The following is a 40,421-nucleotide window of genomic DNA, read 5'->3' as shown; positions in this document are numbered from 1 at the left end:
TGCACACCTACAATCACCACCGCGGACACACAGCGCTCGCAGGCAAACCACCCGCCAGCCGCGTCCCCAACCTCACGGGTCAATACACCTAGGGCGTTGCCCAGAGGTACCAGGGGGCTCCGCCCCCTGGCCCCCCGGCTCGCCGCTACCTGCCCGCCTCCTTCGACACCAGGGCCACCGCCTCGTCCACGTCGTCCGTGACGTGGAACAGCAGGAGGTCCTTCTCCGCGGCCTTGCCCTGGGCGATGACGGTGTGGCGGAGCCAGTCGACCAGGCCGCCCCAGTACTCGCTGCCGAACAGGACGATGGGGAAGCGGGTGACCTTCTGGGTCTGGACGAGGGTCAGGGCCTCGAAGAGTTCGTCGAGGGTGCCGAGGCCGCCGGGCAGGACCACGAAGCCCTGGGCGTACTTGACGAACATCATCTTCCGGACGAAGAAGTACCGGAAGTTCAGGCCGATGTCGACGTACTGGTTCAGGCCCTGCTCGAACGGCAGCTCGATGCCGAGGCCGACCGAGATGCCGCTCGCCTCGACGGCGCCCTTGTTGGCAGCTTCCATCGCGCCCGGGCCGCCGCCCGTGATGACCGCGAAGCCCGCGTCCACCAGGCCCCGGCCCAGCCGGACGCCCGCCTCGTACTCGGGCGAGCCCTCCGGGGTCCGGGCCGAGCCGAAGACGCTGATCGCGGGCGGGAGTTCGGCGAGCGTGCCGAAGCCCTCGATGAACTCCGACTGGATGCGCAGCACCCGCCACGGGTCGGTGTGGACCCAGTCGGAGGGTCCGCCCGCGTCCAGCAGCCGCTGGTCGGTGGTGCTGGCCTGGACCTGACTCCGCCTCCGGAGGACCGGGCCCAGGCGCTGTTCGTCCGGCGGCTGCTTCTTCCCCTCGGGGTTGCCGGTCGCCATGTGCGCTCCCTCCGTCGTGCCGGTCGTTCCGCCTCAGCGTAGATCTACGCGGGTTACGAACGAGGGACGTGAGCATGTCCGCGATCGAGCGGCGTAAACACGATGACGTTCCGGCCGCTCACGCCGTCAGCCAGGTGCGCAGACGCTCCTCGCCCGCGAGGATCTTCGCGGTCTCCACGCGCTCGTCCCGCTTGTGCGCCAGGTGGGGGTTGCCCGGGCCGTAGTTGACCGCGGGAACGCCCAGGGCCGAGAAGCGGGACACGTCCGTCCAGCCGTACTTCGGCATCGGGGTGCCGCCCACCGCCTCGATGAACGCCTTCGCCGCCGGGTGGGACAGCCCCGGCATCGCGGCCGAGCTGTGGTCGACGACCTCGAACTCGTCCACACCGCAGTCCGCGAAGACCTCCCGGACGTGGGCCACGGCCTCCTCGGGCGTGCGGTCGGGCGCGTAGCGGAAGTTGACGGTGACGACGCACTCGTCGGGGATCACGTTGCCGGCCACTCCCCCGGTGACGCCCACCGCGTTCAGGCCCTCGCGGTACTCCAGGCCGTCGATCACCGGCCGGCGGGGCTCGTAGGAGGCCAGCCGGGCGAGGATCGGGGCGGCCGCGTGGATCGCGTTGGAGCCCATCCAGCCGCGCGCCGAGTGGGCCCGCTCACCCCTGGTCTTCAGCAGCACCCGCAGCGTGCCCTGGCAGCCGCCCTCGACCTGGCCGTCCGAGGGTTCCAGGAGGACCGCGAAGTCGCCCTGGAGCCATTCGGGGTGCGCCTCGGAGACGTGCTTGAGGCCGTTCAGCTCCGCGGCGACCTCCTCGTTGTCGTAGAAGACGAAGGTCAGATCGCGGTTGGGGGCGGGGACCGTGGCCGCGATGCGCAGCTGGACCGCGACGCCCGACTTCATGTCGCACGTGCCGCAGCCCCACAGGACGCCGTCCTCGTCGAGCCGGGAGGGGACGTTGTCCGCGATCGGGACGGTGTCGATGTGACCGGCCAGGATCACCCGCTCCGGGCGGCCCAGGTCCGTCCGGGCCACGACGTTGTTGCCGAACCGCTCGACCGTCAGGTGGGGCAGCGCGCGCAGCGCGGTCTCGATCGCGTCCGCGAGCGGCTTCTCGGTGCCGCTCTCGGAGCGGAAGTCGACGAGCCGGGCGGTGAGCTCCGCGGCGTCCAGCGTGAGGTCAAGGGAGGTGTCGGCCATGCCGTCGACCCTAACGCGCCATGCCGGTGCCCACTGTCCACACCTGGCACAAGGCACTCCGTACTCTCCAGTACCTTGTACGGCGTGTCAGAGCCGTCCTCTCCCAAACGTCGCGGCCGCCTCTTCCGATGCGGGTCCGCGTTCGTGGTCCTGCTCGCGATCGCCGGTTACCTCGTGGTGCAGTACGTCACCGGGGGCGCGGGCGAGCCGGGCTGCAAAGTCGTCTCCGGCAAGGGCGACGGGGCGTCGTACGACTTCTCGCCCGAGCAGGCGGTGAACGCGGCGACGATCGCCGCCGTGGGCGACGGACGCGGCCTGCCGGAGCGGGCCGTGACCATCGCGCTGGCGACCGCTCTCCAGGAGTCGGGCCTGCGCAACATCGAACACGGCGACCGGGACTCGCTCGGCCTGTTCCAGCAGCGGCCCTCGCAGGGCTGGGGCACGCCGAAGGAGATCCTGGACCCGGCGTACTCGGCCGGCGAGTTCTTCGACCACCTGGTCAAGGTGCCCGGCTACACGCGGCTGCCCCTCACCGACGCCGCGCAGCGCGTGCAGCGCAGCGGCTTCCCGCAGGCCTACGCCAAGCACGAGCCGGACGCGGCGCTGCTCGCGGCGGCTCTCACCGGGCACTCCGCGGCCACGCTGACCTGCGAGGGCCGCCCGGCCGCGACCCGGGCGGCCGGCCCGGACGGGGTGCGTGCGGCGCTGGTGCGGGACTTCGGGCGCGATGTGCTGGAGCCGGCCGGTGCGGAGGTGGGCCGCTCGTCGGCGGCCCTGCCTGCGCCCTCCCCGAGCGGTACGGGCGGGTCCGACGGGCGGACCATGACGCTGCCCGTGACCGCCGACACGAGTGCCGCCGGCGGGCAGAGCGTGGAGCAGCGCGGCTGGCAGCTGGCGCACTGGGCCGTGGCCAACGCCTCCGAGCTGCACATCGCACGCGTCACGTACGCGGGGCGGGAGTGGGTCGCCGGGAACACCGCCAGCGAGTGGCGTCAGGCCGGCGCGAAGGGCACGGCGGGTGCGGAGCGGGACGCGGACGCGGTCCGCATCGTGACCATGGGCTAGATCGCGCAAGGGTGCGGGTCTTCACCCCTGGGAGCTACCCGCACGGCGTGACGGGGACCGGGTGCGCAGGTATTGGCGTTCTCACCCGGACACCGTGAGAACCCTTGGAAACAAAGAGCTGGAAGGATTCGGCGGGGTTTCCGGTGGGGGCCTCTTTGCCCGTTTTTATCCGCAGGCGATAATGCGACGCATTGCCAACTCTTTACGTTGCGGCGCCGCAACCTTCGCGGGCTTCGAGCGGTAGTCACTGCGTCCGAGCCGGGGCGATCAACAGCCAGTCGATCAACTACCGGACCCGGTCGGACACTTCACAACCTCACCGTTTCCTCCCGTCGAAGGAGCACCATGTCCCTCCCCCTGACCCGCCGGATCGCCCGTGCCGCGTTGATCGTCGCTGCGGGAGCGGCTGCCGGGGTCGGTGCGGCCGGCTCCGCCAGCGCGGCCCCCGAGCTGCCGGCCACCCCGAACCTCGGCGGGCTGACCGCCCTGGACGGGGCGAACGTCGGCAACACCGTCGACGGCGCGGCGCAGAACGTCACCCAGACCGCGGGTGACAGCAGCAAGACCGTCAAGAAGGCGGTGCCGGCCGCGGGCAAGACCGGCGGCAAGGCGGTCAAGAAGACCACGCCGGTCGCGCAGAAGGCCGCCGGTGACGCGGCGGGCTCGGCCGGGCAGATCGTCGGTGACGCGGCTGGTTCGGCGCAGGGCGGTCTGCCGACGGACTCCCTGACGAAGGGCGGGGTGCCGTCGGCCGACTCGCTGCCGGTCAAGAGTCTGCCGGTCGGCTGACGCCGGATCTCAGCGGCCGAGGGGCCCAGGGAGTTCCCTGGGCCCCTCGGTCGTGTCGGTACAGCTGGGGTGTCTTGGCCGGTGCTCGGCGTTGCCGGCCGTTACAGGCGCTGGACCGCTGCCGCTACCCGCTCGTCCGTTGCCGTCAGGGCCACTCGGACGAACTGGGCGCCCGCCGGGCCGTAGAAGTCGCCGGGGGCGACCAGGATGCCGCGTTCGGCCAGGTGGGACACCGTGTCCCAGCAGGACTCGCCCCGCGTGGCCCACAGGTAGAGGCTGGCCTCGCTGTGGTCGATGCGGAAGCCGTGGGCGAGGAGGGCCTCGCGCAGGAGGGCGCGGCGGGCGGCGTAGCGCTCGCGCTGGACGCGGACGTGCTCGTCGTCGCCGAGGGCCGCGATCACCGCCGCCTGGGTCGGTGCCGGCGTCATCATGCCGCCGTGCTTGCGGATCTCCAGCAGGGGCGACAGGACCGCTGGGTCGCCGGCCAGGAACGCCGCCCGGTAACCGGCCAGGTTCGAGCGCTTGGAGAGGCTGTGGACGGCGACGATGCCGTCGTACGAGCCGCCGTTGACGTCCGGGTGCAGCACGGAGACCGGGTCGGCCTCCCAGCCCAGCTCCAGGTAGCACTCGTCGGAGAAGAGCAGGATGCCGTGCTCGCGGGCCCAGGCGACGATCCGGGTGAGCTCCTCCTTGGGCAGGACCCTGCCCGTCGGGTTGGACGGGGAGTTCAGCCAGAGGAGCTTCAGGCCCTCGGGGTCCAGCTCCGTCGGGTCGTCGTAGACCTCGTACTCGGCGCGGGCCAGGCGGGCGCCCACCTCGTACGTCGGGTAGGCCAGGCGCGGATAGGCCACCCGGTCGCCGGGGCCGAGGCCCAGCTGGGTCGGGAGCCAGGCGACGAGCTCCTTGGAGCCGACGACCGGCAGGACGTGGCGGTGGGTGACGCCCCGGGCGCCGAGACGGCGCTCGACCCAGCCGGTGATCGCGTCGCGCAGTTCGGGCGTGCCCCAGACGGTCGGATAGCCCGGGGAGTCGGCCGCGGCGACCAGCGCCTTCTGGACCAGCTCGGGGACCGGGTCGACCGGAGTGCCGACCGACAGGTCCACGATGCCGTCCGGGTGGGCGGCGGCCGTGGCCTTGTACGGCGTCAGCTTGTCCCAGGGGAAAGCGGGGAGACGGTCGGAGACTGCGGACACGGTTTCTGGCTCACTTTCTGGTACGGACGAGCCGTCGCGCGGCAAACGCCTCGGCCCCGTACGGCGACCAGGGCGTGGTCGGGCCGTACGGGACCGAGGCGGCACGGGTGTGCCGGCCGCTTGCGGTGACTAGGCCTGCGGCGGCAGCGCGGCGATGAAGGGGTGATCGCGCTCGATCAGGCCCAGCTTGCTGGCGCCGCCGGGGGAGCCGAGTTCGTCGAAGAACTCGACGTTCGCCTTGTAGTAGTCCTTCCACTCCTCCGGAGTGTCGTCCTCGTAGAAGATCGCCTCGACCGGGCAGACCGGCTCACAGGCACCACAGTCGACGCATTCGTCCGGGTGGATGTACAAGGACCTGGAGCCCTCGTAGATGCAGTCGACCGGGCACTCCTCGATGCACGCCTTGTCCTTGACGTCGACACAAGGCTGCGCGATGACGTAGGTCACGCTGTCGTTCCTCCTCGATAGGGCGCTGGCGGGCCTCCTCAGGCTCCGCCGCCTGGCGCGCGGGAGCGCGGCGTCGTCGATGCCCGCCCCTAGTATCTCCGTTCCTGGGCATGATCCGAACAGGAGGGGTGAACTGACCAGTGGAAATCTCAGCCGCCGGGCGACTCGAGGTCCGTATCACCGCCGCTGACGTGGGCAAACGGGTCTCCGTACGGAGCATGATCGAACATGCTGCTCCGGGTGAGAAGTTCACCGACACGGTCGGAGTTCTCACATCATGGAACAAAGGTGTGTTGCTGATCACACGCAAGAGCGGCGAGAGCGTCCGCATCGCGGAATCCGCGCTGGTCGCGGGCAAGCTCGTCCCCGCGGCGCCGGCGCGTCGCCGTGGTCCGGCCGCCTCCTACGAGGAGCTGGCCCGGGTCGCCGCGCGGGCCTGGCGGCCCGTGGAGAGCGAGCGGCTCGGGGACTGGGAGCTGCGGGCCGCGTCCGGGTTCACACGCCGGGCGAATTCCGTGCTGCCGCTCGGTGACCCGGGCGTGTCCCTGGACGAGGCTCTCGACGCCGTGCGGCGGTGGTACGGCGAGCGCGGCCTGCCCGCCTACGTCCAGACCGCGACCGGCGCCGAGGGCACGCAGGAGCTGCTGTGCGCGGAGCTGGAGCAGCGGGGCTGGGTGCGTGAGGTGACGGCCGAGCTGTGGGTCGGGCCGCTGGCGCCGGTCGCCGACCTCGCCGAGCCGTCGGGGGTCGCGCTGTCCCGGGAGGCCGACGAGGCGTGGCTCGCCCGGTACCAGCGCAAGGGCGTGAGCGAGGTCGCGCTGCGGGTGCTGGGCGCCGGTCCCTCGGTGTGGTTCGCCACCGTGCCCGGTGCGGAGCGGGCGGCGGCTCCGGACGCCATCGGACGGTGTGTCGTCGACGGGCGGTGGGCCGGCTTCGCCGCCGTCGAGGTCGATCCGCAGCTGCGGCGGCAGGGGCTGGGCACGGCCGTGATGGCGGCGCTGGCCCGGCGGGCCCTGGACGAGGGCGCGTCGGCAGCGTGGCTCCAGGTCGAGGCCGACAATGAGGGAGCGCGGGCGTTGTACGCCGGGATGGGTTTCGCCGCGCACCACGCCTACCACCACTACCGGGAGCCGGATGCCCGGGTTCCCGGTAGGTGACCGATCGTCGTGAGAGGGCACGAGCCAGCTATGCGTTCCCCCTACCCCCCGTCCCCGGAGCGTTCCGCCGAGCTGCGGCGGCGGTTCGCCGAAGAGGCCCGGTCCGAGCGGCCCGATCTGTCGACGCTGTGCCTGCTGGTGGGCGCGGCGGCGGACGGAGGGCTGGACGAGGCAGGCATCGACGCCGCGCAGGTCGAGCTGGACCGGCTGGCCGGGCTGCTGCCGTACCGGCCCGGCCGGCCGCAGGCGTGGGCGGTGGCCCTGCGGGAGCTGCTCGGGGACCGTATGGGGTTCCACGGCACCCCGGCCGACTACCAGCGCCTGGAGTCCTCGCTGCTGCACGAGGTGCTGGTGCGGCGTCGCGGGCTGCCGATCCTGCTGTCCGTGGTGTGGATGGAGGTGGCCCGGCGGGCCGGGGCGCCGGTGTACGGGGTGGCCCTGCCGGGGCATTTCGTCGTCGGGTTCGGGCCGGACGAGGGGCAGGTGCTCGCCGATCCGTTCGACGGGGGGCGGGTGCTGACGGGAGCGGACGCGGAGTTGCTGGTCGCGGGGGCGACGGGGACGCACCTGGATCCGTCGATGCTGCGGCCGGCCGATCCGCTGGATGTGGTGCTGCGGATCCTGAACAACGTGCGGGCGTGGGCGGCGGCCCGGCCGGAGCGGTCCGATGTGGCGTTGTGGGCGGTGGAGTTGTCGCTGCTGTTGCCCTCGCATCCGGCTCGGTTGCGGTACGAGCGGGCGCAGTTGCTGGTGGGGCGGGGGGATTTTCTGGGTGGGGCCGTGGAGTTGGAGGCCTATGCGGAGGTCGTGCGGGCGGTGGATGAGGGGGCCGCGGAGCGAGTGCGGGGGGAGGCTCAGGCGGCCAGGGCGATGCTCAACTGACGCCCTCAGAGCCAGCCCTTTTCACGAGCTGCCCGGACCGCCTCCGCTCGGTTTCTCACTGCCAGTTTCTGGATGGCCGTGGAGAGGTAGTTGCGGACCGTGCCCTGGGAGAGGTGCAGGGACGCTGCCAGTTCGGCGTTGGTGGAGCCGTCCGCCGCTGCTCGGAGGACTTCTCGCTCCCGGTCCGTCAGCGGGTTGGCGCCTTCTGCCAGGGCCGCTGCCGCGAGCGTGGGGTCGATGACGCGTTCGCCGGTGAGGACCTTGCGGATCGCCTCGGCCAGTTGGGCTGCGGGGGCGTCCTTGACCAGGAAGGCGTCGGCGCCGGACTCCATCGCGCTGCGGAGGTAGCCGGGGCGGCCGAAGGTGGTGAGGATCACCAGCTTGACGTCCGGGAGGTCGGCGTGGAGGCGGGCCGCGGCCTCGATGCCCGTGGCGCCGGGCATCTCTATGTCCAGGAGGGCCACGTCGACGGCGTGTTCGCGGGCCGCGTCCAGGACTTCGTCGCCGCGGGCCACCTGGGCGACGACCTCGATGTCCTCCTCCAGGCCGAGCAGGGCGGCCAGGGCCTCGCGGACCATCGACTGGTCCTCGGCGAGCAGGACCTTGATCGTGCGGCTCATGCCGGGGATCCTACGTCCGCCGGTCCGGCCGAGGGCACGCGGGCGACCAGGCGGAACCCGTGCTTGAGCGGACCGGCCTCCAGGGTGCCGCCCGCCTTGGCGAGGCGCTCGGTGAGGCCGGTGAGGCCGTTGCCGTGGCCGTCCCCCGCGCCACCGGAACCGTCGTCCTCGACGGCGAGTTCGAGCACCGGGCCGTCTAGGGTCTGGCGATGCAGCAGCTCGACCGCGCAGCGGCGGGCGCCGCTGTGCCGTACGACATTGGTGACGGCCTCGCGCAGCGCCCAGGCGAGAGCGGACTCGCTGTCCTCGGGGACACCGTTGAGATCCGGTTCGTCGGGCAGGTCGGCGGTGACGCCGACCGCCGTCAGGGCGACCCGGGCACCGGCGAGTTCGGCGCTGAGCCGGGGGCGGCGGTAGCCGGTGACGGCCTCGCGTACGTCGACCAGGGCCTGGCGGCTGACCTGCTCGATGTCGGCGACCTGCTGGGCGGCCTTGCCGGGGTGGTCGGGCAGCATGCGGCCGGCCAGCTCGCTCTTGAGCGTGATCAGGGAGAGGGAGTGGCCGAGCAGGTCGTGCAGGTCCCTGGCGAGGCGCAGGCGCTCCTCGTTGGCGGCGAGCTGGGCGACGGTGGCGCGGGCCTCGCGCAGCGCGATGGTGGTGCGGACGAGTTCGCGTACGCCGGTCATCGCGAAACCGCCGAGCAGGGCCGGGATGAGCAGGCTCGCCAGGTAGGACCGGCCGCCCGGCACCGCGAGCGCGACGGCGGTCAGCAGCGCGCACGCGGCCGGGATGGTCCAGCGGGCCATGCGCAGGGGCAGGGCCGCGCCGGACGCGATCGAGACGTACACGAACAGCACCAGCCACTCGCGGCCCAGGGTGAGGGCGAGGAGCGCGGACTGGGCGGCGAGGACCCCGAGCGAGCCGAGGACCAGGTCGTTGCGCTCGCCCCGGCCGGTGCGGAAGACCAGCACCATGTACCAGGCGACGAAGGCGGCCAGGCCGATCCAGCCGAGGACGCGGACCCCCGTGCTGTGGCCGCCGTGCAGCAGGTCGGTGACGGGTGCGCTCAGGTAGACCAGCCAGATACCGGTCCACAGCGATTTCACCACCCGCTGCCTGCGGTTCACCGGGCGCTGCCCCATACCGAACCCGTTGCCGCTCACGCCTTCAGGGTGTCCTTCCGGTACAGCCAGGCCGCGCCGCCCGCGAACAGGGCGAACGACACGACGAGGACGACGAGGTCCTGGACGTGCGGGGCCCGGCTCTGCTCGATGGCCTGCCCCAGGGCAGCGTACGCGTGCGTCGGGAGCCACTCGGCGATGTCCTGGAGCCAGCCCGGGAAGGTCGTCGTCGGCATCCACAGGCCGCCGAGCATCGACAGGCCGAAGTAGGTGATCATGGTGATCGGGCGGACCGCGTCGCCGCTGGCGAGGTAGCCGAGGGCGACGCCGAGCGCGGCGAAGACCAGGCTGCCGGCCCAGATCGCGCCGGTGAGGGCGAGCCACTGCCAGGCGTCCAGGTGTACGTCCTTCACGATCGCCGCGACGGCGAAGACGATGACGATGGACGGCAGGCTGACGACGGCGGCGCTCGCGGTCTTGGCGAGGACGTAGCCGCGGCCCGGCAGCGTCGTCAGGCGCAGCTGCCGTACCCAGCCGCCTTCGCGCTCCTTGGCGATGCGTTCGCTGTTGCCCATGAGGACGGCGGTGAGGGCTCCGAAGGAGGCCATCGAGACCATCATGTAGGTCGGGAGGGTCAGGGCGCTGCCGGGGACCTTCGTGGTGCTGTCGGCGTTGCCCGCGATGATCAGGAACAGGACCGCGGGGTAGATGACGGAGAAGAACAGGAACTTGCGGTTGCGCAGGGCTCGGGTGAGTTCCAGCTTGATCAGGCTGTTCACTTCGACTTCGCCTCCTCGGCGGTCGTGATGGCGACGAAGGCCTGCTCCAGGCCGAGCCCGGCGACTTCGAGGTTGCGGGGGTAGACGCCGAGGCCGTACAGCGCGTGGACGGTGGCGTCGGCGTCGGTGGACTGGATGCGGACGGTCCGGCCGGAGACCGTCAGGGAGGTCAGGAAGGGCAGATCGCGCAGGGCGGCCTCGTCGAGGGTGTCCGCGAGGTCGAAGGAGATGCGGCGGGCGCCCGCCTTGGCCTTGATCTCGGCGGCCGTGCCGTCGGCGAGGAGCCGGCCGCGGTGCAGGACGAGGACCCGGTCGGCGACGGCGTCGGCCTCTTCGAGGTAGTGGGTGGCGAAGAGCACGGTCCGGCCCTGGTCGGCCTGCTCGCGCATGGTGGCCCAGAAGGCCTGGCGGGTGGTGACGTCCATGCCGGTGGTGGGCTCGTCCAGGACGATCAGGTCGCTGTCGCCGGCGGTGGCGAGGGCGAAGCGGACGCGCTGGGCCTGGCCGCCGGAGAGCTTGTTGACCTTGCGGTCGGCGATCTGCTCGATGCCGGCGCGGGACAGGACCTCGGAGGGCCGGTACGGCTTGGGGTGCAGATCGCAGGCGAGCCGCACGAGTTCGGTGACCGTGACCTCGTCCATCAGCCCGCCGCTCTGCAGCATGGCGCCCACGCGCCCGGCGACGATGGCGTCCCGGGGGCTGGTGCCGAAGAGGCGGACCGTGCCGCTGTCGGGCTTCTTGAGGCCGAGGAGCAGGTCGAGGGTGGTGGACTTGCCGGCGCCGTTGGGGCCCAGCAGCGCCACGGTCTGACCCGGGCGCAGGGCCAGGGTCAGTCCGTCCACGGCCCGGACTGCGTCGTACGTCTTGCTCACCTGGTCGAATCCGACCACCGGCGCTGTCGATGTCATACGGACATCGTGGCTTCGGGGGGGTGGGCGGGGGCAGTGCCGGGCGTCCGGAGTGCCGCGTGACAGATGTCATGCCTCTCGGGTGACAGCGACGAAAGCCCCTGTCCGGTGTGGGCAGGGGCTTCGTGCGGCCGGGCGGCCGGAGGTCAGTTCGGGGTGGTGTCGATGACCGCGGTGCGTTCCGCCGGCGTCTTGCCGCGCAGGGCCTTGCGCAGCGCGGTGACGACGTCCTGCGGCGTGACATCGCGCTTGCCGCTCGCGCCCTCGATCTTCACGCCCTCGAACGTGGTGCCGTACGCCTCCTGGAGGGCCTTGAGGTTGTACGTGTCCACGAGCTTGCCGTCGACGGCCTTGAAGCTGAGGATCTTCGGCAGCGACAGCGCGCCGAACGGAATGCTGTGCGCCGCGTCGGTCTGCACGATGGCCTTGGCCGACATCGCGGGCTGCGCGAAGTCCTTCAGCACCCGGTCGACCTCGGCGTTCGAGACCGTCGGCTGCCGGGTGGTGGTCGGGAGGTTCACCGTGCCGGGGGTGCCGGTCTCCACCTGGGTGCGGTACGCCTCCTCCACCGCGGCGGTCGCCTTGGCCACGTCGATGCCCTTGCCCGTCTTGCCGTACACGGGCACGGCCTTGCCGCCCTCGAACTTGATCGTGCCGTCGGTCGACGCGCCGGAGCCGCCGGCGGCGTTCTCCAGGGAGGCGTGCAGTTTCTCCTCGTCGACGGGCATGACGGGTGTGACGACGCGGTGGTTGCCGAAGAGCGAGCCGATCACGGAGACCGGGTTGTAGTCGCTCTTCGCCGCCGCGTCGGCCGTGGCGTCCATGTCGAACTGGAGTCCCGCCTTGTCCGGGTCGAGGGACACGGTCTTGCCCTCCACCGACAGCTTCAGCGGCTTGCCCACACGGCCGTCGAAGGCGTCGTTGAGCTTCTTGACCGCGCCGTCGCGGGTGGTGCCGCCGATGTCCACGCCGAGCACGCTGGTGCCCTTGGGCACGTCGGTGCGGTTCATCAGCAGTCCGGCGCCGTACACGCCACCGGCCACGACCACCAGGCCGGCGGCGAGCAGCACGAGCTTGTTGCGCCCCTTCTTCTTCGGCGCCTTCGAGGAGCTCGCCGGGGGCGGGGAGACCGGCTCGGGCAGCTTCGGGGCCGTGTGGGGCACCGGGCCGTCACCGGGGGCGCCCGGACCGAACGGCGAGGCCGCGCCGGGCGGTACGACGGGGATGCCGCTGGTGACGGTGTGTCCCGAGACGTTGTCGTGGCGGGCCGCGTAGCCGTGGCCGTCCGGAGGCTCGGGGGCCGGCTTCTGCGGGGTGAGGATGGCGGTGTCGTCGCTCATCCCGCCGCCGGGGCCGTGGCCGGTGGGAGCGGCGGGGCCGGGGGCTCCGCCCGGGCCGCCGGGGCCGCCGGGGCTTCCGGGGGCACCAAGGCCTCCGGGCGCGCCGGGGCCGCCGGGCTTGGCCGTACCAGCCGGTCCTCCGGGTCCGCCCGTGCCGGCGGGGCCGCCTATGGCTCCGGGGCCGGTGGGCGCACCAGGCCCGGCAGGTGCGCCGGGGCCGCCCGGACGGCCGGGGTCGTTGAAGGCGCCGGGGCCTCCGGGACCGCCGGGCGTCCCGGGGCGGCCGGGCTCGTCGAAGGCACCGAGGCCACCGGGCCTGCCGGGATCCTCGAAGCTGCCAGGGCCACCCGAACGACCGGGCTCGTTGAAGCCGCCAGGACCACCCGAACGACCGGGCTCGTCGAAGCCACCAGGACCACCGAGGCCGCCCGGCTCATTGAAGCCGCCAGGACCACCCGAGCGACCGGGCTCGTTGAAAGCGCCAGGACCACCGGGGCCGCCGGGACCGTCGAAGCCGCCAGGACCACCCGAACGACCGGGCTCGTCGAAGCCACCAGGACCACCGAGGCCGCCCGGCTCATTGAAGCCGCCAGGACCACCCGAACGGCCAGGCTCGTTGAAAGCGCCGGGACCACCGGGCCTGCCGGGATCCTCGAAGCTGCCAGGGCCGCCCGAGCGACCGGGCTCGTTGAAGCCGCCAGGTCCGCCGGACGGTGGGGCCAGCGGGCCGTCGCCGGTGACCGGGCCGCCGGTCGGGCCGGCCGGGCCCTGCGGGCCGGGGCCGCCGGGGCCGCCCGCGTCGCCGTAGCCGGGGGGAGCGCCCTGGCCGCCGTAGCCGCCCTGGCCGATCTGACCGCTCTGGCCGTTCTGGCCGCCCTGGCCGAGGCGGTCGTTCTCCGAGAAGTACGGCAGGTCGTCGCGGCGCGTCTCGCCGCCGTCACTGCCCGGGGCCGGACGTGAACCGTTGCCGAGCGGGCCCGCCGCCAGTGCCTCGGTGACGTCGAAGGAGCCCGTGCCGCCGCCGTGCCCGGGCGCGACGGGGCCGCCGGTCGCCCCGCCGGGAAGCCCCGCGCCGTTCGTGCCGCCGGGCCGCGAGCCGCCCGGCCTGCTCATGGAACCGACCACACCTCCGGGCCTGCCGGCGCCAGAACCACTCGCGCCGGAACCACCCGCCGCCGGGCCCGAACCGCCCGGCACACCGGCACCGTTGGTGGAGCCACCGCCCTGCCCGGGCTTGCCCGAGCCGGACTTACGGGGCGCGAACCAGTCACTGGTCGGCTTGTCCTCGCCGGACTGGCCCGACGGACCCGGCTGGCCGGACCGGCCGGCCTCGGCAGAGGGCTCGACCGTGCCGGTGCTTCTGGGCGTGGCGGCGCCCGGGGCCGTCGCTTCATCGCCCGCGCCGGAACCGGCCCTGGTGTCGCCGGAGCCCTCCGCGTCCGCGACGGGCTTGCGCACCACCACCGGCGGAATGGGCCGTGACCCGGGGATGTTGATCCGGATCCGGGTCGTCAGCGTGGTCTCGGTCTTGCGTTCCTCCGGCCGCGTGGCCGAACGGTCCGCGTCCGTACCGCCGTCGGAGACCGCCGGGGTCCCGTACGGCGGCGTACCCGACGGGTAGGCGGCTCCGCCGCGCCCGTTGGGCCCGGAGGACGGAGTGTCAGTTTCACGACTCAAGGCAGGTTCTCCCGGTTGGCTCCGCCGCCCGACACAACCTCACGCGGGCAGCTCGGCGGCGCGCACCACCATACTGGCCACTTCTCACCCGTATCCCAGGACCGCTGGGGAAACTCACACCGGACCCCCACGGGTGCGTCCTGGCGAAGTGGTACGTCACTTCCCAAGTCGGACGGGGTCGCCGTCCGGTTGCCGCCCCGGGCCGAGGGTGGCGCAGATCACAGCCACAGCGATGCCCCCGAGCAGGAAGAGATAGGAGCCTCCGTCCGCCGCGAAGAGGAAGTCGCCCTCCGGGCGGCTGGCGGTGAGCAGGACGACGGAGAGCAGCCAGCCGGCGGCCGCCGCGACGCCCCCGGCCCGGCCGCGGGTGATCCGCGCGGCACCGAGGACGAGCCCGGCCTCACCGGCGAGGGCGAGCAGCAGCCCGCCCGGGAACCACGCGGGCTGCACCAGCGCCCCGGCCGCGCCGATCACGGCCCCGAGCAGGAAGAACCCCACGCAGGCGGCGGCCCGTCCGGCGGAGGGCGGCCGTATCGGCTGGGCGAGCATCGGAGTCCGGTCGTTCATGAGGCCTCCTCGACACCGGCGAACAGGTCCGTCTCCCGTTCGCCGGGGCCCCGCTCGCCGCGCACCAGCTCGTAGTACTCGGTCGTGAGGATCGGCTGGGCGAGTTCGTTGGACAGCGCGAAGTACGGCCCGGACACGCTGATCTGGGTGGCGTGGGCGCGCATCGCGGCGGCCTTGGCGGCGGCGTGCGCGGTGCCGTCGACGACGGTGGTGATCCGCTCCTCGGCCACGACGCCCGGGACGTCGTCGATGTCGGCCGCCTTGGTGAAGGGCGCGCCGGGCAGGTCGTCGCGGAGCCGGGCGAAGGATTCCTCCACAACCGGCCGGGGGACCCGGTTCCAGTAGACCTTGAGGATCGGCCGGCCCGACTCGGCGGTCAGCTCTGCGGCGCGCATGGCGACGCGGTGGGCCTGGATGTGGTCGGGGTGGCCGTAGCCGCCGTTGTCGTCGTAGGTGACGAGGACCTGGGGGCGCACCTCGTGGATCACCTCGACGAGGCGGGCGGCGGCCTCGTCGACGTCGGCCTGCCAGAAGCAGCCGGGGTCGTCGTTGTCGGGCAGGCCCATCATGCCGGAGTCGCTGTAGCGTCCGGCGCCGCCGAGCAGACGGAAGTCCCGGACGCCGAGCTCGGCCATGGCGGCGGTGAGCTCCTGGCGGCGGTGCTGGCCGAGGGCGGGACCGCTCAGGTGCGCGAGCTCGGGCGGGATGACCTCGCCGCGTTCGCCGAGGGTGCAGGTGACCAGGGTGACGTGGGCACCCTCGGCCGCGTACCTGGCCATGGTCGCGCCGTTGTTGATCGACTCGTCGTCCGGGTGCGCGTGCACCAGCAGCAGACGCCGGTCGGGCAGTTCCGTCATGGACCCCAGCCTACGAGGTCCCGGGGTCAGAACTTGATGCTGCCGATCATGCCCGCGATGTTGGTCGTCAGCTCGTTGATCGTGGGAGCGACGGTCGAGGAGGCGAGGTAGAAGCCGAGCAGCACGCACACCACCGCATGCCCGGCCTTCAGACCTGACTTCTTGATCAGCAGGAAGACGATGATCGCCAGCAGCACCACCGCCGAAATCGAGAGTGCCACGGCGGCTCACCTCCAAAGATCCACGAGGGCGCGGGGGGGGTCGGACTATGGGGGCATCAAATCCGTACAGCAGCCAGCAGGTTCATACCCACTATGCGACATTGATCATAACTATCCGTCCGTGCGCATCGATCGGCGCACGGCCGCACAAGGGGGCGCATGGCCAATATGGTCAGGGCATGACGACCGAGCCTGACTCCTTCCCCCGACGGCACGCCCGTACCCAGCGCTTCACGCTCGGCGCGCCGCGTTCGTTCACTGTGGCGCCCGACGGTTCACGAGTCGTGTTCCTGCGCTCCGGTTCCGGTACGGACCGGGCGAACTCGCTGTGGGTCCTCGACACGGAGGAGGGCGGGGAGCGCGTGGCCGCCGACCCGCGCGCCCTGCTGGGCGGCTCCTCGGAGGACCTCTCGCCCGAGGAGCGCGCACGGCGTGAGCGCAGCCGGGAGGGTGGCGCCGGCATCGTCGGGTACGCCACCGACACGGCCGTCGAGTTGGCGTCTTTCGCCTTGTCAGGGCGGCTTTTCGCGGCCGAGCTGCGGGCCGGGACGGCGCGTGAACTGCCCGTGCCCGGGCCGGTGATCGACCCGCGTCCGTCGCCCGACGGGCGGTATGTCGCCTACGTCGCGCAGGGTGCGCTGCGCGTCGTGGGCGCGGAGGGGGACGGCGACCGGGCGCTCGCCGAGCCGGAATCGGAAAATGTCTCATATGGACTGGCCGAGTTCGTCGCGGCCGAGGAGATGGGGCGCTCGCGCGGTTTCTGGTGGGCGCCGGAGTCGGACCGGCTGCTCGTGGCGCGCGCGGACGACACGCCCGTGGACCGGTGGTGGATCGCCGACCCGGCGCATCCGGAACGCGAACCGCAGCGGGTGGCGTATCCGGCGGCGGGCACCGGCAACGCGGACGTACGGCTGTTCGTCATCGGTCTGGACGGGGCGCGCACGGAGGTCGCCTGGGACCGGGCGCGGTATCCGTATCTGGCACGTGTGCACTGGTCAGCGGCGGGCGCGCCGTTGCTGCTCGTCCAGGCGCGGGACCAGCGCAGCCAGCTGATTCTCGCGGTGGACCCGGAGTCGGGCGCGACCCGGATGGTGCACGCCGACGAAGATCGAATTTGGCTTGATCTTTACCCCGGGGTGCCGTGCTGGAGTCCGGCCGGGCGGCTGGTGCGGATCGCGGACGAGGGCGGTGCGCGGCTGCTGGCGGTCGGGGACCGGCCGCTCACGGGGGCACAGCTGCATGTGCGGGCCGTGCTGGACGTCTCCGACGACGACGTGCTGGTCTCCGCCTCGGCGGGCGAGGAGGCCGCCGAGGCGGAGACGGGCCAGGTGCATGTGTACCGGGTGAACGAGCTGGGTGTGGAGCGGGTGTCGCGGGAGCCGGGCGTGCACTCGGCGGTGCGGGCCGGGGACGTGACGGTGCTGGTCTCGGCGACGCTGGATCGGCCAGGTGTGCGGGTGCAGGTCCTGCGCGACGGGAAACCGACGGTTGCTGTCCCCTCGTACGCCGAAGATCCTGGTATGTCCCCCCGCGTGACGCTCACCGAGGGGGGCGCACGCCGCATTCCGTGCGCCGTGCTTATGCCTCGGGACTACGCCGGTGACACCCCCCTGCCGGTGCTCATGGACCCCTACGGCGGGCCGCACGGGCAGCGGGTCCTCGCGGCCCACAACCCGCACCTCACCTCGCAGTGGTTCGCGGACCAGGGGTTCGCGGTGGTCGTCGCGGACGGCCGGGGCACCCCGGGCCGCTCGCCCGCCTGGGAGAAGGGGGTCCGCCACGACTTCACGCTGTCCCTGGACGACCAGGTGGAGGCGCTGGAGGACCTCGCGAAGAGGTATCCGCTGGACCTGTCCCGGGTGGCGATCCGCGGCTGGTCCTTCGGCGGCTGGCTGGCGGGCCTCGCGGTGCTGCGCCGGCCGGACGTCTTCCACGCGGGGATCGCGGGCGCGCCGGTGACGGACTGGCGCCTGTACGACACGCACTACACGGAGCGCTACCTGGGCGACCCGGCCGAACAGCCGGACGTGTACGCGCACAGCTCCCTCGTCACGGCGGACGGCCTGTCCGCCCCCGCCGAACCGCACCGCCCGCTGATGATCGTGCACGGCCTCGCCGACGACAACGTGGTCGTCGCCCACGCCCTGCGCCTGTCCTCGGCCCTCCTGGCCGCCGGCCGCCCGCACGAGGTGCTGCCGCTGTCCGGGGTCACCCACATCACCCCCCAGGAACAGGTCGCGGAGAACCTGCTCCTCCTCCAGGTCGACTTCCTGAAGCGGTCCCTGGGCATCACCGGCGCCCGAGCATGACAACGGGCCGGGGCGACATGGCGCGCCCCGGCCCGTTTACGGCACCCGCACGGCCGTACGCTGTCCAGCCTGACGCGTCCGTATATCGGAACCGGGTCGGCGAAGTTGCCTGCGTGTTAACGCGGTTCGCGGGGGTTTGTGCGGCTGTGCGTGCCGCCTCGGCGGCACGCACAGGGCCGTCAGGCCGCGTGGACCACGTCCTTCTCCTCGGCGAAGTGGCAGGCCGACTCGTGGGCCGCCGGGGTGTCCTCGCCCTTGAAGCGCTCGGGGACCGCGAGGAGCGGGACCTCCTGGGCGCACTTGTCCTGGGCCTTCCAGCAGCGGGTGCGGAAGCGGCAGCCCGAGGGCGGGTTGGCCGGGGACGGGACGTCTCCCGTGAGGATGATGCGTTCGCGGCCCTCGCGGGACTCCGGGTCGGGGACCGGCACCGCGGAGAGCAGGGCCTGCGTGTAGGGGTGGGTGGGGTGGTCGTAGATCTCCGTGTCCGTGCCGATCTCGGCCATCTTGCCCAGGTACATCACACCCACCCGGTCCGAGATGTGCCGGACGATCGACAGGTCGTGCGCGATGAAGAGGTAGGACAGGTTGAACTCGTCCTGGAGCTTCTCCATCAGGTTGATGACCTGCGCCTGGACGGACACGTCCAGCGCGGAGACCGGCTCGTCGCAGATGATGATCTCGGGGTTGAGCGCCAGGCCGCGGGCGATGCCGATGCGCTGGCGCTGACCGCCCGAGAACTGGTGCGGATAGCGGTGGATGTACTCGGGGTTGAGGCCGACCACGTCCAGCAGGTCCTGGACCTTGCGGCGGCGGTCGCCCTTCGGCGCCACCTCGGGGTGGATCTCGAAGGTCTCCCCGATGATGTCGCCCACCGTCATGCGGGGGTTGAGCGAGGTGTACGGGTCCTGGAACACCATCTGGATGTTCCGGCGGACCGCCTTCAGCGCGCGCCCGGACAGCTTGGTGATGTCCTGGCCCTTGTAGAAGATCTCGCCCGCGGTCGCCGTCTCCAGCATCATCAGCAGCTTGGCGACCGTGGACTTGCCACAGCCGGACTCGCCCACGATACCGAGCGTCTCACCCTGGTAGAGGTCGAAGGAGACCCCGTCCACGGCCTTGACCGCGCCGATCTGACGCTTCAGCAGGATGCCCTGGGTCAGCGGGAAGTGCTTCACCAGGTTGCGGACCTGAAGGATCGGCTCACCGCGCTCGACCGGTGCCTCGATCGCGGCCACGGCCTCCTCGTCGGTGGCCGCGTCGACCGTCTCGACCTCCGTGACGTTGGGGGTGGCGTCCATGGACTCGTCCGTCTTCTCCAGGTCAGCCATGGATCGTCTCCTTCCAGAAGTGGCACGCGCTGCCGCGGCCGACCAGCTCGCCGCCGTCCCGCTCGGTGACCGGGTGCAGGGACGGGACGTCCGTACGGCAGATGTCCTGCGCCTTGGGGCAGCGCGGGTTGAAGGCGCAGCCGGACGGGATACGGGTCAGGTTGGGCGGCAGGCCCTTGATCGCGTACAGGTCCTGGCCCTTCTGGTCCAGGCGCGGGATCGAGTCGAGCAGACCCTTGGTGTAGGGGTGCGCGGGCCGCTTGTACAGCTCGTGCACCGGGGCCGTCTCCACGATCCGGCCCGCGTACATCACCGCGATCTTGTCCGCGACGTCGGCGACGACGCCGAGGTCGTGGGTGATCAGGATCAGGCCCATGTTGTACTCGCGCTGCAGATCCGCCAGCAGGTCCATGACCTGGGCCTGGACCGTCACGTCGAGGGCCGTCGTCGGCTCGTCGGCGATGATCAGGTCCGGTTCCAGGGCGAGCGCCATCGCGATCATGATGCGCTGGCGCATACCGCCGGAGAACTGGTGCGGATAGTCGCCGACGCGCTCCCGCGCGGCCGGGATCTTCACGCGGTCCATCAGCTCGATCGCCTTGGCCTTGGCGTCCTTCTTGCTCAGGCCCTGGTGGACGCGGAACATCTCGCCGAGCTGGTAGCCGACGGACAGCACCGGGTTCAGCGCGGAGAGCGCGTCCTGGAAGATCATCGCGATCTTGCTGCCGCGGATCTTGCGCCGGGCCTCGCCGGACATGGTGAGCATGTCCTCGCCCCGGTACAGGATCTGGCCCTTGGGGATCCGCCCGGGCGGCATGTCGAGGATGCCCATGATCGCCTGGGCGGTCACGGACTTGCCGGAGCCGGACTCACCGAGCACGGCGAGGGTCTCGCCGGAGTTCACGGTGTAGTTGACGCCGTTGACGGCATGGGCCACGCCGTCGCGGGTGTGGAACTCGACGTGCAGATCGCGCACTTCGAGCAGGGGGACGTCGCCGTCGGCCGCGCCTCGCGGCTCGGGCACGTTACGGGTCTCTTCGATGGTGGTCACGTACGCCCTCCTCAGCGCAGCTTCGGGTCAAGGGCGTCGCGCACCGCGTCGCCGAGCATGATGAACGCGAAGACCGTGAGGCTGAGCATGCCGGCCGGGAACAGCAGCGTGTGCGGGTTGTCCCGGATCACCTTGCTGCCCTCGGAGATGTCGATGCCCCACGAGATCGTCGGGTCGCTGAGGCCGAGGCCGAGGAACGACAGCGTCGCCTCCGCGGAGATGTAACCGCCGAGGGCGATCGTGGCCACGACGATGGTCGGCGCGATGGCGTTCGGCATCACGTGGCGGAACAGGATCCGCGGGGTGCCCGCGCCCAGTGCCCGGGCCGCCGTCACGTAGTCCGCCTGCTTGGCCGTGATGACCGAGCTGCGGGTGACGCGGGCGATCGAGGTCCAGCCCAGCGAGGCCAGGGCCAGGATGACCACGTACACCTTGCGCTCGGTGAAGGCGTTCAGCACGACCATCGTGCCGAGCAGGAACGGCAGGCCGAAGAAGATGTCGACGATCCGGGAGATCACCGAGTCGATCCAGCCGCCGAAGTAGCCCGCCAGCATGCCGAGCAGACCGCCGAGGAGCGTGACCGCGGCGGTCACGCCGACGCCCACGAGGATGGAGGCGCGGGTGCCGTGGATGACGCGGGAGTAGATGGAGCGGCCCTGCTGGTCGTAGCCGAACCAGTCGGGCTGGAAGAAGTGCCCCAGCTGCGGCTTGCCCAGGTAGTGGTGGACGAGGTCGCCGTCGCGCGGGTCGACGCTGGTGAACCAGCCGGGGAACGCGGCGATCACCAGCAGCAGGACCAGCAGCACCGAGGAGATCCAGAACATGGGCCGGTGCCGCAGGTCGTACCAGGCGTCACCCCACAGGGAGCGCGGCTTGTCGCTCTTCTTCGCGCTGTCCCCGGCGGGGGCGTCCACGGCCGGCGGGGCCACGGCGTCCACGGTGGCGGCGTCGGTCGTCTGGGCCTTGGTCACGTCAGGCATACCGGATCCTCGGGTCCAGGACCGCGTACAGCAGGTCGATGAGCAGGTTGATCAGGAGGATGACGAGGACGAGCACCGTCACCACACCCGTGACCGTCGAGCCCTCGCTCGTCTGGATCGCCCTGTAGAGGAGGTTGCCGACACCCTGGATGTTGAAGATGCCCTCGGTGATGACCGCGCCGCCGATGAATCCGCCGACGTCGGTGCCGATGAAAGTGACCACCGGGATCAGCGAGTTGCGCAGCAGGTGGACACCGATGATGCGGCGCGAGGGCAGGCCCTTGGCGCGCGCGGTGCGCATGTAGTCGGCCCGCAGGTTCTCCGCGAAGGTCGTCCGGGTCAGCCGTGCCACGTACGCCATGGAGAGCATGGCGAGGACGAAGGCGGGCAGGAACAACTGCGAATAGTCCGTGGAGTCCTGGACGTTGGGTGGCAGCCAGCCGAGTTCGTCGGCGAAGATGAACCGGGCGATGAAGCCGAGCACGAAGACCGGGATGGAGATCACGGTCAGCGTGAAGACCAGGACACCGGTGTCCGCGGCCTTACCGGCCTTCAGACCGGCCCACGCGCCGAGGCCGACACCGATGATGATCTCGATGATGATGGCCAGCAGCGTCAGCCGCAGTGTCACCGGAAAGGCGTCGGCCATGAGCTCGGTGACCGGACGGCCGGCGAGGTTCTTGCCGAAGTCTCCCTGGAGGAGATTCCACATGTAGTGGACGTACTGTTCGAGGACGGGCTTGTCGAAGCCGTACTCGCGCTTGATCTGCGCGATCTGTGCGGGATCGGGAGCCTTGTCCCCGTAGATGGCCCGGACCGGGTCGCCCGGCAGGATGTGGACCATCAAGAAGATCAACAGAGTTGTCCCGATGAAGATCGGGATCATCTGGAGCAGTCGCCTGGCGGCGTAGCGCCCCATCTTGCGCCTCCATGCCGTGAGGGGTCGGCGAGGCCTGCGCACTCATCTCTACCGCAGGTCGGGGGGTGAGGTGGAGGCCTGTGCCTACGGACCGGCGCCGCCGCTCCCCTGTCCGGGAGGGGCGGCACCGGCCTGCGGTCGTCTACTTACTTCTGCTTGACCTGGACCTGGTCGAAGATCGGGTCACCGTCCTGACCGTAAGGGATCTTGCCCAGGATCTTGGTCGACTGGCCGCTGTTGACCTTGTAGAACCAGAGCGGGATCGCCGGCATGTCCTTGGCGAGGAGCTGCTCCGCCTCCTGGTACTTGGCCACGGTCTCGTCGATCGAGCCGGCCTTGTCCGCCTCGGAGCTCAGCTTGTCGAACTCCTTGTTGGAGTAACCGCTGGTGTTACCGGCCGACGTGGTGCCGTACAGGTCGCGCATGAAGTTCGAGTTGACCGGGTAGTCGAGCACCCAGCCACCGCGGTACATGGACTTGACCTCATGCTTGTCACGGGTGTCCAGGTCGGCCTGGAAGGTCGGCTTCGGGTCGCCGGTGCACTCCACGCCGGTGGACTTGCGGATCGAGTTGCAGACCGCGTCGACCCACGGCTTGTGGTCCTGGTCGGCGTTGTACTGGATCTGGATCTTGTTGCCCGGGACGCCGCCACCCTCCTGGACGAGCTTCTTGGCCTGGGCCGGGTCGAACTTGACGATGTCGCCGAGCGCGCCCTTCTTGTAGCCGAGGACGCCCGGGGCGACGTAGGAGTCGGCCGGCGTACGCGTGCCCTGGAGGACGGTCTTGGTGATCGTCTGGCGGTCGATCGCCATGGACAGACCCTGGATGACCTTGGGGTCGATGTCCTTGAACTGCTTGGTGTAGAACGCCGGGACGATCGACTGGACGGCCGAGTACGGCTGGTCGATGGCACGGTCGCCGAGGTCCGACTTGTAGTTCGCCAGCGCGGTGGTCGGGACCTGCTCGATCCAGTCCACGTTGTCGGAGCGCAGGTCCGAGTAGGCGGCGTCGGCGGTCGTGTAGTTCTTGAAGTCGATGCCGCCGTTCTTGGCCGCGTTCGGACCCTTGTAGTCCGCGAACTTGCGGACCTTGATGAGCTTGTTGTGCTCCCAGGAGACGAACTTGTACGGGCCGTTGCCGACCGGCTTCTGGCCGAAGCCCTTCGGGTCCTTGAAGAAGGCCTCGGGCAGCGGCGCCCACACGTCGTAGCCCAGCTTGTACGCGAAGTACGAGACCGGCTGCGTCAGCTTGATGGTGAAGGTGTTGTCGTCGACGACCTTCAGGCCCGACATCTTGTCGCTCTTCGGGGCGCCCTTCTCCGGGTGCACGTCCTCGAAGCCGACGATGTCGGAGAACCAGCTGGAGTTGGTCTGGTTGTTCTTGATGTTGGCCGACCAGTTCCAGGAATCCACGTAGGACTTGGCGGTGACCGGGGTGCCGTCGTGGAACTTCCAGCCCGGCTTGAGCTTCACGGTCCACTCGGACGAGTCGTCGTTCGGCGTGACCGACTCGGCGTTGACGTACTCGAGCTTGCCGGTGCCGGGCTCGTAGTCGACCAGACCGGCGAAGATCGTGCGCAGGACACGGCTGCCCTGGCTCTCCTTGGCGTTGGCCGGCTGGAGCGGGTTCTGGGGTTCGCTCAGCTGCGCAGTGACGATGCCGTTCGGGTCGGCCTTCCCCTTGTTCATGTCGTCGCCGGCACTGTCGTCGCCGCCGCCGCAGGCGGTGGCGGCCAGGGCGACGACTATCGCCCCCGCGACCCACTTGGCGCTCTTGGCACCGCGCATGGGTTCCTCCTATGAAGTCATTGGTTCACCGCAAAGGGAGCACAGACGGACCACCGCCACCGCCCGTCGCCGGTGCCGGAAATCGTCAGGTGCCCCCGCGCTCGTGAGTCGGCGCCGCCTCCAGCGAGTGACCCGTTCATCCGAGCTCTACGCGCCTAACTATCTGCCATGCGCCAGGAGCGAACCACACTCTCGAGGTCTCGGTTCGATCACAGCTCGCGCCTACATCTTCCAAAATCCGGACAAAGGGTTTGGTGAAAGATCCCTGCGAAACGGACTTGTTACACATCTATCGGTGGCGGCTGTCCGCATTCCGGACGCGAGAATGAGATAAACCGCTTGCGACTACCGTTACCGCCGTGCAGGCTGCCGAACCATGGCTGTCGCTCGCTCAAGAGGCCATCGCGGCAAGGCCGTTGTACGGACCCGTGCGCGGGCAGAGCGCGGCACTTCCGCAGCAGGGTAGTGCGAACAGGGCGCTCTGGACGGCCGTCCCGGGCAAATCGAGGGTTTTCCCTACCCCGTTCCTTCGGTTCCCCCTGCTTCACGACGACACCGGGCACCCCGCGAGGCGGGGTGCCCGGTGTCGTCGAACGGCAGGCGTCAGCCGTGCTTGGCGCGGCTCGCGGCGCGGGCGCGCTCGCGGGCGTCCAGGTTCACCTTGCGGATGCGCACGGCCTCCGGGGTGACCTCGACGCACTCGTCATCGCGGCAGAACTCCAGGGACTGCTCCAGCGACAGCTTGCGCGGCGGGACGATCGACTCGGTCACATCGGCCGTGGACGACCGCATGTTGGTGAGCTTCTTCTCCTTGGTGATGTTGACGTCCATGTCGTCGGCGCGGGAGTTCTCGCCGACGATCATGCCCTCGTACACCTCGGTGCCCGGCTCCACGAACAGCACGCCGCGCTCCTGGAGGTTGGTCATCGCGAAGGCGGTGACGGCACCGGCGCGGTCGGCGACCAGGGAGCCGTTGCTACGGGTCTGGAGCGTGCCGAACCAGGGCTCGAAGCCCTCGTGGATGGAGTGGCCGATACCCGTGCCACGCGTCTGGGTCAGGAACTCGGTCCGGAAACCGATGAGACCGCGCGAGGGCACGACGAACTCCATGCGGACCCAGCCGGAGCCGTGGTTGGACATGTTGTCCATGCGGCCCTTGCGGACGCCCATGAGCTGCGTGACCGCGCCCATGTGCTCCTCGGGCACGTCGATCGTCATGCGCTCGACCGGCTCGTAGACCTTGCCGTCGACCTCCTTGGTGACGACCTGCGGCTTGCCGATGGTCAGCTCGAAGCCCTCCCGGCGCATCGTCTCGACCAGGATGGCCAGCGCCAGCTCACCACGGCCCTGCACCTCCCAGGCGTCCGGCCGCTCGGTGTCCAGCACCCGGAGGCTGACGTTACCGATCAGCTCGCGGTCGAGGCGGTCCTTGACCTGACGGGCCGTGACCTTGCGGTCCTTGACGGCCGCCTTGTTGTCGGCGCCCTTGCCGGTGGCGCCACGGCCGACCAGCGGGGAGGTGTTGGTGCCGATGACCATGGAGATCGCGGGCTCGTCGACCGTGATCAGCGGCAGCGCGACCGGGTTCTCCGGGTCGGCCAGGGTCTCACCGATCATGATGTCCGGGATACCGGCCACGGCACAGATGTCACCGGGACCGGCCACCTCGGCCGGCTTGCGGGTGAGCGCCTCGGTCATCATCAGCTCGGAGATGCGGACGCTGCTGACGGACCCGTCGCGCTTCATCCACGCGACCGTCTGGCCCTTGCGCAGCTCGCCCTGCTCGACGCGGAGCAGCGCGATTCGGCCGAGGAAGTTGTCGGCGTCCAGGTTCGTGACGTGGGCCTGGAGCGGGGCGGACTCGTCGTAGCTCGGGGCCGGGATGTGCTCCAGGATGGTGGAGAAGAACGGCTCCAGGCTGGTGGAGTCGGCCGGGACCGTGCCGTTGTCCGGCTTGGTCAGCGAGGCGATGCCGTCGCGGCCGCAGGCGTAGACGATCGGGAACTCGATCTGCTCCTCGTCGGCGTCCAGGTCGAGGAAGAGGTCGTAGGTCTCGTTGACGACCTCGTCGATCCGGGCGTCCGGGCGGTCCGTCTTGTTGATGCAGAGGATGACGGGCAGCCGGGCCTGGAGCGCCTTGCGCAGCACGAAGCGGGTCTGCGGGAGCGGGCCCTCGGAGGCGTCCACGAGCAGGACGACACCGTCGACCATCGACAGACCGCGCTCGACCTCGCCGCCGAAGTCGGCGTGGCCGGGGGTGTCGATGATGTTGATGGTGATGACGTCCCCCCCGTCCTTCGGGTGGTACTTCACCGCCGTGTTCTTGGCCAGGATCGTGATGCCCTTCTCACGCTCCAGGTCGTTCGAGTCCATCATGCGGTCGTCGACGGAGTCGAGCTGGTGCGCGGCGAAGGCGCCGGCCTGCTTCAGCATGCCGTCGACGATGGTGGTCTTGCCGTGGTCGACGTGGGCGACGATGGCGACGTTGCGGATGTCGTGGCGCGTGGCCATATTGAGGCGTACTCCCGGAGTGGTGAGGAATGCCCTGCGCGTACGTCGGTGGTGCGCGGGCCCTGCCGGGCTCAACATGCCACGGCCTCACCCCATGGTACGGGTCCGCTGCCCCTGGGGTGAGCCGGGATACGTCGGTGCAGGTCAGCTCTGTTTCACTGGGCTCGACGCCGGTTCCCGGGCCGTCCTGGGCGGCCTCCGGCAGCCGGGCTACCGGGCGGCTGATCCCTTCGCCGACGGGCCCGAGGCCGCCTTCGCGCCCTTCTTCAGGAAGCCCATGTCCTCGTAGGCGGGCGTGCCCAGACCGAACGCGCCGGTGTTCACGAGGTTCTTGCGGGCCGCGATGAGCTGGGGGCGCTGGAAGAGGGGGATGGAGCCGGCCGCCGCCCAGATGCGGGAGTCGGCCTTGCGGATCAGGGAGCGGGACTTGCCCTCGTCGAGGGTGGACACGGCCTCGTCGAAGAGCTGGTCGACCTGGTCGGTGCCGACGCGGGTGTAGTTCTGCTCGATGTTCAGGGAGCCGTCGGCGGCCGGGACCGGCTTGGCGTAGACGGGGCGGGCGTCGGTGGCGGGGAAGGCGGTGGCCGGCCAGGAGTAGAGGGCGAGGTCGTACTGGCCGGACGCGATGTGGTCCTTGAAGTAGGACTCGTCGGAGACCTTGGAGATGTCCGTGCCGATGCCGACGCGCTCCAGCATGCGGGAGATGCGGTCGGCGACCGTGCGCAGCGTCTGGGAGCCGGGCCCGGAGGGGAGCACGAAGCGGAGCGTGAGGGGCTTGCCGTTCTTGGCGAGCGGGGCGGTCTCGCGGTTCGCCGGGGCGGCGGTGCCCTCGGGGGCGTACGCGCCGGGGGCGCTGCCCCGGGCCGGGTGCTGGTAGTGCCTGCCGTCGTGGGCGAGGTGATCGGCGGTGTCCTGCCCGCCGTGTGCCTTGTTGTCCTCGCCGGAGGTCTTGTCGCCCTCGGCGCCGGCCGCCTTCTCCGCGTCCTTTGCCTTGTCCTTCTTCTTCTGTTCCTTGAGGGGGCCGCCGCGCACCCACCCGGCGTCCGCGAGCAGGGCCTGGGCCTCCTCGGTGTCCTGATCCCCGACGGCGCCGCTGTTGTCGGCGTAGTGGGCCTGGCCGGACAGGGCCAGGTGGCTGCCGACCGGGACGGCGGGCAGGCCCAGGGGCTTGAGGACGGCCTTGGCCAGTTCCTTGCGGTCCAGGGCGCGGGCGACGGCTCTGCGGACGCGCTCGTCGGCGAGCGGGCCCTCGGCGCCGTTCAGGGCGAGCTGGGTGAAGGCCGGCTCCAGGGACTTGCGCACCTCGAAGCCGCGCAGGGCCTGCTGCTGCCGGGTGTACTTGACGGCCGACGTGCGCGGCTTCCCGCGGGCGGCGCTCTTCTCGTCGGATGTCTCCTGCGCGTCCGCGGCGGAACGCTCGGCGCTGGGACCCATCACGGGGCTGCCGGAGCTGCGGGGCTGGGCGGCGACGGTGATGCGGCGGGCCGCTGTGGGGTCGATCTCGGCCAGGTCGAGGGTGCCGGCGGCCAGCTCGGCGGTCCGCTTGTCGCGCGGCACGGTGCGCAGCACGATCTCGGAGAGCTTGGCGGGCCGGCCCCACCAGCGCGGGTTGCGGGCGAGGGTGATCTCGTCGTCCTCGTGGTCGACCTTCTTCACCGTGAAGGGACCGGCGGTGACCTTGAGCTTCTTGCGGGCCCCGTCGTTGAAGGAGTCCGGGGTGCCCATGACGTCCTTGGGGTACAGCGGCGAGAACAGCGACCGCCAGTCGGCGTAGGGGCGGCTGAAGGTGACCCGGACCTCCAGGGCGTTGTCGCCGCGCTCGATCTTCTGGATGCGGTCGTAGCCGGCGTTGCGGGCGGTCCAGTAGGCGGTGTTCCTGCCGGACAGGGCCCGCCACTGGGCGGCGAAGTCGGCGGCGCCGATCTCCCGGCCGTCACTCCAGACGGCCTGCTGGTTCAGCTTGTACAGGACGACCTGCTTGGGCTCGGTCTCGACGACCTTGGCGGACTCCAGGTAGGCGGGGTTGCGCTCGAGACGGCCGTCGGCGTTCATCCGGAACATCGACGGCAGGACGGCCTGGGCGACGCGGGCGGTGGTGGCGTCGGCGTCCGACTGGAAGGTGTTCAGGGTGTCGGGCACGGAGTCGACGGCCCAGCGCAGGGTGCCGCCGTCGGCGATCCGGTCGCGGCCGGCGGGCTGGATGTCCGGGGCGGCGAGCGGCTCGCCCGCCGGATCCTCGGAGCCGCATCCGGTGAGCGCGGGCACCGCGAGTACACCCGCGGTGAGGAAGGCGACCGAGCGCGTGATCGCGCGCGGGCCGACGCCGTGCTGGGACATCTGTGCTACCTCCGGGAAGCCGCGGGCGTTATGATCACTTTTGGCGGTATTTGGAGTTCATCTGATGTATGCCGCCACTGAAGAGGAAAGGGTTCGGCAACACAGGGCGACACGACGGTCACGGACGGGAAGCCACCCGTGCGGCCCAACGCACCGCACGATGCACCCGCACGCCTCGGCCAATCGATGCACATCCCTTCACAGCACAAGGTGTGACGCGCAACACTCGCAGGCGCATGAGCGTTGCCGCCTTGGGCCTCGAAGGACCCGCGGGAAGTGAGGGCAAATCATGTCCGTTCACGACGAACTGACGTCAGTCCAGCGCAGTCTCGACGAGCTGTTCCGGTCGCTGGGACGCCTGGAGAAGCAGCTCGGCACCGGCGGCCTGGAGATGCGCCGCGTCCGAGCCGACGCCAACCATCTGCGCGAGAGCGTCGCCCTGCTGCGCGACGCCGCCGCCACACCGGCCGCACCGAAGCGCCCCGACCTCGTCACCATCCCGGACGCGCCGTACGACCCCTCGCTGTGGGTCGACTCGGACGACGAGGGGCTCGGCGCCCGGGACCGGCGCGCCCCCTGACCGGGAGGGCGTCGAGCGACCGGCACCTCCCCCGAACCCGACCGGAGTCGTCAAAGTGGCCACTGGTACGGAACCTCCCGCCACGGAACCCCATCCCCGAAGCGGCGGCGTGCGGGCGGGAACGCGCGCCGCGATCGACGCCCCGCACCTGCGCACCGACCGCTGGTGGCTGGCCCCGGCCGGCACGGTCGCGGGCCTGCTGGCCTTCATCGTCTACTCGACGTGGCGGGCCTTCGCCGACACCGACTACTACGCGGCGCCGTACGTCTCGCCCTTCTACTCGCCGTGCCTGGCGGAGCGCTGCGAGCCGATGAGGGGCGGGCCGAACTGGGAGATCTTCGGCAGCTGGTGGGGGATCTCCCCCGCCATCATCATCCTGATCTTCCCGCTCGGCTTCCGGCTGACCTGCTACTACTACCGCAAGGCCTACTACCGGGGCTTCTGGGCGTCCCCGCCGGCCTGCGCGGTGGCCGAGCCGCACCAGAAGTACACGGGTGAGACCCGCTTCCCGCTGATCCTGCAGAACATCCACCGGTACTTCTTCTACGCCGCGATCGTCGTCGCCGGGATCCTCACCTACGACACCGTGCTCGCCTTCCGCGACGAGCACTACGCGTGGGGCCACATGGGGCTCGGCACGCTCGTGTTCCTGGTCAACATCGTGCTGATCTGGGCGTACACGATCTCCTGCCACTCGTGCCGGCACATCGTCGGCGGCAAGCTCAAGCACTTCTCCAGGCATCCCGTGCGCTACCGGATGTGGCAGTGGGCGGGCCGGCTCAACGCCCGGCACATGCAGCTCGCCTGGGCGTCGCTGGTGAGCGTGGCGCTCGCCGACTTCTACGTCTACCTGGTCGCGTCCGGTGCCTTCGACGATCCGCGGTTCTTCTGATGAGGGGTGCGTTGTGATGTCCGTGGTCGACCGGCAGGAGTGGGACGTCGTCGTCGTGGGGGCGGGCGGCGCCGGACTGCGCGCCGCCATCGAGGCCCGCGAGCGGGGCGCCCGTACGGCCGTGATCTGCAAGTCGCTGTTCGGCAAGGCGCACACGGTGATGGCCGAGGGCGGCATCGCGGCGGCGATGGCCAACGCCAACGAGAACGACAACTGGCAGGTCCACTTCCGCGACACCATGCGCGGCGGCAAGTTCCTCAACCAGTGGCGGATGGCCGAGCTGCACGCGCAGGAGGCGCCGCAGCGGGTGTGGGAGCTGGAGACCTGGGGGGCGCTGTTCGACCGCACCAAGGACGGCCGGATCTCCCAGCGCAACTTCGGCGGCCACGAGTACCCGCGCCTCGCCCACGTCGGCGACCGCACGGGCCTGGAGCTGATCCGCACCCTCCAGCAGAAGATCGTCGCGCTGCAGCAGGAGGACTTCAAGGAGACCGGCGACTACGAGTCCCGGCTGAAGGTCTTCCAGGAGTGCACGGTCACCCGGGTGCTGAAAGAGGACGACCGTGTCTGCGGCGTCTTCGCCTACGAGCGCGAGTCGGGCCGCTTCTTCGTCCTGGAGGCTCCCGCCGTGGTGATCGCGACGGGCGGCATCGGCAAGTCCTTCAAGGTGACGTCGAACTCGTGGGAGTACACCGGCGACGGCCACGCGCTGGCACTCCTCGCGGGCGCTCCCCTGCTGAACATGGAGTTCGTGCAGTTCCACCCGACGGGCATGGTCTGGCCGCCGTCGGTGAAGGGCATCCTCGTCACCGAGTCGGTGCGCGGTGACGGCGGGGTGCTGCGCAACTCCGACGGCAAGCGGTTCATGTTCGACTACATCCCCGACGTCTTCAAGGACAAGTACGCCGAGACCGAGGACGAGGCCGACCGCTGGTACGACGACCCGGACCACAACCGGCGTCCCCCCGAGCTGCTCCCCCGCGACGAGGTCGCGCGGGCGATCAACTCCGAGGTGAAGGAGGGGCGCGGCTCCCCGCACGGGGGCGTGTTCCTCGACGTGTCGACCCGGATGCCCGCCGAGGTGATCAAGCGGCGGCTGCCGTCGATGTACCACCAGTTCAGGGAGCTGGCGGATGTCGACATCACGGCGGAGGCGATGGAGGTCGGTCCCACCTGTCACTACGTGATGGGCGGGATCGCGGTCGACTCCGACACGGCGGCGGCGCGCGGCGTGCCCGGCCTGTACGCGGCCGGTGAGGTGGCCGGCGGCATGCACGGCTCCAACCGGCTCGGCGGCAACTCCCTGTCCGACCTGCTGGTGTTCGGGCGCCGGGCGGGCTGGCACGCGGCCGAGTACGCGGCCGGGCTGGGCGGGGCGCGGCCCGTCGTGGACGACGGCCAGATCGGCTCCGCCGCCGCCGAGGCCCTGCGGCCCTTCTCCGCCGAGGCTCAGATCGAGGAGCCGAAGGGCGGCCCGCCGGAGAACCCCTACACCCTGCACCAGGAACTCCAGCAGACGATGAACGACCTGGTCGGCATCATCCGCCGCGAGCCGGAGATGGAGCAGGCCCTGGAGAAGCTGGGCGAGCTGCGGGCGCGGGCCCGCCGGGCCGGCGTCGAGGGGCACCGGCAGTTCAACCCCGGCTGGCACCTCGCCCTGGACCTCAGGAACATGCTGCTGGTCAGCGAATGCGTGGCGCGGGCCGCGCTGGAGCGCACCGAGTCGCGCGGCGGGCACACCCGCGAGGACCATCCGGGGATGGACCGCAAGTGGCGCCGGATCAACCTGCTGTGCGCGCTGACCGACCCGACGGGCGGGCTGTCGGCCACGGACCCGGTCCGCGGTCAGATCACCCTCACCCGCGAGACCACCGAACCCGTCCGTGCCGACCTGCTCGCCCTCTTCGACAAGGAGGAGCTGGTCAAGTACCTGGCCGAAGAGGAGCTGTACGAATGAGCAGCTACGAGGCCCGCTTCAAGGTGTGGCGGGGCGATGCGCAGGGCGGCGGCCTGGAGGATTTCAAGGTCGAGGTGAACGACGGCGAGGTGGTGCTCGACATCATCCACCGCCTCCAGGCCACCCAGGCCCCCGATCTCGCCGTGCGCTGGAACTGCAAGGCGGGCAAGTGCGGTTCGTGCTCCGCCGAGATCAACGGCCGGCCGCGGCTGTTGTGCATGACGCGCATGTCGGTGTTCGACCGGGAGGAGACGATCACGGTGACGCCGCTGCGGGCGTTCCCGGTCGTGCGCGACCTGGTCACCGACGTCGGCTTCAACTACGCCAAGGCCAGGGAGGTCCCGGCGTTCGTGCCGCCCGCGGATCTCGGTCCCGGCGAGTACCGGATGATGCAGGAGGACGTGGACCGCTCCCAGGAGTTCCGCAAGTGCATCGAGTGCTTCCTGTGTCAGGACACCTGCCATGTGGTGCGCGACCACGAGGAGAACAAGCAGGCGTTCGCGGGGCCCCGTTTCCTGATGCGGGTGGCGGAGCTGGACATGCATCCGCTGGACGCGGCGGCGGAATCCGGCCTGGACCGCAAGACCACCGCCCAGGACGAGCACGGCCTGGGCTACTGCAACATCACCAAGTGCTGTACGGAGGTCTGCCCGGAGGGCATCAAGATCACGGACAATGCGCTGATCCCCCTGAAGGAACGGGCGATCGACCGCAAGTACGACCCTCTGGTGTGGCTGGGCTCGAAGATCAGGAGGCGCTCTTCAGCAGGCTGAGCGCCTGCCGGAGATTCTGCTCGGCGATGTCCCGCATCCGCTCCGGGTGCGGGAAGTCGCCCTCGATGAGGGTCAGCGGGCCCGAGACCAGGCTGAGGTGCATCGACAGGCGGTAGAGCCGCATACGCGCCTCGTCCAGGCCCGGGGCGCGCAGGGCGTCGTAGTGGGGGCCGAAGCGGAGTCTGAGGAAGACGTGCTCGTGCTCCACGTCGAAGTACTTCAGGCCCTCGATGTCGATGAGGGCCGGCTGCCCGTCGGACGTGAGCAGGACGTGGTCCGCGCCCAGTTCGCCGTGGATGAGCGTCTGGCGGTCGCGTGGCCGGACCTCGGCGGCCAGGGAGTGGATCAGGTCCTCCAGTTCCCGGCGTACGGCGGCGGCACGGGGTTCGCGCCGGGCCGCTTCCGCGAGGCAGCGCACGGCGCCGTCGGTGACGCGCTGTTCGCAGGAGACGCCGTGGGAGGAACCGCCGTTGTCGACGACGGCGACCTTCCCGAAACGGGGGCCGGTGTGGGCGTGCAGGGTGGCGAGGAGTTCGGCCGTCCGGTCCATCAGCCGGGGTGCCTCGCGCGGGTCCCGGGCGAGGGCGTCCTCCAGGCTGCCGCCGGGCATGTCCTCCACGACGGCCGCGTCGGCCGGGAGGTGGGTGTGCGTGGCGTCCGCGTGCAGCAGGCGGGGGGTGCGGACGCCGGAGGCGGCCAGGCGGTCGTGGGCCGCCGTGAACAGGCCGAGGCCTGTGCCGTGGGAGAAGACGTCCCGGGGGTCGGGGTCCGGCTGGTCCCAGTAGTCCTCGTCGGCCGACCAGACGTAGGCGACGGCCGTGGAGTCGTCGTCCAGGATCAGGCGGTAGACGCCCTTCTTGGTGCCGCCGCGCAGGCGTTCCACACCGGTGAGGGTGCGGCCGGGGCCCAGGGCGGCCCGGGTCAGGGGGGCGAGGTCGGTGCGGGTGAGGTGGCGTCGGGTCGTGTTCACCGCACCCAGTCTTCCTCGTACGCACGCCAGTCCGCCTCCGTCGCGGCGAAGTCGATGTACAGCGCGACGCCGAAGCGGGCCCGGTCGGCGTCCGTGCGGGTCAGCCCGAGGCGGACGCCCCGGACGGCGGCGGGCACGGTTTCGGCGTGGTTCCAGTGGCCGAAGCGGTTCTCGTGGAAGAAGGGCAGGCCCATCAGCAGGTCGGTCGAGGGCGGGGTGACCTCCAGGGCGAGGGAGGTCTGCTGGGCGACGTAGCCGCCGTAGGTGCTCTCCAGGGGCTGCATGGTGTCGTACGACATCACGGCGATCTGGTCGACGCGGCGGGCGACCTGGCCGAAGAACTCCTGCGACCACCACTTGGGGTGGCCGGTGAACGTCCCGAAGACGGAGTGGAGGGCGGGGAGCGGGTCGATCTGGTGGGCGGCGACGGAGAGGGGGACGTCCCGGGAGCGGGTCTCGCGGTGCAGGGCGTCGAGGAGGGTGAGGTAGTTCCGGTCGCCGGAGTGGAGGGGCTCCAGGTCGAGATGGACGCCTTGGTAGCCGGTGTCGAGGATCTGTCGGGCGGAACGCAGGACGGCGGCGCGGGTGTCCTTGTTCTCCAGGCGCATGCCGTCGGGGGTCTCGGTCGCGAGGACGTCGCCGAGGAAGGCCTGGACGCGGACGCCGGGGAGTTCGTCGTGTACGGCGTCGATGAACCAGCGGGCTTTCGGGTAGGCCGACTTCGGCAGCGTGCCGTCGTGCTCCAGAGGGCCCGAGTGGACGTACAGGTCGCGGATGCCGGTGCCTCGCAGGCGGCGGGCCAGGGCGGTGACGTCGGCGTCCTTCTTGCGGCCGTCGACCCAGGCGTGGCCGAGCCAGAGGGCGTCGCGGTTCCTGGTGTGCGTGCCCTGTGCGGGGTCGCCCTGGTGGTTGATGTAGAGGGCTGTCTCGGCGGTCAGGAGGGGGAGGAGAAGGGCCGCCAGCAGGGCGAGCGCCGTGCGTCTGATCCAGCGGCGGCGGGGGCGTGCGGCCCCGGTTTCGGCCTCGGTTCGGGCTTCGGTGTCGCTTTCGGCTGCGGCTTCGGTCTCGGCTTCGTCCGCAGTCGTGTCCTCCACGCGTTCCAATGCCGTCTCCCCGGTGATGCGGTCGGTGTTGCCGGTGAGGACGACCCGTACCGGTGTTCGGTTGCGGTCAGAACAGGCTCAGCAGTGCCTCCGCCGGGTCCGTCAGCCTTGTTTCGCCGCCCGGCAGGGGCAGTTCGAACCACACCGTCTTGCCCCGGGGTGTGCGGCGGGAGCCCCACGCGGCGCTGAGGAGGCCGACCAGCTGGAGGCCCCGGCCGCCCTCGTCGGTGTCACGGGCCCGGCGGCGGCGGGGCTGGACCAGGCCGGAGTCCCAGACCTCGCAGACCAGGGTGCGGTCCAGCAGCAGCCGCAGCCGGATCTCGCCCTCGCCGTAGCGCAGGGCGTTGGTGACGAGTTCGCTGACCAGCAGCTCCGTGGTGTCGACCAGGGGTTCCAGGTCCCAGCTGAGCAGCTGGGCGCGCGCGTACTCGCGGGCCCGGCCCACGCTGCGCGGCTCGCGCGGCAGGGTCCAGTCGCCGACGGACTCCGTGGGCAGGCCCTGTACACGTGCCATCAGCAACGCGATGTCGTCCTCGCCGTGATGCGTGTCGAGGGTGTTGAGGACGTGGTCGCACACGTCCTCCAGGGGTTGGGTGGGGTCGGAGAGGGTGCGGACGAAGGCCTGGAGACCCTCGTCGAGGGGGTGGTCGCGGCTTTCGACCAGTCCGTCCGTGTAGAGCGCGAGCAGGGCGCCCTCGGGCAGTTCGACCTCGACCTCCTCGAAGGGCTCGCCGCCGACGCCGAGCGGCAGGCCCGGCGGCACGTCGAGCATCAGGGCCGACTCGCCGGGTTCGACCAGGACGGGCGGCAGATGGCCCGCGTTGGCGAAGGTGCAGCGCCGGGTGACGGAGTCGTAGACGGCGTAGACGCAGGTGGCGAGGTACACCTCCGACAGATCCGCCTCCCGGGGGCGGCGGGCCGCCCGGGTCGCCTGCTGCACTCCGCCCGGGGCGCCGAGGCCGCGGGCGATCTCGTCCAACTGGGAGAGCACCTCGGCCGGTTCCAGGTCGAGCTGCGCCAGGGTGCGCACGGCCGTGCGGAGTTCGCCCATGGCGACGGCGGCGCGCAGGCCGCGGCCCATGACGTCGCCGACGACCAGCGCGGTGCGGTGCCCGGGGAGTTCGATGACGTCGAACCAGTCGCCGCCGACCTCGCTGGGCCGGCCGGTGTTGGCGTTGCCGGGCAGATAGCGGCAGGCGATGTCGAGGCCGGAGGCCTCCGGGTCGCCGGGCGGGAGCAGGGACCGTTGCAGTATCAACGCGCGTTGGTGCTCGCGCCGGTAGAGGCGGGCGTTGTCGATGCAGACGGCGGCCCGCGCGGCGAGTTCGACGGCCAGGTCCCGGTCGCGGTCGCCGAACGGCTCGCTGCCCTTGGTACGGGCGAACTGCACGAGCCCGACGACGGTGTCGTGGGCGACCATCGGCACGGCGAGCGTGGACTGCACCAGGCCGCCGTCCTCGCCGGGGACGGTCTGCGGGCGGGCCGTGCGCAGGGCGTCCGCGCAGGGCGAGTTGAACGGGTAGTGGTGGACGGCGCCGACCGCGACGGGCACGCCGGTGCCGGCGAAGGGCGCGTCGGAGACGGCGCTGGCGAAGGCCACCCGGCGCAGTTCGGCGCTGCCGTCGGCGAGTCCGGGCGGGGTCTCGTCGCCGACCAGCAGGCCCTGGTAGAGGTCGACGGTGGCCAGGTCGCAGAATCCGGGCACGACGACGTCGAGGAGCTGACGGGCCGTGGTCTCCAGGTCGAGGGAGTTGCCGATGCGGGCGCCGGCCTCGTTCAGCAGGGCGAGGTTGCGGCGGGCGGCGGCGGCCTCGCGGGCGGCGGCGCGGCGCGAGGTGATGTCCGTGCCGAGCCAGGCGATGCCGATCGGCCGGCCCGAACCGCTGTGCACGCGATAGAGGTTGACGGACCAGTGGCGGCGCTCGTCGGAGCCCGGCACGAAGCCCGTGACGTGCATGTCCGTGATGGAGTTGCCGGTCTCCAGCACGCGGCGCAGCGTGGCGGCGACCCGCTCGGCCTCGCCGCGCTGGAGGTAGTCGTGGACGCCCTTGCCGCGGTGGTCGTCGGGTGAGCCGCCGAAGATGGACGCGAACCGGTGGTTGGCGCGGCGTACCCGCAGATCGGGGTCGATCAGCAGGAAGCCGAACGGGGATTGACTGAAAATAGCCTGCGAGGCGGCGAGGTCGGTCTCGATGCTGCGCAGCGTGCGGACGTCGACGACGATGCAGACGGCGGCCTTCTCGCCCTCCTCGGTGCGCGTCGGCATGACGTACACCTCGGCGAGCCCCTCGTTCCCGCACTCCGCCTCGGCGCCCTTCGGCATGCGGAACGGCACCACGCCGGTCCACTCGCGGCCGTCGAGGATCTCGGCCATCTTGCGCATGCCCCGCTCGCGCAGGCGGGGGTCGATGAACGTCTCGATGGGGTCCATGCCGACGGCGCGTTCGGCGGGGATGCCGAAGAGGTGCTCGGCGCGCAGGCTCCACTGGTCGACGAGGCCGTCGGGGCCGATGGAGAAGGACGCGACCTTGATGTAGTCGTAGATGGATCCGGGGGGACTGCTCTGCCACATGGCGTCCCCAGGCTGCACACCGTCGGCCGCGAGCGCACCTCCCACCGCGGAAGCCAGGCCGTCCGCGGCCATCGCCCTCGCGCCCTCCGACGGGTCCTCGGACTCCGTGGCCTTCGCTGGTATCTCGCTCACGCGAACCGTCCCCTCCAGCTCACCGCGTCCGGCACCGGTCACCGGGGGCGGCTGCCCGCAGTATCCAGCACTACGGTGCCGCACAACACGGTGTTCACGATCACAGCACGGTCCCGATGGTTTTCGGTCCGGACCGTGAGAACACTCCCAGTCTTCTAACCAGGGGACACGTCGTCGAATCCCGTCCATCGGCAACCGCCACTGGCCTGAACCATTCGCTCTACAGCGGCAGGGCTGACGTACACCGATTTTTCACTCCGGAACGGCGAGTTCGAACCACACGGTCTTGCCCACACCGCCCGGCCGGGTGCCCCAGCGACGGCAGGAGGAGGCCACGAGTTGGAGCCCGCGGCCGCTCTCGTCCTCGGGTCGGGGGATGCGCTCGTGGGGCGGGTCCGGGAGCGGGTCGGAGACCTCCACCAGGAGGACGGCGTTCCGTTCGGAGGGGCGGACCAGACGGACGCCTATGGGGCCCGTGGCGTGCCGCAGGGCGTTGGTGACCAACTCGCTGACCAACAACGCCGTGAGGTCGGCGAGGCTGTCGAGGCCCCAGCCGCGGAGCCGTCCCCGGACGGCCTGGCGTGCGGTGCGCACGGCGCCCGGCTCGGCGGGAAACGTCCACTCGGCGCGGTCACCTTCGGTGTCGATCACGCCGATCACTTCCCCGGCAGCGGGCCCACCCATGTCCTGTTTCATAGGGTTAATGGGCACATACCCGATATCAGGGGCGAAGTACCGCACACGGCAGCGCACTGTGGCACGAAAGGCGTACAGGGCGCCCGCACGGCCGTCTTCGGCCTTACGGGCCCTTTCGCCCCCGGATGGCCTCAGACGCCGGGCACTTCTCCCGTCTCTCCCGTCCGGGGGCCGTCGCCGAGAGGCCCGAGGTGCGCCAGTGTCTGCCGCAGCGCGGGCACGTCCTGGTCGAGCCAGTCCACGTCCCAGATCTCGTCGGGGCCGAGCCAGCGCAGCGCGTCGTGGTCTTCAAGGGGCTTGGGGGCGGCGGAGCCGGGGCGCAGTCGCGCGGTCCACACCTGCAGCACGTACGGCGACTTCAGCGGCCACTCCCCCGGGACGCGCCCGCCGGCCTCGGCGTCGACGCCGAGTTCCTCGCGCAGCTCCCGTACGAGCGCCGCGTCGGCCGTCTCGCCCGGCTCGACCTTGCCGCCGGGCAGCTCCCAGCGCCCGGCCAACTCGACGGGCGCGCTGCGCCGGGCGGCCAGCAGCCGCCCGTCGTCGACCAGCGCGGCACCCACGACGACGATCCGCTCACTCATGCGGTGAGCCTACGACTGCCATCCGGTCCATCCGGCCCAGAAGGACCGGGCCCGGGTCAGTCGTGCGCCCCGCCCGCCCCGTTCTGGCCGAGCCGCTCGACCCAGTACAGCTGGTTGTGGCCGCGGCCGTCGAGGCTGTCCGCGATCTTCTGGGCCTCGGCCCGGGTCGCGTAGCGGCCGACCCGGTAGCGGTTGCCGGTGTCGTCCTCGCGTATCACGAGCCAGGGAAGAGTGATCGTGCTGTCGTTCATCGCGCCCCTCCACTTCCCACTCGCGGCCTGTGCCGTGCCCCACCCGATAAGGAAACCGCAATGCGCATATGCCCGAGCCTACGCCTAACCTTCACGCAGCGAATACGGCTTTTCACAAAGAGGTACGCAACCGGCCAGTACACAGGGGCGCACGATGACGAGCGCGCCGTCCGCGTACCTCGACGCACCCGGCTGGAGGCATACCGCATACGCCGCCGCCGACCTGGGACAACGACGGCCGACTCGGGGATACGGACCGCTCCGGCCGGGGACGGCTCTCGCGGTGATCATGTGAGCGGGGCGCGCGGGGGGCGCGCCGCGGGGCTGAAGGGAGCGTTCGCTACTTGACCGGAAGGTGGTAGGCGACCCGGTACCGATCGGCCGGGATGACCACGTCGGCCGTCTCGACCGGGCGGCCGGAGGCGTAGAACGTGCGCTGGATGACGAGGACCACATGACCGGGGACACCCCCGAGGACGAGCAGTTCCTCGGCGAGGCCGGGGCGGGCGCCCACCTCCTCGGTGACGTTGTCCACGATCACGTCGATCGCGCGCATGCGCTCGACGACCCCCATGCCGCCGAGCGGCCCCTCCTCCGGCAGCATCACCGGCGTACGGCCCGTGAGGGCGAGCGGCTCCCAGGAGGTGGAGAGCATCATCGCCTCGCCGCCCTCGCGGTAGAGGTACTTCGTGCACATCACGCGCTCGCCCGGCTCGATGGCCAGCCGCTCGGCGACCGCGACACCGGCCTCGGACTGCTCGCTGCTGGACTCCCAGGTGCCGCGCCCCTCGCCGTCGGCCTGCTCCTGGCGGAACGGCGTGGCCCCGCCGGTCGGGCGGTATCCGGAGCGGGCGATGCGCCGGGGCACGGGCCGCTCGCGCACATACGTCCCCGAGCCGGAGCGGCCCTCGACCAGGCCTTCCGCCATGAGCACCTTGCGGGCCTCGAGGGCGACGGTGTCCGAGAC

General features: G+C 71.0%; 35 protein-coding genes (1 of these 35 only partly in view). 9 read left to right on the top strand and 26 right to left on the bottom strand.

The window, feature by feature from the left end; translation table 11 throughout:
* Positions 1-145 precede the first annotated feature (145 nt).
* Together ACFZDA_RS23155 and dapE are read right to left on the bottom strand one after the other, a co-directional pair.
* Entirely contained in the window at positions 146-904 is a 759-nt protein-coding gene (locus tag ACFZDA_RS23155; RefSeq protein ID WP_391084562.1) for a TIGR00730 family Rossman fold protein, read from the bottom strand.
* A 118-nt stretch (positions 905-1,022) separates the two neighbouring features.
* The gene (dapE, locus tag ACFZDA_RS23150) at positions 1,023-2,102 is read right to left on the bottom strand and encodes a succinyl-diaminopimelate desuccinylase (protein WP_391084559.1); all 1,080 of its coding nucleotides are present in this window, start codon (positions 2,100-2,102) and stop codon (positions 1,023-1,025) included.
* An 84-nt stretch (positions 2,103-2,186) separates the two neighbouring features.
* On the opposite strand from dapE, the gene ACFZDA_RS23145 reads away from it, so the two are divergent.
* Both ACFZDA_RS23145 and ACFZDA_RS23140 read left to right on the top strand, forming a co-directional pair.
* Entirely contained in the window at positions 2,187-3,167 is a 981-nt protein-coding gene (locus ACFZDA_RS23145; protein ID WP_391084557.1) for a heavy metal transporter, read from the top strand.
* 345 nt (positions 3,168-3,512) lie between these two features.
* On the top strand, positions 3,513-3,956 hold the full coding sequence (locus tag ACFZDA_RS23140; protein ID WP_391084554.1) for an ATP-binding protein: 444 nt from the start codon (positions 3,513-3,515) through the stop codon (positions 3,954-3,956).
* A 101-nt stretch (positions 3,957-4,057) separates the two neighbouring features.
* Here ACFZDA_RS23140 and ACFZDA_RS23135 read toward each other — a convergent pair whose 3' ends face one another.
* Together ACFZDA_RS23135 and fdxA are read right to left on the bottom strand one after the other, a co-directional pair.
* Entirely contained in the window at positions 4,058-5,149 is a 1,092-nt protein-coding gene (locus tag ACFZDA_RS23135; RefSeq protein WP_391084551.1) for a bifunctional succinyldiaminopimelate transaminase/glutamate-prephenate aminotransferase, read from the bottom strand.
* Positions 5,150-5,278: 129 nt separating this feature from the next.
* Positions 5,279-5,596: a ferredoxin gene (fdxA, locus tag ACFZDA_RS23130; protein WP_010047804.1), complete on the bottom strand. Its 318-nt coding sequence runs from the start codon at positions 5,594-5,596 to the stop codon at positions 5,279-5,281.
* Positions 5,597-5,736: 140 nt separating this feature from the next.
* On the opposite strand from fdxA, the gene ACFZDA_RS23125 reads away from it, so the two are divergent.
* Complete coding sequence (locus tag ACFZDA_RS23125) at positions 5,737-6,753, top strand: GNAT family N-acetyltransferase (protein ID WP_391084547.1); 1,017 nt, start codon at positions 5,737-5,739, stop codon at positions 6,751-6,753.
* Between the two features lie 30 nt (positions 6,754-6,783).
* Positions 6,784-7,635 carry a tetratricopeptide repeat protein gene (locus tag ACFZDA_RS23120; protein ID WP_391084544.1) on the top strand — a complete coding sequence of 284 codons (852 nt, stop codon included), beginning with the start codon at positions 6,784-6,786 and terminating at the stop codon, positions 7,633-7,635.
* Positions 7,636-7,640: 5 nt separating this feature from the next.
* On the opposite strand, the gene ACFZDA_RS23115 is transcribed toward ACFZDA_RS23120, so the two are convergent.
* The 8 genes from ACFZDA_RS23115 to ACFZDA_RS23080 all read right to left on the bottom strand — a co-directional run bounded on the left by ACFZDA_RS23115 (position 7,641) and on the right by ACFZDA_RS23080 (position 15,725).
* Positions 7,641-8,255 carry a response regulator gene (locus ACFZDA_RS23115; protein ID WP_391084540.1) on the bottom strand — a complete coding sequence of 205 codons (615 nt, stop codon included), beginning with the start codon at positions 8,253-8,255 and terminating at the stop codon, positions 7,641-7,643.
* The gene (locus ACFZDA_RS23110; protein ID WP_391084537.1) at positions 8,252-9,418 is read right to left on the bottom strand and encodes a histidine kinase; all 1,167 of its coding nucleotides are present in this window, start codon (positions 9,416-9,418) and stop codon (positions 8,252-8,254) included. The genes ACFZDA_RS23115 and ACFZDA_RS23110 overlap by 4 nt, the downstream gene beginning before the upstream one ends.
* Positions 9,415-10,155, bottom strand: coding sequence for an ABC transporter permease (locus ACFZDA_RS23105; RefSeq protein WP_391084534.1), 741 nt, complete (start codon positions 10,153-10,155; stop codon positions 9,415-9,417). Before ACFZDA_RS23105 ends, ACFZDA_RS23110 begins: the two co-directional genes overlap by 4 nt.
* Positions 10,152-11,063 carry an ATP-binding cassette domain-containing protein gene (locus ACFZDA_RS23100; protein WP_391084532.1) on the bottom strand — a complete coding sequence of 304 codons (912 nt, stop codon included), beginning with the start codon at positions 11,061-11,063 and terminating at the stop codon, positions 10,152-10,154. Before ACFZDA_RS23100 ends, ACFZDA_RS23105 begins: the two co-directional genes overlap by 4 nt.
* 146 nt (positions 11,064-11,209) lie before the next feature.
* Positions 11,210-14,080 carry a hypothetical protein gene (locus ACFZDA_RS23095; protein ID WP_391084530.1) on the bottom strand — a complete coding sequence of 957 codons (2,871 nt, stop codon included), beginning with the start codon at positions 14,078-14,080 and terminating at the stop codon, positions 11,210-11,212.
* Between the two features lie 156 nt (positions 14,081-14,236).
* Positions 14,237-14,647: a DUF6113 family protein gene (locus ACFZDA_RS23090; protein WP_391084528.1), complete on the bottom strand. Its 411-nt coding sequence runs from the start codon at positions 14,645-14,647 to the stop codon at positions 14,237-14,239.
* Positions 14,644-15,504, bottom strand: a complete 861-nt coding sequence (gene mshB, locus ACFZDA_RS23085) for an N-acetyl-1-D-myo-inositol-2-amino-2-deoxy-alpha-D-glucopyranoside deacetylase (RefSeq protein ID WP_391084526.1) — start codon at positions 15,502-15,504, stop codon at positions 14,644-14,646. The genes ACFZDA_RS23090 and mshB overlap by 4 nt, the downstream gene beginning before the upstream one ends.
* 26 nt (positions 15,505-15,530) lie before the next feature.
* Entirely contained in the window at positions 15,531-15,725 is a 195-nt protein-coding gene (locus ACFZDA_RS23080) for a hypothetical protein (RefSeq protein WP_391084523.1), read from the bottom strand.
* A 179-nt stretch (positions 15,726-15,904) separates the two neighbouring features.
* On the opposite strand from ACFZDA_RS23080, the gene ACFZDA_RS23075 reads away from it, so the two are divergent.
* The gene (locus ACFZDA_RS23075) at positions 15,905-18,034 is read left to right on the top strand and encodes a prolyl oligopeptidase family serine peptidase (RefSeq protein ID WP_391084521.1); all 2,130 of its coding nucleotides are present in this window, start codon (positions 15,905-15,907) and stop codon (positions 18,032-18,034) included.
* Between the two features lie 179 nt (positions 18,035-18,213).
* On the opposite strand, the gene ACFZDA_RS23070 is transcribed toward ACFZDA_RS23075, so the two are convergent.
* The 7 genes from ACFZDA_RS23070 to ACFZDA_RS23040 form a co-directional block, all read right to left on the bottom strand.
* The gene (locus tag ACFZDA_RS23070) at positions 18,214-19,362 is read right to left on the bottom strand and encodes an ABC transporter ATP-binding protein (protein ID WP_010047833.1); all 1,149 of its coding nucleotides are present in this window, start codon (positions 19,360-19,362) and stop codon (positions 18,214-18,216) included.
* Positions 19,355-20,413, bottom strand: a complete 1,059-nt coding sequence (locus ACFZDA_RS23065; RefSeq protein ID WP_391084516.1) for an oligopeptide/dipeptide ABC transporter ATP-binding protein — start codon at positions 20,411-20,413, stop codon at positions 19,355-19,357. Before ACFZDA_RS23065 ends, ACFZDA_RS23070 begins: the two co-directional genes overlap by 8 nt.
* An 11-nt stretch (positions 20,414-20,424) precedes the next feature.
* Positions 20,425-21,393, bottom strand: coding sequence for an ABC transporter permease subunit (locus ACFZDA_RS23060; RefSeq protein ID WP_391084513.1), 969 nt, complete (start codon positions 21,391-21,393; stop codon positions 20,425-20,427).
* On the bottom strand, positions 21,386-22,312 hold the full coding sequence (locus ACFZDA_RS23055) for an ABC transporter permease subunit (RefSeq protein ID WP_391084510.1): 927 nt from the start codon (positions 22,310-22,312) through the stop codon (positions 21,386-21,388). Before ACFZDA_RS23055 ends, ACFZDA_RS23060 begins: the two co-directional genes overlap by 8 nt.
* Positions 22,313-22,458: 146 nt before the next feature.
* On the bottom strand, positions 22,459-24,099 hold the full coding sequence (locus ACFZDA_RS23050) for an ABC transporter substrate-binding protein (protein WP_391084507.1): 1,641 nt from the start codon (positions 24,097-24,099) through the stop codon (positions 22,459-22,461).
* A 603-nt stretch (positions 24,100-24,702) separates the two neighbouring features.
* Positions 24,703-26,610 (bottom strand): translational GTPase TypA, encoded by a 1,908-nt coding sequence (gene typA / locus ACFZDA_RS23045; RefSeq protein WP_391084504.1) that lies wholly within the window; start codon positions 26,608-26,610, stop codon positions 24,703-24,705.
* Between the two features lie 210 nt (positions 26,611-26,820).
* Positions 26,821-28,947 carry an ABC transporter substrate-binding protein gene (locus tag ACFZDA_RS23040; protein ID WP_391084501.1) on the bottom strand — a complete coding sequence of 709 codons (2,127 nt, stop codon included), beginning with the start codon at positions 28,945-28,947 and terminating at the stop codon, positions 26,821-26,823.
* A 289-nt stretch (positions 28,948-29,236) separates the two neighbouring features.
* Between ACFZDA_RS23040 and ACFZDA_RS23035 the strand changes: the two genes are divergently transcribed.
* The 4 genes from ACFZDA_RS23035 to ACFZDA_RS23020 are packed head-to-tail and all read left to right on the top strand — an operon-like array spanning position 29,237 to position 33,149.
* Positions 29,237-29,527, top strand: coding sequence for a hypothetical protein (locus ACFZDA_RS23035; RefSeq protein ID WP_391084497.1), 291 nt, complete (start codon positions 29,237-29,239; stop codon positions 29,525-29,527).
* Positions 29,528-29,582: 55 nt separating this feature from the next.
* Positions 29,583-30,419, top strand: coding sequence for a hypothetical protein (locus tag ACFZDA_RS23030; RefSeq protein ID WP_391084494.1), 837 nt, complete (start codon positions 29,583-29,585; stop codon positions 30,417-30,419).
* A 16-nt stretch (positions 30,420-30,435) separates the two neighbouring features.
* The gene (locus ACFZDA_RS23025) at positions 30,436-32,376 is read left to right on the top strand and encodes a fumarate reductase/succinate dehydrogenase flavoprotein subunit (protein ID WP_391084491.1); all 1,941 of its coding nucleotides are present in this window, start codon (positions 30,436-30,438) and stop codon (positions 32,374-32,376) included.
* Entirely contained in the window at positions 32,373-33,149 is a 777-nt protein-coding gene (locus ACFZDA_RS23020; RefSeq protein ID WP_391084489.1) for a succinate dehydrogenase/fumarate reductase iron-sulfur subunit, read from the top strand. Before ACFZDA_RS23025 ends, ACFZDA_RS23020 begins: the two co-directional genes overlap by 4 nt.
* Here ACFZDA_RS23020 and ACFZDA_RS23015 read toward each other — a convergent pair.
* The 7 genes from ACFZDA_RS23015 to ACFZDA_RS22985 form a co-directional block, all read right to left on the bottom strand.
* Positions 33,124-34,119, bottom strand: coding sequence for a phosphotransferase (locus ACFZDA_RS23015; RefSeq protein ID WP_391084486.1), 996 nt, complete (start codon positions 34,117-34,119; stop codon positions 33,124-33,126). The genes ACFZDA_RS23020 and ACFZDA_RS23015 overlap by 26 nt on opposite strands.
* Positions 34,116-35,222, bottom strand: a complete 1,107-nt coding sequence (locus tag ACFZDA_RS23010) for a hypothetical protein (protein WP_391084483.1) — start codon at positions 35,220-35,222, stop codon at positions 34,116-34,118. The genes ACFZDA_RS23015 and ACFZDA_RS23010 overlap by 4 nt, the downstream gene beginning before the upstream one ends.
* A gap of 67 nt (positions 35,223-35,289) precedes the next feature.
* Positions 35,290-37,926, bottom strand: a complete 2,637-nt coding sequence (locus ACFZDA_RS23005) for a SpoIIE family protein phosphatase (RefSeq protein WP_391084480.1) — start codon at positions 37,924-37,926, stop codon at positions 35,290-35,292.
* A 252-nt stretch (positions 37,927-38,178) separates the two neighbouring features.
* Complete coding sequence (locus ACFZDA_RS23000; protein WP_391084477.1) at positions 38,179-38,610, bottom strand: ATP-binding protein; 432 nt, start codon at positions 38,608-38,610, stop codon at positions 38,179-38,181.
* A 143-nt stretch (positions 38,611-38,753) separates the two neighbouring features.
* The gene (locus ACFZDA_RS22995) at positions 38,754-39,203 is read right to left on the bottom strand and encodes an NUDIX domain-containing protein (RefSeq protein ID WP_391084474.1); all 450 of its coding nucleotides are present in this window, start codon (positions 39,201-39,203) and stop codon (positions 38,754-38,756) included.
* Positions 39,204-39,259: 56 nt separating this feature from the next.
* The gene (locus tag ACFZDA_RS22990) at positions 39,260-39,454 is read right to left on the bottom strand and encodes an SPOR domain-containing protein (RefSeq protein WP_391084471.1); all 195 of its coding nucleotides are present in this window, start codon (positions 39,452-39,454) and stop codon (positions 39,260-39,262) included.
* Between the two features lie 340 nt (positions 39,455-39,794).
* Positions 39,795-40,421: the 3' portion of a GntR family transcriptional regulator gene (locus ACFZDA_RS22985; protein WP_391084467.1), read on the bottom strand. 126 nt of this gene lie beyond the right edge of the window; the window shows 627 of its 753 coding nt (coding positions 127-753); the start codon falls outside the window, past its right edge; the stop codon is at positions 39,795-39,797.

The sequence above is a fragment of the Streptomyces sp. NPDC007991 genome (assembly GCF_042958445.1).
GTDB lineage: Bacteria > Actinomycetota > Actinomycetes > Streptomycetales > Streptomycetaceae > Streptomyces.
Note: the sequence above shows the minus strand (reverse complement) of the source record. Positions and strands in the feature narration are given on the sequence as shown.

Bases quoted from the DNA above. Each gene is read 5' to 3' on its own strand.
- ACFZDA_RS23070 (WP_010047833.1), bottom strand. From the start codon at position 19,362: ATGGCTGACCTGGAGAAGACGGACGAGTCCATGGACGCCACCCCCAAC.
- typA (WP_391084504.1), bottom strand. From the start codon at position 26,610: ATGGCCACGCGCCACGACATCCGCAACGTCGCCATCGTCGCCCACGTC.
- ACFZDA_RS23000 (WP_391084477.1), bottom strand. From the start codon at position 38,610: ATGGGTGGGCCCGCTGCCGGGGAAGTGATCGGCGTGATCGACACCGAA.
- ACFZDA_RS22995 (WP_391084474.1), bottom strand. From the start codon at position 39,203: ATGAGTGAGCGGATCGTCGTCGTGGGTGCCGCGCTGGTCGACGACGGG.
- ACFZDA_RS23060 (WP_391084513.1), bottom strand. From the start codon at position 21,393: ATGCCTGACGTGACCAAGGCCCAGACGACCGACGCCGCCACCGTGGAC.
- ACFZDA_RS23035 (WP_391084497.1), top strand. From the start codon at position 29,237: ATGTCCGTTCACGACGAACTGACGTCAGTCCAGCGCAGTCTCGACGAG.
- ACFZDA_RS23115 (WP_391084540.1), bottom strand. From the start codon at position 8,255: ATGAGCCGCACGATCAAGGTCCTGCTCGCCGAGGACCAGTCGATGGTC.
- ACFZDA_RS23040 (WP_391084501.1), bottom strand. From the start codon at position 28,947: ATGTCCCAGCACGGCGTCGGCCCGCGCGCGATCACGCGCTCGGTCGCC.
- ACFZDA_RS23025 (WP_391084491.1), top strand. From the start codon at position 30,436: ATGTCCGTGGTCGACCGGCAGGAGTGGGACGTCGTCGTCGTGGGGGCG.
- ACFZDA_RS23075 (WP_391084521.1), top strand. From the start codon at position 15,905: ATGACGACCGAGCCTGACTCCTTCCCCCGACGGCACGCCCGTACCCAG.
- ACFZDA_RS23155 (WP_391084562.1), bottom strand. From the start codon at position 904: ATGGCGACCGGCAACCCCGAGGGGAAGAAGCAGCCGCCGGACGAACAG.
- ACFZDA_RS23020 (WP_391084489.1), top strand. From the start codon at position 32,373: ATGAGCAGCTACGAGGCCCGCTTCAAGGTGTGGCGGGGCGATGCGCAG.
- ACFZDA_RS23050 (WP_391084507.1), bottom strand. From the start codon at position 24,099: ATGCGCGGTGCCAAGAGCGCCAAGTGGGTCGCGGGGGCGATAGTCGTC.
- mshB (WP_391084526.1), bottom strand. From the start codon at position 15,504: ATGACGGAACTGCCCGACCGGCGTCTGCTGCTGGTGCACGCGCACCCG.
- ACFZDA_RS23100 (WP_391084532.1), bottom strand. From the start codon at position 11,063: ATGACATCGACAGCGCCGGTGGTCGGATTCGACCAGGTGAGCAAGACG.
- dapE (WP_391084559.1), bottom strand. From the start codon at position 2,102: ATGGCCGACACCTCCCTTGACCTCACGCTGGACGCCGCGGAGCTCACC.
- ACFZDA_RS23090 (WP_391084528.1), bottom strand. From the start codon at position 14,647: ATGAACGACCGGACTCCGATGCTCGCCCAGCCGATACGGCCGCCCTCC.
- ACFZDA_RS23055 (WP_391084510.1), bottom strand. From the start codon at position 22,312: ATGGGGCGCTACGCCGCCAGGCGACTGCTCCAGATGATCCCGATCTTC.
- ACFZDA_RS23120 (WP_391084544.1), top strand. From the start codon at position 6,784: ATGCGTTCCCCCTACCCCCCGTCCCCGGAGCGTTCCGCCGAGCTGCGG.
- ACFZDA_RS22990 (WP_391084471.1), bottom strand. From the start codon at position 39,454: ATGAACGACAGCACGATCACTCTTCCCTGGCTCGTGATACGCGAGGAC.
- ACFZDA_RS23140 (WP_391084554.1), top strand. From the start codon at position 3,513: ATGTCCCTCCCCCTGACCCGCCGGATCGCCCGTGCCGCGTTGATCGTC.